Source organism: Actinoplanes sp. NPDC026670 (genome assembly GCF_040638175.1).
Classification (GTDB): Bacteria; Actinomycetota; Actinomycetes; order Mycobacteriales; family Micromonosporaceae; genus Actinoplanes.
The window spans coordinates 56,728-114,398 of record NZ_JBEZXU010000034.1; the positions used below are offsets into that span (position 1 = coordinate 56,728).

52 protein-coding genes (2 of these 52 only partly in view) are annotated in these 57,671 nt (G+C 71.0%); 15 read left to right on the forward strand and 37 right to left on the reverse strand.

What is annotated here, in order from left to right; genetic code table 11:
* The 6 genes in view from AB0E94_RS29855 to AB0E94_RS29880 are tightly spaced (at most 46 nt apart) and all read right to left on the reverse strand, a layout consistent with a single transcriptional unit that may run on beyond the window.
* Positions 1-371: the 5' portion of a cysteine desulfurase gene (locus tag AB0E94_RS29855; RefSeq protein WP_360332722.1), read on the reverse strand. 859 nt of this gene lie to the left of the window's left edge; the window shows 371 of its 1,230 coding nt (coding positions 1-371); it begins with the start codon at positions 369-371; its stop codon lies beyond the left edge, outside the window.
* Between the two features lie 10 nt (positions 372-381).
* Entirely contained in the window at positions 382-1,140 is a 759-nt protein-coding gene (gene sufC, locus AB0E94_RS29860; protein WP_360332724.1) for a Fe-S cluster assembly ATPase SufC, read from the reverse strand.
* Complete coding sequence (locus tag AB0E94_RS29865; protein ID WP_360332727.1) at positions 1,137-1,469, reverse strand: non-heme iron oxygenase ferredoxin subunit; 333 nt, start codon at positions 1,467-1,469, stop codon at positions 1,137-1,139. The genes sufC and AB0E94_RS29865 overlap by 4 nt, the downstream gene beginning before the upstream one ends.
* The gene (gene sufD / locus AB0E94_RS29870) at positions 1,470-2,597 is read right to left on the reverse strand and encodes a Fe-S cluster assembly protein SufD (RefSeq protein WP_360332730.1); all 1,128 of its coding nucleotides are present in this window, start codon (positions 2,595-2,597) and stop codon (positions 1,470-1,472) included.
* Positions 2,598-2,643: 46 nt separating this feature from the next.
* A complete protein-coding gene (gene sufB, locus AB0E94_RS29875) occupies positions 2,644-4,065 on the reverse strand; it encodes a Fe-S cluster assembly protein SufB (protein WP_360332733.1) in 1,422 nt (473 codons plus the stop codon).
* Positions 4,062-4,787, reverse strand: a complete 726-nt coding sequence (locus tag AB0E94_RS29880; RefSeq protein WP_360332736.1) for a transcriptional regulator — start codon at positions 4,785-4,787, stop codon at positions 4,062-4,064. Before AB0E94_RS29880 ends, sufB begins: the two co-directional genes overlap by 4 nt.
* Before the next feature lie 105 nt (positions 4,788-4,892).
* Between AB0E94_RS29880 and AB0E94_RS29885 the strand changes: the two genes are divergently transcribed.
* Positions 4,893-5,888 (forward strand): COX15/CtaA family protein, encoded by a 996-nt coding sequence (locus AB0E94_RS29885; RefSeq protein WP_360332739.1) that lies wholly within the window; start codon positions 4,893-4,895, stop codon positions 5,886-5,888.
* A 192-nt stretch (positions 5,889-6,080) separates the two neighbouring features.
* On the opposite strand, the gene AB0E94_RS29890 is transcribed toward AB0E94_RS29885, so the two are convergent.
* From AB0E94_RS29890 to AB0E94_RS29900, 3 genes are all read right to left on the reverse strand, one after another.
* Positions 6,081-6,959: a hypothetical protein gene (locus AB0E94_RS29890; RefSeq protein ID WP_360332742.1), complete on the reverse strand. Its 879-nt coding sequence runs from the start codon at positions 6,957-6,959 to the stop codon at positions 6,081-6,083.
* The gene (locus AB0E94_RS29895; protein WP_317787521.1) at positions 6,959-7,252 is read right to left on the reverse strand and encodes a hypothetical protein; all 294 of its coding nucleotides are present in this window, start codon (positions 7,250-7,252) and stop codon (positions 6,959-6,961) included. The genes AB0E94_RS29890 and AB0E94_RS29895 overlap by 1 nt, the downstream gene beginning before the upstream one ends.
* 198 nt (positions 7,253-7,450) lie before the next feature.
* Positions 7,451-8,404, reverse strand: coding sequence for a heme o synthase (locus AB0E94_RS29900; RefSeq protein ID WP_360332875.1), 954 nt, complete (start codon positions 8,402-8,404; stop codon positions 7,451-7,453).
* A 265-nt stretch (positions 8,405-8,669) separates the two neighbouring features.
* Between AB0E94_RS29900 and tkt the strand changes: the two genes are divergently transcribed.
* The 5 genes from tkt (at position 8,670) to pgl (ending at position 15,286) form a co-directional block, all read left to right on the forward strand.
* Positions 8,670-10,760 (forward strand): transketolase, encoded by a 2,091-nt coding sequence (gene tkt, locus AB0E94_RS29905; RefSeq protein ID WP_360332746.1) that lies wholly within the window; start codon positions 8,670-8,672, stop codon positions 10,758-10,760.
* Positions 10,761-10,798: 38 nt separating this feature from the next.
* Positions 10,799-11,902 carry a transaldolase gene (gene tal, locus AB0E94_RS29910; protein ID WP_360332749.1) on the forward strand — a complete coding sequence of 368 codons (1,104 nt, stop codon included), beginning with the start codon at positions 10,799-10,801 and terminating at the stop codon, positions 11,900-11,902.
* 72 nt (positions 11,903-11,974) lie between these two features.
* The gene (gene zwf / locus AB0E94_RS29915) at positions 11,975-13,492 is read left to right on the forward strand and encodes a glucose-6-phosphate dehydrogenase (protein WP_360332752.1); all 1,518 of its coding nucleotides are present in this window, start codon (positions 11,975-11,977) and stop codon (positions 13,490-13,492) included.
* Entirely contained in the window at positions 13,489-14,472 is a 984-nt protein-coding gene (locus tag AB0E94_RS29920) for a glucose-6-phosphate dehydrogenase assembly protein OpcA (protein WP_360332755.1), read from the forward strand. The genes zwf and AB0E94_RS29920 overlap by 4 nt, the downstream gene beginning before the upstream one ends.
* Before the next feature lie 67 nt (positions 14,473-14,539).
* A complete protein-coding gene (gene pgl / locus AB0E94_RS29925; RefSeq protein WP_360332758.1) occupies positions 14,540-15,286 on the forward strand; it encodes a 6-phosphogluconolactonase in 747 nt (248 codons plus the stop codon).
* A 71-nt stretch (positions 15,287-15,357) separates the two neighbouring features.
* Here the strand turns inward: pgl and AB0E94_RS29930 are convergent, their stop codons facing one another.
* From AB0E94_RS29930 to AB0E94_RS29940, 3 genes are read right to left on the reverse strand one after another with little or no spacing between them, the layout of a single operon-like run.
* Complete coding sequence (locus tag AB0E94_RS29930; protein ID WP_360332761.1) at positions 15,358-15,804, reverse strand: hypothetical protein; 447 nt, start codon at positions 15,802-15,804, stop codon at positions 15,358-15,360.
* Positions 15,801-16,376: a sigma-70 family RNA polymerase sigma factor gene (locus AB0E94_RS29935; protein WP_360332764.1), complete on the reverse strand. Its 576-nt coding sequence runs from the start codon at positions 16,374-16,376 to the stop codon at positions 15,801-15,803. Before AB0E94_RS29935 ends, AB0E94_RS29930 begins: the two co-directional genes overlap by 4 nt.
* Before the next feature lie 46 nt (positions 16,377-16,422).
* Positions 16,423-16,839 carry a hypothetical protein gene (locus AB0E94_RS29940; protein WP_360332767.1) on the reverse strand — a complete coding sequence of 139 codons (417 nt, stop codon included), beginning with the start codon at positions 16,837-16,839 and terminating at the stop codon, positions 16,423-16,425.
* A gap of 104 nt (positions 16,840-16,943) precedes the next feature.
* Here AB0E94_RS29940 and AB0E94_RS29945 point away from each other — a divergent pair, with 104 nt between their 5' ends.
* Positions 16,944-17,546: a GNAT family N-acetyltransferase gene (locus AB0E94_RS29945; protein ID WP_360332769.1), complete on the forward strand. Its 603-nt coding sequence runs from the start codon at positions 16,944-16,946 to the stop codon at positions 17,544-17,546.
* A 45-nt stretch (positions 17,547-17,591) separates the two neighbouring features.
* On the opposite strand, the gene AB0E94_RS29950 is transcribed toward AB0E94_RS29945, so the two are convergent.
* From AB0E94_RS29950 to rsgA, 13 genes are all read right to left on the reverse strand, one after another.
* Complete coding sequence (locus tag AB0E94_RS29950) at positions 17,592-17,933, reverse strand: RNA polymerase-binding protein RbpA (RefSeq protein ID WP_360332772.1); 342 nt, start codon at positions 17,931-17,933, stop codon at positions 17,592-17,594.
* Positions 17,934-18,084: 151 nt separating this feature from the next.
* Positions 18,085-18,339, reverse strand: coding sequence for a preprotein translocase subunit SecG (gene secG / locus AB0E94_RS29955; protein ID WP_317787531.1), 255 nt, complete (start codon positions 18,337-18,339; stop codon positions 18,085-18,087).
* Positions 18,340-18,430: 91 nt separating this feature from the next.
* Positions 18,431-19,222, reverse strand: coding sequence for a triose-phosphate isomerase (tpiA, locus tag AB0E94_RS29960; protein ID WP_360332777.1), 792 nt, complete (start codon positions 19,220-19,222; stop codon positions 18,431-18,433).
* Positions 19,222-20,424 carry a phosphoglycerate kinase gene (locus tag AB0E94_RS29965; protein ID WP_360332878.1) on the reverse strand — a complete coding sequence of 401 codons (1,203 nt, stop codon included), beginning with the start codon at positions 20,422-20,424 and terminating at the stop codon, positions 19,222-19,224. Before AB0E94_RS29965 ends, tpiA begins: the two co-directional genes overlap by 1 nt.
* A complete protein-coding gene (gene gap / locus AB0E94_RS29970) occupies positions 20,421-21,422 on the reverse strand; it encodes a type I glyceraldehyde-3-phosphate dehydrogenase (RefSeq protein WP_093610437.1) in 1,002 nt (333 codons plus the stop codon). The genes AB0E94_RS29965 and gap overlap by 4 nt, the downstream gene beginning before the upstream one ends.
* Before the next feature lie 316 nt (positions 21,423-21,738).
* Entirely contained in the window at positions 21,739-22,719 is a 981-nt protein-coding gene (gene whiA, locus AB0E94_RS29975) for a DNA-binding protein WhiA (RefSeq protein ID WP_093610439.1), read from the reverse strand.
* A gap of 57 nt (positions 22,720-22,776) precedes the next feature.
* The gene (locus AB0E94_RS29980; protein WP_360332780.1) at positions 22,777-23,796 is read right to left on the reverse strand and encodes a 2-phospho-L-lactate transferase CofD family protein; all 1,020 of its coding nucleotides are present in this window, start codon (positions 23,794-23,796) and stop codon (positions 22,777-22,779) included.
* Entirely contained in the window at positions 23,793-24,695 is a 903-nt protein-coding gene (rapZ, locus tag AB0E94_RS29985) for an RNase adapter RapZ (RefSeq protein ID WP_360332881.1), read from the reverse strand. Before rapZ ends, AB0E94_RS29980 begins: the two co-directional genes overlap by 4 nt.
* A gap of 76 nt (positions 24,696-24,771) precedes the next feature.
* Positions 24,772-26,760 (reverse strand): excinuclease ABC subunit UvrC, encoded by a 1,989-nt coding sequence (gene uvrC / locus AB0E94_RS29990; RefSeq protein WP_360332783.1) that lies wholly within the window; start codon positions 26,758-26,760, stop codon positions 24,772-24,774.
* 84 nt (positions 26,761-26,844) lie between these two features.
* A complete protein-coding gene (locus AB0E94_RS29995) occupies positions 26,845-27,369 on the reverse strand; it encodes a Rieske (2Fe-2S) protein (RefSeq protein WP_360332786.1) in 525 nt (174 codons plus the stop codon).
* Positions 27,370-27,596: 227 nt separating this feature from the next.
* Positions 27,597-30,533: an excinuclease ABC subunit UvrA gene (gene uvrA, locus AB0E94_RS30000; RefSeq protein WP_360332789.1), complete on the reverse strand. Its 2,937-nt coding sequence runs from the start codon at positions 30,531-30,533 to the stop codon at positions 27,597-27,599.
* A 104-nt stretch (positions 30,534-30,637) separates the two neighbouring features.
* The gene (locus AB0E94_RS30005; RefSeq protein WP_360332792.1) at positions 30,638-32,434 is read right to left on the reverse strand and encodes a glycosyltransferase family 87 protein; all 1,797 of its coding nucleotides are present in this window, start codon (positions 32,432-32,434) and stop codon (positions 30,638-30,640) included.
* Between the two features lie 221 nt (positions 32,435-32,655).
* Positions 32,656-33,705 (reverse strand): ribosome small subunit-dependent GTPase A, encoded by a 1,050-nt coding sequence (gene rsgA, locus AB0E94_RS30010; protein ID WP_360332795.1) that lies wholly within the window; start codon positions 33,703-33,705, stop codon positions 32,656-32,658.
* A 176-nt stretch (positions 33,706-33,881) separates the two neighbouring features.
* Here rsgA and AB0E94_RS30015 point away from each other — a divergent pair, with 176 nt between their 5' ends.
* Positions 33,882-34,523 carry an MBL fold metallo-hydrolase gene (locus tag AB0E94_RS30015; RefSeq protein WP_360332798.1) on the forward strand — a complete coding sequence of 214 codons (642 nt, stop codon included), beginning with the start codon at positions 33,882-33,884 and terminating at the stop codon, positions 34,521-34,523.
* 7 nt (positions 34,524-34,530) lie between these two features.
* Here AB0E94_RS30015 and AB0E94_RS30020 read toward each other — a convergent pair whose 3' ends face one another.
* The 9 genes from AB0E94_RS30020 to AB0E94_RS30060 form a co-directional block, all read right to left on the reverse strand.
* The gene (locus AB0E94_RS30020) at positions 34,531-34,947 is read right to left on the reverse strand and encodes a type II toxin-antitoxin system VapC family toxin (RefSeq protein ID WP_360332800.1); all 417 of its coding nucleotides are present in this window, start codon (positions 34,945-34,947) and stop codon (positions 34,531-34,533) included.
* Complete coding sequence (locus tag AB0E94_RS30025) at positions 34,944-35,189, reverse strand: type II toxin-antitoxin system Phd/YefM family antitoxin (protein ID WP_360332803.1); 246 nt, start codon at positions 35,187-35,189, stop codon at positions 34,944-34,946. Before AB0E94_RS30025 ends, AB0E94_RS30020 begins: the two co-directional genes overlap by 4 nt.
* Positions 35,190-35,236: 47 nt before the next feature.
* The gene (locus AB0E94_RS30030; protein ID WP_360332806.1) at positions 35,237-38,122 is read right to left on the reverse strand and encodes an AAA family ATPase; all 2,886 of its coding nucleotides are present in this window, start codon (positions 38,120-38,122) and stop codon (positions 35,237-35,239) included.
* A gap of 87 nt (positions 38,123-38,209) precedes the next feature.
* Complete coding sequence (locus tag AB0E94_RS30035) at positions 38,210-38,368, reverse strand: hypothetical protein (protein ID WP_360332809.1); 159 nt, start codon at positions 38,366-38,368, stop codon at positions 38,210-38,212.
* Between the two features lie 58 nt (positions 38,369-38,426).
* Positions 38,427-40,562, reverse strand: coding sequence for a radical SAM protein (locus AB0E94_RS30040; protein WP_360332812.1), 2,136 nt, complete (start codon positions 40,560-40,562; stop codon positions 38,427-38,429).
* Positions 40,559-41,884 carry a TfuA-like protein gene (locus tag AB0E94_RS30045; protein WP_360332815.1) on the reverse strand — a complete coding sequence of 442 codons (1,326 nt, stop codon included), beginning with the start codon at positions 41,882-41,884 and terminating at the stop codon, positions 40,559-40,561. The genes AB0E94_RS30040 and AB0E94_RS30045 overlap by 4 nt, the downstream gene beginning before the upstream one ends.
* A complete protein-coding gene (locus AB0E94_RS30050) occupies positions 41,877-43,061 on the reverse strand; it encodes a YcaO-like family protein (RefSeq protein WP_360332818.1) in 1,185 nt (394 codons plus the stop codon). The genes AB0E94_RS30045 and AB0E94_RS30050 overlap by 8 nt, the downstream gene beginning before the upstream one ends.
* A gap of 61 nt (positions 43,062-43,122) precedes the next feature.
* Positions 43,123-43,476, reverse strand: a complete 354-nt coding sequence (locus AB0E94_RS30055; RefSeq protein ID WP_360332821.1) for a hypothetical protein — start codon at positions 43,474-43,476, stop codon at positions 43,123-43,125.
* A 201-nt stretch (positions 43,477-43,677) separates the two neighbouring features.
* Entirely contained in the window at positions 43,678-44,043 is a 366-nt protein-coding gene (locus AB0E94_RS30060) for a hypothetical protein (RefSeq protein ID WP_360332824.1), read from the reverse strand.
* A 213-nt stretch (positions 44,044-44,256) separates the two neighbouring features.
* On the opposite strand from AB0E94_RS30060, the gene AB0E94_RS30065 reads away from it, so the two are divergent.
* The 6 genes from AB0E94_RS30065 (at position 44,257) to AB0E94_RS30090 (ending at position 54,979) form a co-directional block, all read left to right on the forward strand.
* A complete protein-coding gene (locus AB0E94_RS30065; protein WP_360332827.1) occupies positions 44,257-45,243 on the forward strand; it encodes a hypothetical protein in 987 nt (328 codons plus the stop codon).
* Between the two features lie 151 nt (positions 45,244-45,394).
* Positions 45,395-47,680: a TOMM precursor leader peptide-binding protein gene (locus tag AB0E94_RS30070; protein ID WP_360332830.1), complete on the forward strand. Its 2,286-nt coding sequence runs from the start codon at positions 45,395-45,397 to the stop codon at positions 47,678-47,680.
* A 16-nt stretch (positions 47,681-47,696) separates the two neighbouring features.
* The gene (locus AB0E94_RS30075) at positions 47,697-49,163 is read left to right on the forward strand and encodes a SagB family peptide dehydrogenase (RefSeq protein ID WP_360332833.1); all 1,467 of its coding nucleotides are present in this window, start codon (positions 47,697-47,699) and stop codon (positions 49,161-49,163) included.
* Positions 49,160-49,969, forward strand: coding sequence for an HlyD family efflux transporter periplasmic adaptor subunit (locus tag AB0E94_RS30080; protein ID WP_360332836.1), 810 nt, complete (start codon positions 49,160-49,162; stop codon positions 49,967-49,969). Before AB0E94_RS30075 ends, AB0E94_RS30080 begins: the two co-directional genes overlap by 4 nt.
* Positions 49,966-52,143, forward strand: coding sequence for an NHLP family bacteriocin export ABC transporter peptidase/permease/ATPase subunit (locus tag AB0E94_RS30085; RefSeq protein ID WP_360332839.1), 2,178 nt, complete (start codon positions 49,966-49,968; stop codon positions 52,141-52,143). The genes AB0E94_RS30080 and AB0E94_RS30085 overlap by 4 nt, the downstream gene beginning before the upstream one ends.
* A gap of 13 nt (positions 52,144-52,156) precedes the next feature.
* Entirely contained in the window at positions 52,157-54,979 is a 2,823-nt protein-coding gene (locus tag AB0E94_RS30090; RefSeq protein WP_360332842.1) for an ATP-binding cassette domain-containing protein, read from the forward strand.
* Here the strand turns inward: AB0E94_RS30090 and AB0E94_RS30095 are convergent, their stop codons facing one another.
* From AB0E94_RS30095 to AB0E94_RS30105, 3 genes are all read right to left on the reverse strand, one after another.
* Positions 54,980-55,729 (reverse strand): MerR family transcriptional regulator, encoded by a 750-nt coding sequence (locus tag AB0E94_RS30095; protein ID WP_360332845.1) that lies wholly within the window; start codon positions 55,727-55,729, stop codon positions 54,980-54,982. It lies immediately after the preceding gene.
* A gap of 153 nt (positions 55,730-55,882) precedes the next feature.
* Positions 55,883-56,545 carry a hypothetical protein gene (locus AB0E94_RS30100; protein ID WP_360332848.1) on the reverse strand — a complete coding sequence of 221 codons (663 nt, stop codon included), beginning with the start codon at positions 56,543-56,545 and terminating at the stop codon, positions 55,883-55,885.
* 14 nt (positions 56,546-56,559) lie between these two features.
* Positions 56,560-57,069 (reverse strand): SigE family RNA polymerase sigma factor, encoded by a 510-nt coding sequence (locus tag AB0E94_RS30105; RefSeq protein WP_360332851.1) that lies wholly within the window; start codon positions 57,067-57,069, stop codon positions 56,560-56,562.
* Positions 57,070-57,227: 158 nt separating this feature from the next.
* Here AB0E94_RS30105 and AB0E94_RS30110 point away from each other — a divergent pair, with 158 nt between their 5' ends.
* Positions 57,228-57,671, forward strand: the start of a protein-coding gene (locus AB0E94_RS30110; RefSeq protein WP_360332854.1) for an acyltransferase. 897 nt of this gene lie beyond the right edge of the window; the window shows 444 of its 1,341 coding nt (coding positions 1-444); the start codon lies at positions 57,228-57,230; its stop codon lies beyond the right edge, outside the window.

Genomic DNA, 57,671 nt, shown 5'->3' on the forward strand with positions numbered 1-57,671 from the left:
TGCTCCATCTCGGAGATCACCACCTCGTCACCGGGGCCCAGGCGCAGCATCTGACCCAGCGAGTACGCCGCCAGGTTGATCGCCTCGGTGGAGTTCTTGGTGAACACCACCTCGTCCGGGCCCGCCGCGCCGATGAAGGTCGCGATACGCGCGCGGGCGCCCTCGTAGGCCTCGGTCGACTCGGTGCCGAGCGTGTGCACGGAGCGGGACACGTTGCCGTTGTACCGCTCCTGGTGCGCGCGCATGACGTCGAGCACCTGAACCGGCTTCTGCGAGGTGTTGGCGCTGTCCAGGTAGACCAGCGGGTGGCCGTTGACCTCCCGCTCGAAGATCGGGAAGTCCTTACGGACCCGCTCGACGTCGAAGCTCATCAGTGACCTCTCAGGCCTTGACCAGGAACTTCTTGTAGCCCTCGGCTTCGAGCTGTTCGCCGAGCTCCGGGCCGCCCTCCTCGACGATCCGGCCGCCGACGAACACATGCACGAAGTCCGGCTTGATGTAGCGCAGGATCCGGGTGTAGTGGGTGATCAGCAGGAAGCCGGTCTCCCCGTTCGCCCGGACCCGGTTGACGCCCTCGCTGACGATCTGCAGCGCGTCGATGTCGAGGCCGGAGTCGGTCTCGTCGAGGATCGCCATCTTCGGCTTGAGCAGCTCGAGCTGCATGATCTCGTGCCGCTTCTTCTCACCGCCGGAGAAGCCCTCGTTCACGTTGCGCTGGGCGAACGCGGGGTCCATCTGGAGCTTCTCCATGGCGCCGCGCAGCTCGCCGGCCCAGGTGCGCAGCTTCGGCGCCTCGCCGTCGATCGCGGTCTTCGCGGTACGCAGGAAGTTCGCCACCGACACACCTGGGACCTCGACTGGGTACTGCATGGCGAGGAAGAGGCCGGCCCGGGCCCGCTCGTCGACGCTGAGCTCCAGGATGTCCTGGCCGTCCAGGGTCACCGAGCCGCCGGTGATCTCGTACTTCGGGTGGCCCGCGATGGAGTAGGCGAGCGTTGACTTGCCGGAGCCGTTCGGGCCCATGATGGCGTGCGTCTCGCCCGACTTGATGGTGAGGTCGACCCCGGCGAGGATCGGCTTCAGCTCGCCATCCGGCAGCTTCACCGAAACCTGCAGGTCGCGGATCTCCAGGGTGCTCACGGCTCTACTCCATTGCTAGGTGTCGTCGAAACGTAGATGTGGCCGTCGCGGATCTCGACGGGGTAGACCGCCACCGGGCTGAAGGCGGGCGGTCCGGAAGGCTGACCGGTGCGCAGGTCGAAACGGGAACCGTGCAGCCAGCACTCCAGCGTGCACCCGTCCACCTCCCCCTCGGAGAGCGCCACCGAGGCATGGCTGCACTCGTCGCGGACGGCGTAGAACTGATCGTCGTCGGCGTGGACGACCGCGATCTCGACACCGTCGACCTCCACCTGGAGGGCGGTGCCCTTCGCGACGTCCGACGCCGGGCCGACGTTCTCGAAAGTCATTTACTGACCAGCCTCGACCAGCCGGGCCTCGATCGCGTCGCCGAGCCGCTCCCGCAGCTCCTCGACCGGGATCTTGTTGATCAGCTCGGCGAAGAAGCCGCGGACCACCAGCTTGCGGGCCTCCCCTTCGGGGATGCCGCGGGCCATCAGGTAGAACAACTGCTCGTCATCGAAACGGCCGGTCGCCGAGGCGTGTCCGGCGCCGGCGATCTCGCCGGTCTCGATCTCCAGATTGGGTACGGAGTCAGCCCGCGCCCCATCGGTGAGAAGCAGGTTCCGGTTGATCTCATACGTGTCGGTGCCCGTGGCAGCGGCCCGGATCAGCACGTCGCCGACCCAGACGGTGTGCGCCGACGAGCCCTGGAGCGCGCCGCGGTAACCCACGTAGCTGCGGCAGTCCGGAACCGCGTGGTCGACCAGCTGGCGGTGCTCGTGGTGCTGGCCGGAAGCGGCGAAGTAGACGCCCCACAGCTCGGCGTCGCCGCCGCGCCCCGCGTACTCCACGCTGGTGAACTGCCGGACCAGGTCGCCACCGAGGGTGACCTGCACGTGCTGGACCCGGGCGTCCCGGCCGACCCGGATCTTGACGTGCTGCGCCTGAACCGAGTCGCGGTCCCATTCGGCGAGCGTCACGAAGGTCAGCTGGGCGCTGTCGCCGACCACGACCTCGATGTTGTCGGCCAGGGTGACCGAACCGGTCTGCTCCAGCACGATCGTCGCCTTGGCGAAGGCGCCCACCTTGACGAAGGTGCGCGCGGCCGCGGCCTCGCCACCCTTGCCGACCAGGCGGATGACCACCGGCTCGGCCGGCTCGGCCTCGGGCGCCACCTCGATCACCGTGACGCCGGCGGCCGAGCCGAACGCGAGAGCGCTGACCCGGTCGAACGGGGTGAGCACCGGCTCCACGTCGTCCGCGTCCGACACCGTCACACCGGCGGGCAGGTCGCCGAACTCCAGCGAAGGAGCCGCCCCGCTCAGCGACGTGGCGGTGACCAGGTCACGCAGCCGCTTGAGCGGGGTGAAACGCCAGTCCTCCTCCAGGCCGTCGAGGGCCGGGAAGTCGTTGACGTCGAAGGAGCGCAGCACCTGCGACTTGGTGCTCGGCGGGGCGATGGCCTCGGTAGTCATTTCGTCCTTTAAAGTCCGCGTTCTAAGGGGGATGGCCGGTGGGGTACTAACCCACGGCCCCTTCCATCTGGAGCTCGATGAGGCGGTTCAGCTCCAGCGCGTACTCCATCGGGAGCTCCTTGGCGATCGGCTCGATGAAGCCGCGCACGATCATCGCCATCGCCTCGTCCTCGGTCAGGCCCCGGCTCATCAGGTAGAAGAGCTGGTCCTCACTGACCTTGGAGACGGTCGCCTCGTGGCCCATGTTGACGTCGTCCTCACGGATGTCGACGTACGGGTACGTGTCGGACCGGGAGATCGTGTCGACCAGCAGCGCGTCGCACTTGACCGTGCTCTTCGAGTGCGACGAGCCCTCCAGGACCTGGACCAGGCCGCGGTACGACGTACGCCCGCCGCCCCGGGCGATCGACTTGGAGATGATCGTCGAGGAGGTGTGCGGCGCGGCGTGCACCATCTTGGCGCCGGAGTCCTGGTGCTGGCCCTCGCCGGCCATCGCGATCGACAGGACCTCGCCCTTGGCGTGCGGGCCGGTCATGTAGACGGCCGGGTACTTCATGGTCACCTTGGAGCCGATGTTGCCGTCGATCCACTCCATGGTCGCGCCCTCTTCGCAGGTGGCGCGCTTGGTGACCAGGTTGTACACGTTGTTCGACCAGTTCTGGATGGTCGTGTAACGCACCCGGGCGTTCTTCTTCACGACGATCTCGACGACCGCGGAGTGCAGCGAGTCGGACGAGTAGATCGGCGCCGTGCAGCCCTCGACGTAGTGCACGTAGGAGCCCTCGTCGGCGATGATCAGGGTCCGCTCGAACTGGCCCATGTTCTCCGTGTTGATCCGGAAGTAGGCCTGCAGCGGGATGTCCACGTGCACGCCCTTCGGCACGTAGATGAACGAGCCGCCGGACCAGGTCGCGGTGTTCAGTGCGGCGAACTTGTTGTCGCCGACCGGGATCACCGTGCCGAAGTACTCCTGGAAGATCTCCGGGTGCTCCTTGAGCGCGGTGTCCGTGTCCAGGAAGAGCACACCCTGCTCCTCCAGGTCCTCACGGATCGCGTGGTAGACGACCTCGGACTCGTACTGCGCGGCGACACCGGCGACCAGGCGCTGCTTCTCCGCCTCCGGGATGCCCAGCTTGTCGTACGTCGCCTTGATGTCCTCCGGCAGCTCCTCCCACGAGGTGGCCTGCTTCTCGGTGGAGCGCACGAAGTACTTGATGTTCTGGAAGTCGATGCCGGTGAGGTCGGCGCCCCAGTGCGGCATCGGCTTGCGGTCGAACAGCCGCAGGCCCTTGAGCCGGAGGTTGAGCATCCACTCCGGCTCGCTCTTGAGCGCAGAGATGTTGCGCACCACCGCTTCGGACAGGCCACGCTGCGCGGCGGCGCCGGCGACGTCGGCATCGGCCCAGCCGTACTCGTACTTGCCAAGAGCGGCCAGGTGCTCTTCCTGAGTGACGATCTGGTCAGTCATGTATCTGTCCTAACCGTGTGTTCGGCGTAGTGCGTACTGCGGGCAGGGATGTGCGTGGTGCACACCCCGTCGCCGTGCGCGATGGTGGCGAGGCGCTGCACGTGGGTGCCGATGAGCCGGGAGATGACTTCGGTCTCGGCGTCGCACAGCTGAGGGAACTCGGCAGCCACGTGAGCCACCGGGCAGTGATGTTGGCACAGCTGCCCGCCGGACGCGATCGTCGAGGCGTTGGCAGCGTAGCCCTCGGCGGTCAGCACCTCGGCGAGAGCCTCGGCCCGGGCGATCGGATCGCGGCCGGCCTCCCGCAGGGCCGCCTGGCAGCGCTCCTCGAGGGCCTTGACCTGAGCGGCGGCGAAGGCGGAGACCGCCTCCGGCCCGTGCTGCTGGGAGATCCACCGCAGCGCGGCGGTGGCGATGCCGTCGTAGTGATGCGGGTTCAGATCCTCGCGGGCGGCGGCGGTCAGCACGAACGCCTTGGCCGGGCGGCCACGGCCGCGAGGTTTGTCCTGGCGCAGCTCACGCGTCTCGACGAGCTGCTCGGCGAGCATCGCGTCGAGGTGCTTGCGGATGGCGGCGGGGCTCAGGCCCAGCGCGGCGCCGAGCTCGGCCGCGGTGGTGGCGCCACGCTTGAGCAGCAGCTGCGCGACGCGGTCACGGGTGCGCCCGTCGGCCGCGGCGGCCGGAGCCGTCACGCCGATCTGGATCAGCACCTCGTTTTTCACTACGCCAACGTTACGTATTTCCGCCGACCCCTGCAAACCGGCCCCCGGTGATCCACCCCACCGCCCGCCGGAGCTGCAGAAATCAAGATCAGCAGCGAGCGTACGATGCGCGGGGTGAAGTCCTCCACGGCGCCCCTTGCGTCCGCTTTCCTGGCCTCCCGCCCTGTTCAGTGGTGCGGGTCCTCGTTGCGCGGGCTGGCCCTGGCCTCGGTGGTCGCCAACATCGGCATCATCGTCACCGGCGCCGCGGTCCGGCTCACCAAGTCCGGGCTGGGCTGCCCCACCTGGCCCCGGTGCACCGACGAGTCCTACGTGTCGACGCCCGAGATGGGGATCAACGGGGCCATCGAGTTCGGCAACCGGCTGCTCACGTTCGTCCTCGTGGCGATCGCCGTGGCCTGCTTCCTCGGTGCCCTGGCCCGGCGCCGGCGCTCGCTGGTCAAGCTGTCGGTCGCGGTCGCGCTCGGCATCCCCGGGCAGGGTGTCATCGGCGGCATCACGGTGCTCACCAACCTCAACCCGTGGGTGGTCGGGCTGCACTTCATCCTCTCCGTCGCGCTGATCGCCGGGGCGTTCGCGCTGTGGCGCCGGGTCGACGAGGGCGACGGCGACCCGGTGCTCCTGGTCCCGGCCCCGCTGCGCCAGCTGGCCCGGGTGACGACGGCGGCCAGTCTCGCGGTGATCGCGGCCGGCGTGGTGGTGACCGGCAGCGGGCCACACTCCGGCGACCAGGGCGCCAAGCGCAACAACCTCGACCCCCAGCAGGTCGCCCAGATCCACGCCGACCTGGTGTTCCTGCTGATCGGCCTGACCGTGGCGCTGTGGTTCGCGCTCCGCGCCGTGAACGCGCCGGCGGCCGCTCTCCGCGCCGCGGCCGTGCTGTTCTGGGTCGAGATGGGGCAGGGGGTGATCGGCTTCGTGCAGTACTTCACCCACCTCCCGGTCCTGCTGGTCGCCGCCCACATGCTCGGCTCCGGCCTGGTCTGGGTGGCCACCCTGTCGGTCCTCTGGTCGCTGCGCTCCCGCCCGGCGGTCGCCGCCGAGCCGGCCCCGGCCGTCACCCCGGCCCAGGCCGCCGTCGACCCGGTCCCCACCGCCTGACCTCCCACCGCAGCACCCCGTAGCGCTTTCGCCGAGTTGCCTGCCGTCGATCTTGTGGAGTTCGGCGACAACGGCGCGCCGGAATTTCACAAGTTCGCGGATGGGGTAGGGAGCTGCGGCTCGCGGTGCGGGCAGAAAACAGCGTGGTGACCGGCGGCCCGGAACGGACCGCAAGTCACCACGCTGTTCTGGTCAGATGCGGGCGAGAATCGCGTCGGCGAGCCGCTCGGCGGCGCCCGGCCCGTGCAGCAGGAACAGCGCCGGCTCGGTGAGTTCCAGCTCGATGAGCATCGGCGTCCCGTCCGGCCCCGGGATGAGGTCGACCCGGGCGTACAGCAGCTGCTTGGACCCGCCCGGCACCGCGGCGAGGACCTGGGCGGCCAGGTCCAGTTCGGCCGGGGACGGCGTGCGGGCGGTGATCTGCTCGGAACCGACGCTCACCTTGACGTCACCCCGGACGGTGAGCATCGCGCCCTTGCGGATGCCGTGGCTGAACGTCAGCTCACCGGTCTCGTCCGGTGTGCACAGCACCGCGGTCTCGCCGGCGGTGTCCACCGCGGACAGGTAGGGCTGGACCATCGCGGTCCGCCCGGCTCCGGTGAGCCGCCCGACGTGGGCGACGGCCTCCCCGGCCTGCCCGGGAAGCAGATAGCGGGCGGTGTCGCGGCTGCCGGCGCTGATCGTCGGCTTGACCACCCACTCGCCGTCGGCCGGTGGCGTCCAGCTGTCGCCGGGACCGACGAACCGGGTCGGGATGATCGGGATGCCGGCGGCGGCGAGTTCGCCCAGGTAACGCTTGTCGGTGTTCCAGACGATGATGTCGGCCGGGTTGGCCAGCCGGGGGACGGACCGCGCCCAGGCGACGAACGCCTCGGGCCGGTCGGTGTAGTCCCATGGGGACCGGATGACGGTCAGGTCGTAGCCGGACCAGTCGGCGCCCGGGTCGTCCCAGCGGACCGCCTCGACGACCACGCCGCGCGCCCGCAACGCGTCGCGCAGCCGATGGTCGTCCTCCCGCAGATCGGGGAAGGCTGCGCAGGTGACCAGCGCGACCCGGGAGTCGCGGCCCATCAGCGGGCCATGCTCCGGCGCGACATGGAACGCCACAGGTCGTTGCTGGGCCGCATCTGCTCGAGGAGCTCGCGCTCCCACTCGTTCTCCACCTGGACGCCGGCCTTGTCACACGCTTCACGGGCGACACCGGTGTCCTGGGCGAACTGGTCGGACCACTCGCCGTCCTCTCCGACGAGGACGATGCGGGCGCCGCGCTTACCGACGTACTCGATCACCGCCTTGGCGCCGCCGTGTCCGGCGGCGAAGGACTTGATCGAGGAGGTCAGTGTCGTAACGGAACCTTCTGCCATGTTGCGCAGCCTAAGCAGTCAAGGACGCCACGGTGTGCACCCCGATCGGTTTTTGTGACTCCAATTACCTGGAGGTTTCAACATTCGGGGCTTTGTTATGCGTAGGTAACGTACGAATTGTTCCCGCGCCCGAAATCCGCCCTTCGAGTGACGGACAGTGATGACACTGCTGACAATCCGGGCATCCTGTGCGACGGGTCAGATCAGAGCGTCAACGGCGACGGCCATGAAGACCACCGTGAGGTACGTGATCGACAGGTGGAACAGGCGCATCGGCTTGACCGCCGTGCCACCGCCGGCCCCGCGCGCCAGCCGGACCGCCTCGAAGAGGAACACCGCGCCCATCACGATCGCGGTGACCCCGTAGATCGGTCCAAGCCCGAGCGGCCACGCGACGAGCGAAGCGGCCACAGTGAGGACGGTGTAGAGGATGATCTCGAAGTTGACCCGCTTCATCGAGCGGACCACGGGCAGCATCGGGATGCCGGCGCGGGCGTAGTCGTCCTTGTACTTCACGGCGAGCGCGTAGAAGTGCGGCATCTGCCAAAAGAAGACAATCGCAAAAAGCGCCCACGCCATCGGCGGGATGGTGTTCGTGACGGCCGCCCAGCCGATCACCACCGGGGCCGCTCCGCACACTCCACCCCAGAACGTGTTCGCGGGCGTACGACGCTTCAGCCACATGGTGTAGATGACGTCGTAGTAGAAGATGGAGAACGCGGTCAGCGCGGTGGCCAACCAGTTGGTGAGAAGCGCCATCAGGGCGACGGAGATCACAGCCAGTGTCAGGCCGAAGATCAGCACGGCTCGCGGCGTCATCTGGTTCGCCGGCAGCGGGCGCCGCTTGGTGCGCCGCATCAGCTCGTCGATGTCGCGGTCGATGTAGCAGTTGAGCGCGCTCGCGGCGCCGCCGGCCAGACCGCCGCCGACCAGCACGGCCGTGAATGTGACCGGGTCAGGCCACCCCTGGGCGGCCAGCATCATGGTCGGCACGGTGGTGACCAGGAGCAGTTCCACGATCTGCGGCTTGGTCAGGGCCAGATAGGCCCGGAACACCGCAACCCAGCTCCGCCGTGCCTCGACGCGCTCAGCGCGCTCGGGGCGATCGGCACCGCCGGGCGTCCGCCGTTGGACGGGACGCTCGGTGATCATGCTCACGGACAGCCACCTTCCGGCATCGCCTTTATTACGCGGCCGTTAATCGGGTGATGACCCGGCCGCCAACCCGGACAGCCTACGCGTAGCCGTTGATGCTGCTCGGGGCACCCGGCACGGGTGCATGCGGTCACACCCGTTGAACCGGCGTGTCCGCTCACAGCGTATGTGCCTAGTGCGTTCGCTGCGCATGCGTTTAGCCCGACTGGATAGGGTCAAGCCGAAAAGGGTTCCATTATTTTGCCCGAGGAGCAGAACCGACGTGGCTGCCACAGATCCCGCTCTCAACTGGTCCGACCTCGACCGCAAGGCGGTGGACACCACCCGGGTCTTGGCCATGGACGCCGTGGAGAAGGCCGGCAACGGCCACCCCGGTACCGCCATGAGCCTGGCCCCGGCCGCCTACCTGCTGTTCAACCGTGTCATGCGGCACGACCCCACGGACCCGGAGTGGGCGGGGCGAGACCGCTTCGTGCTCTCCTGTGGTCACTCCAGCCTCACCCTTTACGTACAGTTGTTCCTCAATGGTTACAGCCTGTCGCTGGATGACCTGAAGTCGCTGCGCCAGTGGGACTCGCTGACCCCGGGCCACCCGGAGTACGGGCACACCCCCGGCGTCGAGATCACCACCGGCCCGCTGGGCCAGGGCATCGGCAACGCGATCGGCATGGCCATGTCGGCCCGCCGTGAGCGTGGCCTGTTCGACCCGGACGCCGCGGCCGGCGAGTCGCCGTTCGACCACTACGTCTACTCGATCGCCAGTGACGGCGACATCGAGGAGGGCGTCAGCCACGAGTCGTCGGCCATCGCGTCGGTGCAGAAACTGGGCAACCTCGTCGTGATCTACGACGACAACCAGATCTCCATCGAGGACGACACCCGGATCGCCAAGAACGAGGACGTCGGCAAGCGCTACGAGGCGTACGGCTGGCACGTCCAGACGGTGAACTGGAGCGGCTCGGACCCGTATGTCGAGGACGTCGAGGAGCTGTACGCCGCGATCCAGGCGGCCAAGGCGGTGACCGACAAGCCGTCGTTCATCGTGCTGAAGACGGTGATCGGCTTCCCGGCGCCGAAGAAGCGGAACACCGGCAAGATCCACGGCTCCGCGCTGGGCGCCGCCGAGATCACCGCCACCAAGGAGCTGCTCGGTTTCGCCGACGAGCCGTTCGCGATCGACGACGAGGTCGTCAAGCACGCGCAGCAGGTCGTCGAGCGTGGCCGCGAGGCCCGCGCCGCCTGGCAGGAGAAGTTCGACGCCTGGGCGGCCGGCAACGCCGAGGGCAAGGCGCTCTTCGACCGGCTCGCCACCCGGTCCCTGCCGGAGGGCTGGCACAAGGCGCTGCCGGAGTTCCCGGCGGACGCCAAGGGCCTGGCCACCCGGGCCGCGTCCGGCAAGATCCTGGAGGCGCTCGCCCCGGTCCTGCCCGAGCTGTGGGGCGGTTCCGCCGACCTGGCGGAGTCCAACAACACCACCATGAAGGGCGAGCCGTCCTTCATCCCCGCGGAGTACGCGACCAAGGAGTTCCCCGGTCACGAGTACGGCCGCACGCTGCACTTCGGCATCCGTGAACACGGCATGGGCTCGATCCTCAACGGCATCGCGGTGCACGGCGGCACCCGTCCGTACGGCGGCACGTTCCTGGTGTTCTCCGACTACATGCGTGGTTCGGTCCGGCTCTCCGCGCTGATGAAGCTGCCTGTCGTGTTCGTGTGGACGCACGACTCGATCGGTCTCGGCGAGGACGGCCCGACGCACCAGCCGATCGAGACGCTGACCGCGCTGCGGGCGATCGTCGGCCTCGACGTGGTCCGCCCGGCCGACGCCAACGAGACGGCGTACGCCTGGCGTGGCGCCCTGGAGCACACCGACCGCCCGACCGCGCTCGCGCTGTCCCGGCAGAACCTGCCGACCGTCGACCGCTCGAAGTACGCGTCGGCCGAGGGCACCCTCAAGGGCGGCTACATCCTGTCCGAGGCGTCCGGCGGCACGCCGAAGGTGATCCTGATCGCCAGCGGCTCCGAGGTGTCGATCGCGCTCACCGCGCAGGAGCGCCTGGAGGCCGAGGGCACCCCCACCCGGGTGGTGTCGATGCCCTGCCAGGAGTGGTTCTTCCAGCAGGACGTGGCATACCAGCAGCAGGTTCTGCCGCACGGGGTGAAGGCGCGTGTCACCGTGGAGGCGGGCATCCGGATGAGCTGGGACCGGATCCTCGGCGACGCCGGCGAAGCGGTCAGCATCGAGCACTACGGCGCCAGCGCCCCGGCCGCGGTCCTGTTCGAGCAGTTCGGGTTCACCGCTGACAACGTCGTCGCGAAGGCCAAGGCGTCCCTGACCAAGGCCGCCAACTGACTTTTCTTGTCACATCCTCTTTTCAGGAGTTGAGGGAAATGACCGACAGATTGGCCGAGCTGTCCGCCCAGGGCGTCGCGGTGTGGCTCGACGACCTCTCCCGGGTACGGCTGACCAGCGGCTCGCTGGACAAGCTGCGCACCGAGCAGCACGTCGTGGGCGTGACCACCAACCCGAGCATCTTCCAGAAGGCGCTCTCCGACGCCGACGCCTACGACGAGCAGGTCCGTGACCTGGCCGTCCAGGGTGTGACGGTCGAGGAGGCGATCCGGCTGCTGACCGCCAAGGACGTCCGCTGGGCGGCTGACGTGTTCCGCCCGGCGTACGACGCGTCCAACGGCATCGACGGCCGGATCTCGATCGAGGTGGACCCGCGCAAGGCCCACGAGACCGAGTCCACCGTCGCCGAGGCGAAGACCCTGTGGTGGCTCGTCGACCGGCCCAACCTCTACATCAAGATCCCGGCGACGCAGGCCGGCCTGCCCGCGATCACCCAGGTGCTGGCCGCGGGCATCAGCGTCAACGTCACGCTGATCTTCTCGGTCGAGCGCTACCGGGCGGTCATCGACGCGTTCCTGACCGGCCTGGAGCAGGCGAAGGCGAACGGCCACGACCTGTCCAAGATCGGCTCGGTCGCGTCGTTCTTCGTCTCGCGCGTCGACACCGAGGTGGACAAGCGCCTCGACAAGATCGGCTCGGACGAGGCGAAGGCCCTCAAGGGCAAGGCGGCGATCGCCAACGCCCGGCTGGCGTACGAGGCGTACACCGAGGAGTTCGGCGGCGACCGCTGGAAGGCCCTGGCCTCGGCCGGCGCCCACCCGCAGCGCCCGCTCTGGGCGTCGACCGGCACGAAGAACCCGGAGTTCCTCGACACCATCTACGTCGAGGAGCTGATCGCGCCCGGCACGGTGAACACCATGCCGGAGTCGGTGATCTTCGCGTACGAGGACCACGGCACCACCCGCGGTGACACCGTCACCGGCAACTTCGCGGACGCCCACCAGGTCTTCACCGACCTCGCCGCGGTCGGCATCGACTTCGCCGACGTGTTCAAGGTCCTCGAGGACGAGGGCGTGGAGAAGTTCGAGCAGAGCTGGAACGAGCTGCTCGAGAACGTCACGAAGACCCTCAAGGCCGCATAAGCGCTGAATGACGGAGCGGCCTGTCCTGTGGACAGGCCGCTCCGCACCCTCCAGAACTGGCAGGATGGGAACGTGGGTAATCCGCTGCGCACCGCACAGGACCGTCGGCTTCCGCGGATCCCGGAGCCCTGTGCTCTGGTCATCTTCGGGGTCACCGGTGACCTGTCCCGTAAGAAGCTCATCCCGGCCGTGTACGACCTGGCCAACCGTGGTCTGCTTCCCCCCGGTTTCGTGGTGGTGGGCTTCGCCCGCGCCGACTGGGGCGACGGCAGCTTCGAGTCACTGGCCTACGCGGCAGCCAAGAAGGGCGCCCGGACGCCCTGGCGCGACGACGTCTGGCAGCGCCTCTCCGAGCGATTCCACTTCATTCCCGGCTCGTTCGACGACGACGACGCCTTCGACAAACTCGCGGCCACGCTGGACGAGCTGAAGGAGCGCAACGGCATCGCCGGCAACGCGGCCTTCTACTTCTCCATCCCGCCGGCCGCGTTCCCGCTGGTGCTCAACCAGCTCAACCGCACCGGCATGGCCGATCCCTCGAAGACCGGCGGCTGGCGCCGGGTCGTCGTGGAGAAGCCGTTCGGCCACGACTTCCAGAGCGCCGTGCAGCTCAACAAGCTGGTCGACGACGTGTTCATCCCGGAGGACGTCTTCCGGATCGACCACTACCTCGGCAAAGAGACCGTGCAGAACATTATGGCGCTGCGCTTCGCGAACAGCCTGTTCGAGCCGGTGTGGAACTCGAAGTACGTCGACAGTGTGCAGATCACCATGGCCGAGGACGTCGGCATCGGCACCCGGGCGGCGTTCTACGACGCCTCCGGCGCGGCCCGTGACGTCCTGCAGAACCACCTGCTGCAACTGCTCGCGATGATCGCCATGGAAGAGCCGACGAGCTTCGACCCTCAGGAGGTACGAGCGGAGAAGCTCAAGGTCCTCAAGGCGATCAGTCTCCCGCCCGACATCAGCACCGGTTCCGTCCGCGGGCAGTACCTTCCCGGCTGGGTGGCCGGCGAGCGTGCCGTCGGGTATCTGGAGGAGCCGAACATCCCGGCCACGTCCACCACGGAGACGTATGCCGCGGTCCGCCTCGGCATCCAGAACCGGCGCTGGGCGGGCGTCCCGTTCTACGTGCGGGTCGGCAAGCGGATGCCCCGGCGGGTCACCGAGATCGCGATCCTGTTCAAGCGGGCGCCGCACCTGCCGTTCGACCCGGCCGACGTGGAGATGCTGGGCCACAACCAGCTCGTCGTGCGCGTGCAGCCGGACGAGGGCGTGGTCCTGAAGTTCGGCTCCAAGGTGCCCGGCACCTCGATGGAGGTCCGGGACATCGCGATGGACTTCCAGTACGGCGAGGCGTTCACCGAGTCCAGCCCGGAGGCGTACGAGCGGCTGGTCCTGGATGTTCTGATCGGTGACCGGACGCTCTTCCCGGACGCCGCCGAGATCGAGCAGTCCTGGCGGGTCATCGACCCGCTCGAGGCCGCCTGGGCGGGCAACAAACCGGAACCGTACCGGGCCGGCGAGTGGGGCCCGCGGGCCTCCGACGAGATGCTGGCGCGCGAAGGCCGTACCTGGAGGCGGGCATGATCGGTCTGTGGGACACCACCGGCAACGAGGTCGTCAAGGCTCTGGCCGCGGAGCGGCGCAGCGCCGGCGGCGTGGCATCGGGCCTGGCCCTGACGCTGATCGCGGTGGTCGAGGAGAAGAAGGTCCGGGAGGCCGAGGCGGCGGCCACCATCGCCGCCGCCGCGCACCCCTGCCGGCTGCTCATCGTGGTCCGCTCCGACATGGAGGGCCGCAGCCGGCTGGACGCGGAGATCGTGGTGGGCGGGCGTCTCGGCCCGGCCGAGGCGGTCGTCATGCGGATGTACGGCCGTCTCGCCCTGCACGCCGAGTCGGTCGTGATGCCGCTGCTCGCCCCGGACGTCCCGGTGGTCACCTGGTGGCACGAGGAGCCGCCGAACATGATCGCCAACGACTTCCTGGGTGTCGTCTCGGAGCGCCGGATCACCGACAGCGCGCAGGCGCCCGACCCGGTGGCCGCGCTCAAGCAGCGGGCCATCGACTACGCGCCCGGTGACACCGACCTCACCTGGACTCGGATCACGCTGTGGCGGACCCTGGTGGCCGGCGCCTTCGACAGCACCGAGGCCCGGGTCATCGGCGCGAAGATCGTGGCGCCGGACCGTGACCCCACCGCCTGGCTGATGCTGGGCTGGCTCAAGTCGCGTCTCGGCATCGAGCCGACGATGGAGCACACCGACCGGGCGCCGCGCCTGCACTCGGTGGAGCTCCAGTGCGAGAACGGCGACTGTGTCCGGGTCACCCGTGAGGAGGGCACGGCGCTGTTCAGCCGGACCGGCCAGGAGGACCGTTACATGCCGCTGCCGAAGCGGCCGGTCGGTGACGAGCTGGCCGAGGAGCTGCGCCGGCTCGACGCCGACCAGATCTACGCGGACGCGCTCGGCGCCATGGCCGGTCTGTCCGGCCTGGACCACCGCAACCCGGCGCGCGTGCACGTCTGGAAGGATCCGGCTCTGGCCGCGATCGCCAGTTCCGCTGCCTGACACCTACACATCGGGGCCGTCCGTCGCACTGCGGCGGGCGGCCTCGCACATTGAGGGAGAGACCCCATTGAGTGAGACCGTGGTCGTGGTGGTTCCGGACGCCGACATCCTGGCGTCCACGGTGGCGGCACGGCTCGCCATCAAGATCATCGACGCGCAGGCGGTGCACGGCACGGCCAGTGTGGTGCTGACCGGCGGCCGGGTCGCGGCGAAGGTGCTGCGCTCGGTGCGGGAACTGCCCGCCGCCGCGGCGATCGACTGGTCCCGGGTGGACCTGTGGTGGGGTGACGAGCGGTTCCTGCCGTCCGGCGACCCGGACCGCAACGAGACCCAGGCGCGCGAGGCCCTGCTGGACAAGCTGCCCCTCGACCCGGCCCGGGTGCACGCGATGCCGGCCTCCGACGGCCCGGACGGCGAGGACGCGGTCAAGGCCGCCGCCCGGTACGCGTCCGAGCTGGCCGCCTCGGCCGGTCCGGACGGTTCGGTGCCCCGGTTCGACGTGCTGATGCTCGGCGTCGGTGAGGACGGGCACGTGGCGTCGCTGTTCCCCGGGCACCCGGTGCTGGCGGAGACCGGCCCGGCCGCGGCCACCTTCGACAGCCCGAAGCCGCCGCCCACCCGGGTCACGCTCACCGTGCCGACGATCCGGAGCGCCGACGAGGTGTGGCTGATCGCCGCGGGACCGGACAAGGCCGCCCCGATCGGCACGGTGCTGTCCGGCGGGGATCTGCCGGCGGCGAGCGCGACCGGCGTACAGAAGACGCTCTGGCTCCTGGACCAGGCTGCCGCGGCGAACGTTCCGGCCCAGCGGTGACCCGCGTGGTGATCTGCGGTGCGCTCCGCGCCGCAGATCACCACACAAACCGCCTGGTGGTCAGGTGGGCGTCAGCGGGACGGGCCGGCGGCCGGGGTCGCCTCAGGCGGGGCCGCAGTTTCGACGCCAGGGGTCTCGTCGGGCGCGGCGGTGACCGATTTCGGCTGCCCGGACCGGGACGGCGTCAACGGGGCGGTCGGCAGGACCGAGGTCGACCGGGCCGGGACCGGCGTCTTGATCGACGGCTCGGCCGGGGTGGAGGGCGACTGCGGCGCGGTGATCCCCGGATCGGCGGGCTGGACCGGCGCCGGATCGGGCGCGCCCGGGCCCAGCGTCACGGCCAGCGCCACCGCTGCGATCGCCACCCCGGCCGGTAACGGCAGCCAGCGCCACAGCCGCAGCCGTTTGCGTGGCGCCGCGACAGTCGGCGGCACCCCGAACCGCAGCCGCTCCTGCGTGATCTGACCGGCCCGGGCGACCAGCGCGCTCCGCAGCCGTAGTTCCAGATCGTCGGTCACCGGTCCCCCATTCGTGCTCGCAGGATGGACAGCGCGCGGTGCGCCGTCGACTTGACCGTGCCGCGGGAGACCCGCAGCGTGTCGGCGATCTCCCCCTCGGAGAGCTCCGACCAGTAACGAAGAACCAGGACCTGGCGCTGCCTGGCGGTCAGGCCGCGCAGCGCCCCCAGCATCTCCCGGTCACCGACCCCGAGCAGCGCCTCGTCCTCCGCGGCCGGAACGTTCTCCGGCTGCGGAGGAAGATAGGCCCGGGCGGTGCGGCGGCGGCGCAGCGCGGACCGCGCCGCGTTGGTCACCCCGGTGATGAGGTACGCGTTCGGATCCGTCACCCCGCGCAGGTCGGGGCCGTGCCGCCGGTACAGGGCGGTGAACACGTCCTGCACGATGTCCTCCGCGGTGGGCAGGTCGTCGACCATCAGCACCGCCAGCCGCACCATGCTGAGCCGCCGGCTGTGGTAGAGCTCGTTGATCGCCGGCGGCGTCTCCGGGGCGCCACGACCGGCCGCTCGCACACCGGCGGAGACTCCGCGCAGCCAGGCGAGCAGCGAAGGGAACGGCAGAACAGAGATCACGGGCGCCCCGGGGGTCGTGTGGCGGGAACGAACGGTACCTTCCGGGTCAGCGCGAGCGCGACGGCGTGACGGCCGGTTTCGGCGCCGTGGTCGCGGTCGGCTTGGCCGGTGCCGGGGTCGCGGTGGGCCCGGTGCCCGGGGTGACCGCGGGCTTCCCCGCCGGGGAGGCCTCGGGGGTGGCCGGCACGGCGGTCGGCTTGTGACCGGTCTGGGCCGGCTTCGACGGCGCCGGAACCGGGGCCGCCGTCTCTGCGACCGGCGACGCCGGAGCGGTCGCCTGGGCCGGCTTCGAGGGCGCGGGGGTGGCCGGCTCGGCGGTCGGCTGGTGGCTGGTCGCCGCCGGGGTCGGGGGCACCGGGGCCGGGGTGGCCTCGTCGGCGAACGCGGTGGCCGACAGGCCGGCGATGCCGAGCACGGTCACGGCGCCGACGGTGAGGGCCAGGCCACGGGTCGAGATTCGCATCGGTACTCCTGCTCGTTGGGGTGCTGTCGCAGGAGTAGACGCGCGGCCGGCCGGAAGGTTGGCGGTTCCGGAGTGACGCGCGCCACAGATCTAGGCTGTTGAGAATGCAGCCGACCATTCGCGCCTACCGGCCCACCGACCTCGACGCGATCTATGACATCTGCGTGCGTACCGCCGCCGCGGGCGGGGACGCCCGCGGCCGGCACACCACGGACCGCATGCTCGGCGACGTCTGGGCGGTGCCGTATGTGACCCGGGAACCCGAGCACGCGCACGTGCTCGACGACGGGACCGGCACGGCGGTCGGCTACATCCTGGGCACCGCCGACACCGAGGCGTTCGTGAAGTGGTTCCGGGAGGAGTGGATTCCGGCGAAGGCCGGGACGTTCGCGGCCGACGATCCACGTGACCGGGAACTGGCCGCGGTGTTCGAGTCGCCGGAGAAGATGATCCGGCCGGAGTTCGCCGGCTATCCGGCCCATCTGCACATCGATCTGCTGCCCGAGTGGCAGGGCCGGGGGCAGGGCCGCGCGCTGATGGCGGCCTTCCTGGACGGGCTGCGCGCCGCCGGTGTGGAGCGGGTGCACCTCGGCATGGCGGCGGAGAACACCGGCGCCTACGCGTTCTATCGCCGGCTGGGTTTCCACGACATCCAGGTGCCCAACCCGGGCGCCCGGTTCGTCGGACGCGACACCGGGCCGCTGTGAGCCGGGGCGCGCCGGCTGCCCCTGTCCAGCCGGCGCGCCCGTTGATCACTCGCCGCGGCGCTGACGGACCTTGGCGAGCGCCTCGGCGAGGATCGCCGCGGCGTCCTCGTCGGAGCGGCGCTCCTTCACATACGCCAGATGCGACTTGTACGGCTCGGTACGCGCACGGCCCGGCGGGCTGGACGGGTCCAGACCGGCCGGCTGCCCGCATCGCGGACAGTCCCAGGTGTCGGGGTTCGCCGCCTCCGCCGCGAACCAGATGATGCTGTCGTGACCGGCCGCGCAGAAGTAGGTCACCTGCCTGCGCGGTGCGGGTTCGCTGCGCTCGTCGGGTCGCATCGGGCTGGACCCGATCCGGCTGCCGCGAATAGCGCTGCCACTGGACACGGACGTCACTCCTGTCTCGAGGGGCCTCTCAGAGGGTCGCCGTCCGGTTCCGGGGGACTCGTGAGGGGCGCGCGAACCGGACAGCAGGAACAAAAAACCGCACGGCCGGAAAAACCGGCCGCGCGGCAGATTGTACGACTACAGCGCGCTGTCAGGAAGCCAGCTGAACCTTCAGCCAGAAGCCGAGCCCGACAATGCAGGCGAACCAGATGATGGCCACCAGAACGGTGTAGCGGTCAAGGTTCTTCTCCGCCACCGAGGAACCGGCCAGGCTGGACGTGACGCCGCCACCGAACATGCTCGACATGCCGCCGCCCTTGCCGCGGTGCAGAAGGATCAGCAGGGTCAGCAGAATGCTGGTGATGATCAGCAACACGATCAACGTGTAAGCGAACGCGATCGGCATCGTCGGGTTCATTCCTCTCGAAGGGCAAGCAGCGGTCCCACAATAGCGGGTGCCCGGCCGCATGATACGACCGGGCACGCGCTAATTACCGTCAGCGTCCGACATGCTCCGGGAAACGCACGATGGCAGCGAAGCCCTCGGCGTCCAGAGCGGCGCCACCGACCAGGGCGCCGTCCACGTCCGGCTTGGCCATGATCTGGGCGATGTTGTTCGCCTTGACCGAGCCGCCGTACTGGATGCGGACCACGTCGGCCACCTCGGCGCCGAACTTCTCGGCGAGGCGGCCACGGATCGCGCCGCAGACCTCCTGGGCGTCCTCAGGCGTCGCGGTCTTGCCGGTGCCGATCGCCCAGACCGGCTCGTAGGCGATCACGATCTGCTTGAGCTGCTCGGTCTTGAGCCCTTCGAGACCGGCGTCGACCTGGGCGAGCACGTGCTCGACCTGGTTGCCGGCCTCACGGATCTCCAGGCCCTCGCCGACGCAGAAGATCGGCACCAGACCGGCCTCGAAGGCGGCCTTGTTCTTCGCGTTGACCGTCGAGTCGTCCTCGTTGTGGTACTCACGGCGCTCGGAGTGCCCGACCACCACGTAGGTGCAGCCCAGCTTGGCGAGCATGCCGCCGGAGATCTCACCGGTGTACGCGCCGGACGCGAACTTCGAGACGTCCTGCGCGCCGTACCCGATGTTGAGCTTGTCGTCCTTGATCGCGCCCTCGACGCTGCGCAGATCGGTGAACGGCGGCAGGACGACCGTCTCGACGGCCTCCAGCTGCTCGGCGTTCAGGCTCGCGGCCAGTTTCCGGACCAGGAGGATCGCCTCGAAGTGGTTGAGGTTCATCTTCCAGTTGCCGGCGATGATCGGCTTGCGGGTCACGTCACCCATCACTTCTCCAGAGCGGCGACGCCCGGCAGCGTCTTGCCTTCGAGGTACTCCAGGGACGCGCCCCCACCGGTGGAGATGTGACCGAACGCGGACTCGTCGAGCCCGAGCGTGCGCACGGCGGCCGCGGAGTCACCGCCACCGACGACCGAGAAGCCGTCGATCTTGGTGATCGCCTCGGCCACGCCACGGGTGCCCGCGGCGAACGGCGCCAGCTCGAACACGCCCATCGGCCCGTTCCAGAACACGGTCTTCGCGCCCGCGATGGCCGACGCGAACAGCTCGGTGGACTTCGGGCCGATGTCGAGGCCGAGCCGATCAGCGGGAATCTCTGAAATGTCGGACACCGCGTGCTCGGCGGAGGCGGAGAACTCGGTCGCCGCAACGACGTCGACCGGCAGGACGATCCGGCCCTGAGCCTGCTCCAGCAGATCCGCACACACGGAGATCATCTCGGTCTCCAGCAGTGACTTACCGACCTCGTGGCCCTGGGCCTTGAGGAAGGTGAAGCACATGCCACCACCGACGAGCAGCTTGTCCACCTTGGGCAGCAGCGCCTGGATCACGGCGAGCTTGTCGGAGACCTTGGAGCCGCCGAGGACGACCACGTAGGGCTGCTCCGGGCTCTCCGACACCTTCTTGAGGACCTCGACCTCCTTGAGGACGAGACCACCGGCGTAGTGCGGCAGGCGGGCCGGCACGTCGTAAACCGAGGCGTGCTTGCGGTGCACCGCGCCGAAAGCATCATCGACGTAGAAATCCGCAAATTTCGCCAATTCATCGGCGAAAGCGCCACGAACCGCATCGTCCTTCGAGGTCTCACCCTCGTTGAACCGCAGGTTCTCCAGCAGCAGGACCTGGCCGTCCGCCAGCGCTTCAACGGCCTCGGCAGCAGACGAGCCGACCGTGTCGGAAGCGAAGACCACGGCCGAGCCGAGCAGCTCACCCAGACGGGCGGCGACCGGCGCCAGCGTAAAGGCAGGGTCCGGCGCGCCCTTCGGGCGGCCCAGGTGGGACGCCACGATCACGCGAGCGCCCGCGTCACGCAGGGCGATCAGCGTCGGCAGGACCGCGCGGGCGCGGCCGTCGTCGCTGATGACGCCCGGGTTGCTCTTGTCGAAGGGGACGTTCAGGTCGGCGCGCACGAAGACGCGCCGACCCGAGACACCCTCGGCGAGCAGGTCGTCGAGAGTCTTCAAGATCAGGCTCCGACGAGCTTGACCAGGTCGACGAGGCGGTTCGAGTAGCCCCACTCGTTGTCGTACCAGCCGACGACCTTGACCTGGTTGCCGCCGATGACCTTGGTCAGGCCGGCGTCGAAGATGCAGGAGGCCGGGTCGGTGACGATGTCGGCCGACACGATCGCGTCCTCGGTGTAGACCAGGATGCCCTTGAGCGGGCCCTCGGCGGCGGCCTTGATCGCGGCGTTGACCTCCTCGACCGTGGTGTCACGGGCGGCGGTGAAGGTCAGGTCGGTGGCCGAGCCGGTGGGGATCGGCACCCGGAGCGCGAAGCCGTCCAGCTTGCCCTTGAGCTCCGGCAGCACCAGGCTGACGGCCTTGGCGGCGCCGGTCGAGGTGGGCACGATGTTCAGCGCGGCGGCGCGGGCACGGCGCAGGTCGCTGTGCGGGCCGTCCTGGAGGTTCTGGTCCTGGGTGTACGCGTGGATCGTGGTCATCAGACCCTTTTCGATCCCGATCGTGTCGTTCAGAACCTTCGCCATCGGGGCGAGGCAGTTGGTGGTGCAGGACGCGTTCGAGATGACGGTGTGCTTGGCGGCGTCGTACAGGCCGTCGTTCACACCCATCACGATCGTGATGTCCTCGTTCTTGGCCGGAGCCGAGATGATGACCTTCTTGGCGCCCTTGTCGACGTGCGCCTTGGCCTTGGTGGCGTCGGTGAAGAAGCCGGTCGACTCGATGACGACGTCAGCGCCCAGGTCGCCCCAGGGCAGGTTGTTCGGGTCGCGCTCGGCGAACGCCTTGAACGACTTGCCACCGACGCTGATCTCGTCGGCGGACGCCTTCACCTCGTGGCCCAGGCGACCCAGGATGCTGTCGTACTTCAGCAGGTGAGCCAGCGTGGCGTTGTCGGTCAGGTCGTTCACGCCGACGATCTCGATGTCAGCGCCGGAGGCGAGAACCGCCCGGAAGAAGTTACGACCGATACGGCCGAAGCCGTTGATGCCAACCCGGATGGTCACAGGTGGTCTCCTCTTTACGGTCCGCCGGATTCTGCGACCGGCGGAGGGGTCTGCATGCCGACCATTGGGCCGACTCGAGGCGTCCGGCCGCCGCACCCAGAAAATGCGATGACGGGGGGCTCGACCGGACTGCCGGCACCGTCGCCGTCACCCGTGACACTATCCGAGCCCGAACACCCGCGGAGCAGCGGGGCGCGACCTGAACGTTACCTAAACGGATCACAGCGACGTTACCGGCGACGTCATCAGCCTGGCCCAGGTGGCCACCGCCGATAAGGTCCAAAGGTCCCCCGATCGAGGTGATCGGGATCACCCGTCAGCAGGCCATCATCTCCGGGGTCACGGCCGCCTCGGTGTCCGGGATGCCGAGGTCGCGGGCCCGCTTGTCGGCCAGGGCCAGCAGCCGCCGGATCCGGCCGGCGATCGCGTCCTTGGTCAGCGGCGGGTCGGCCAGGGCGCCCAGCTCCTCCAGCGACGCCTGCCGGTGCTCCAGGCGCAGGCGGCCGGCCGACGTCAGATGGTTCGGCGCGTCCTCGGAGAGGATCTCCAGCGCCCGGGTGACCCGGGCCGCGGCCGCGACCGCCGCGCGGGCCGAGCGCCGCAGGTTGGCGTCGTCGAAGTTGGCCAGCCGGTTCGCGGTGGCGCGCACCTCACGGCGTACCCTCCGCTCCTCCCAGGCCAGGACGCTGGAATGCGCGCCGACCCGGGTGAGCAGCGCGGCGATCGCGTCGCCGTCCTTGATCACCACCCGGTCGACGCCGCGCACCTCGCGGTCCTTCGCGGTGATGCCGATCCGCCGCGCCGCGCCACGCAGCGCGAGCGCCGCCTCCGGACCCGGGCAGGTGATCTCCAGCGCGCTGGAGCGGCCCGGCTCGGTCAGCGAGCCGTGCGCCATGAACGCGCCCCGCCACGCCGCCACCGAGCAGCACACGTTGCCGCTCACCACATGCTGCGGCAGGCCGCGGACCGGACGGCCACGCACGTCGAGCAGACCGGTCTGGCGGGCCAGCACCTCGCCGTCCTTGACGATCCGGACGATGTAGTGGCTGCCCTTGCGCAGCCCGCCGGAGGCCAGCACGTGCACCTCGCTCGGGTAGCCGTAGACGTCGGCGATCTCCCGCCGCAGCCGCCGGGCCACCGCGCCGGTGTCCAGCTCCGCCTCGACGACCACCCGGCCGGAGACGATGTGCAGCCCACCGGCGAAGCGCAGCAGCGCCGCCATCTCCGCCCGCCGGCAGCAGGGCTTGGGCACGTCGACCCGGCTCAGCTCGTCCTTGACCGCTGCCGTCATCGCCATCGTGTTGTCACCTCATGCGCCGGATCTTGAACAAAGTGTGCCGCACTACGTCAGTAATCAACGAGTGGCGCCCAATACTGGCACCAGGGCGGCGCCCAATGACTCAGGATCATGCCGTGGGCTGCCGTCCGCAACGGCCACGGGCACCAGAACGAGTTCCGCGCCCAGATCGTGAGCTGCCGCCCGGACCGGTTCCGGCTCGCCGACCCACTTCGCGTCGGCGAGAACCGTGTCGACCCGGAGCTGTGGAAGGTACCAGTGCAGGGCCGCCAGATGATCTGCGGTGGACAGCCCGGCCGTCTCCCGGTCGGGGCTGAGATTGAGGGTGACCAGCCGGCGCGCCGGGCTCGCGACGATCGCCGCGGCCAGCTCCGGGACCAGCAGGTGCGGCAGCACACTCGTGTACCAGCTGCCCGGCCCGAAGATCAGCCAGTCGGCCGACCGCACCGCCTCGATCGCCTCCGGGCAGGCCGGCGGGTCGGCCGGGACCAGCCGCAACGAGGCCACCCGCCCGTCGGCGACCGCCACCGAGTGCTGGCCGGAGAGGGTCACCCGGCTGCCGTCGGCGGCCACCACGTCGGCCTCTATGCCGACCGCGTGCCGGGCCATCGGCAGCACCCGGCCCCGCGCGCCGACCATCTCGGCGGCGTGGTCCAGGGCGGCCACCGGGTCGCCGAGCATCTCGATCAGGCCGAGCAGCAGCAGGTTGCCGACTGCGTGCCCGGCCAGGGTGTCCTGGCTGCGGTCGGCGCGCCGCTCGATCCGCGGGCCCCGGCCCACGGTGGCGTGCTCCGGAAGCGCCATCGACATCGCGGCGAACCGGTGCTGCATGAGGCTCGCGGTGAGCCGGTGGGTGGGATGGTCGTCGGCCAGCGCGGCGAGCGCCTGCCGCAGGTCGCCCGGTGGCAGCAGCGCGTCCCGCTCGACCCGCAGCCGGCCGCTGGACCCGCCGTCGTCGCCGACCGTGACGATCGCGGTGATCTCCAGGTCGAGATCACGCGCGCTGTGCCGCAGCGCCCGCAGCGAGGCGCCCAGACCGTGTCCGCCGCCGAAGGCGACCACCCGGATCGCCGTCACTCGCGCCCCAGGTCGCGGTGCGAGGTGTGGGCGGACAGCCGCATACCGGACAGCCGCGAGGTGAGCTCCTCGGCGATCGCGACACTGCGGTGCTTGCCGCCGGTGCACCCGATCGCCACCGTCAGGTAGCGCTTGCCCTCCCGCTCGAAACCGGGGGCGGTCGCCGCGATCAGGCCGGCGTAGGTGGCGACGAAATCGGTCGCGCCCTCCTGGCCCAGGACGTAGCTGCTCACGCCCTCCTCCAGGCCGGTGTGCTCCCGCAGCTCCGGCACCCAGAACGGGTTGGGCAGGAAACGGGCGTCCAGCACGTAGTCGGCGTCCGGCGGCAGGCCGTACTTGAAACCGAAGGAGAGCACGGTGATCCGCAGCCGGCGCGAGTCCTCCCCGCCGAACAGCTCCTCGACCCGGCGGCGCAGCTGATTCACGTTCAGGTGGCTGGTGTCGATGATCACGTCGGACTGCTCGCGGGCCTCGGCCAGCAGCTTGCGCTCGGCGGCGATGCCGTCGGCCAGCCGCCCGTCACCCTGCAGCGGGTGCGAGCGCCGCACCGACTCGAAGCGCCGGATCAGCACCTCGTCGTCGGCGTCCACGAACACCACCCGCGGCGAGAAACCGCGCTCCTTCAGAGCGCGGACCGCACCGGCCAGGTCGGTGGAGAAGGCCCGGCTGCGCACATCAAGGACCATGGCGGTACGCCGGGCGGCGCCCCCGGCCGCGAAGGCCAGCTCCGCCATCTCCAGCATCAGGGCCTGCGGCAGGTTGTCGACCACGTAGAAGCCGACATTCTCCAGCGCACGCGCCACCGTGCTGCGGCCACCGCCGGACAGCCCGGTCACCACCACCAGGTCGGTCCCCGCCTCGTCGGGCTCCACCACCTCGTCGGGCCCGAGATCCGGCATCGCTTCGGTCACCACGCCTCCTGCGTCATCACGCCCGCGCTGATTCGGCGGACACAACATGGTAGGCCGACACGGCTCACCGCCCCGCGGTCTTCCCCGTCTCGGGTGAACGCAGCGCGGCCAGGACCGATTCCGCCGTCTTCAGACCGATGCCGGGAACCTCGGCGATCTCCTCCGGCGTGGCGTCGGCGAGCCGTTTCAGCGAGCCGAAGTGGCGCAGCAGAGCCTTGCGGCGCACCTCGCCCAGGCCGGCCACCTCGTCCAGCGCGGACTCGGTCATCCGTTTCGAACGGCGCTGCCGGTGGAAGGTGATGGCGAACCGGTGTGCCTCGTCACGCACCCGCTGGAGCAGGTAGAGCGCCTCCGACGTGCGCGGAAGGATGACCGGGAAGTCGTCGGCCGGCAGCCACACCTCCTCCAGCCGCTTGGCGAGACCGCACAGCGCCACATCGGTGACACCCATCTCGGCCAGGACCGCGGCGACCGCGTTGACCTGCGGCTGGCCGCCGTCGACCACGATCAGCTGCGGAGGGTACGCGAACCGGCGCGCCTTGCCGGTCAGCGGATCGATGCCCGGCAGCTCCCCCGCGGCGGCCGGCTCCTCGGCGGCCGAATCCTCGGCGGCCGAATCCGCGGCGGCCGGCTCCTCCGGCTGGGCCAGCGCCTTGTAGCGGGCGAACCGCCGGCGCATCACCTCGCTCATCGCGGACAGATCGTCCATGCCGCTGCCGTCCGGGTTGCCGCGGACGATGAAGCGGCGGTACTCACTCTTGCGCTCCAGCCCGTCCTCGAAGACCACCATCGAGGCGACCACATCGGTGGCCTGGATCTGCGAGACGTCGAAACACTCGATGCGCAGCGGCACACCCTCCATGCCGAGCGCCTCGGCGATCTCCTCGAGCGCCTTGCTGCGGGTGGTGAGGTCGCCGGCCCGGCGCAGCTTGTGCCGCTGGAGCACCTCGGCGGCGTTGCGCGCGACCGTCTCCATCAGCGACTTCTTGTCGCCGCGCTGCGGCACCCGCAGGCTGACCCGGCTGCCGCGATGCCCGGAGAGCCAGTCGTTCAGCGCCTCGGCGTCGTCGGGCAGCTCCGGCACCAGCAGCTCGCGGGGCACATCGTTCTCGCCGTGCTCCTCGCCATACATCTGGGTGCAGAAGTGGTGGACCAGGTCGCCGGTGGTCAGCTCCTCCACTTTCTCCACCACCCAGCCGCGCTGGCCACGGACCCGGCCGCCACGCACGTGGAACACCTGGACGGCCGCTTCCAGCGGGTCCTCGGCGAAGGCCACGATGTCGGCGTCGGTGCCGTCGCCGAGCACGACGGTCTGTTTCTCCAGAGCCCGGCGCAGGGCCATCAGGTCGTCGCGGAGCCGGGCGGCGAGCTCGAACTCCAGCTCCTCGGAGGCCTGGAGCATCTCCCGCTCGACCCGCTTGAGGAACTGGTCGGTGCGCCCGGCCATGAAGTCGCAGAAGTCGTCGACGATCTCGCGGTGCTCCTCCTGGCTGACCCGGCCGACGCACGGGGCCGAGCACTTGCCGATGTCACCGAGCAGGCAGGGCCGTCCGATCTGGTGGGCCCGCTTGAAGACGCCGGCCGAGCAGGTGCGCGCCGGGAAGACCCGCAGCAGCAGGTCGAGGGTCTCGCGGATGGCCCAGGCGTGCGAGTAGGGGCCGAAGTAGCGGACGCCCTTGCGCTTGGCGCCGCGCATCACCTGGAGCCGGGGGAAGTCCTCGTCGAGGGTGACGGCGAGGAACGGATACGACTTGTCGTCGCGGTATTTCACGTTGAAGCGGGGGTCGAACTCCTTGATCCAGGAGAACTCCAGCTGGAGCGCCTCGACCTCGGTGCCGACTGTGACCCAGTCCACACTGCCGGCTGTGGTGACCATCTGCTGGGTGCGCGCGTGCAGCGACCAGACGTCGGCGAAGTAGGAGTTGAGCCGGTTACGCAGGCTTTTCGCCTTGCCGACATAGATCACCCGGCCGGCCGGGTCACGGAAGCGGTAGACGCCCGGGGCATCGGGGATGGTACCGGGAGCCGGACGATAGGTGGACGGGTCTGGCACAACCCCAACACTAGTGTGTGGGACTGACAGAATTGCCCGGCCGCAGGCCCGGTGCCGCCGCCACGGCCCGGGCCTGCGGTCCGATCAGGCGGTGACGATGTTGTCGCCGTCCAGCGTCACCGCGGTCTCGGCGAGCGCGGCCTTCGCCGGGCCCTTGGTCACCGCACCGGTCGCGATGTCGAAGTCACTGGCGTGGCACAGGCACTTGATCTGGCCGCCCTCGATCTTGCTGACCGGGCAGCCCTGGTGCGTGCAGATCTTGCTGAACGCCTTGAAGGTGCCCTCCTCGGGCTGCGTGACGACCAGGTCGTCGAGGATCACCCCGCCGCCCACCGCCACCTCGGACGCGGCGACCAGGACGGTGCCGCCGGCGGCGTTGCTGCCGCCCCCGGTGCTGCCACCCTCGGTGCCCTTGCTGCCGGCCGGGACCGGGTCCTTGTTGAAGTCGGTGCCGTTCGGGTTGGTGCCGCTGGAGTCCGTGCCGCAGGCCGCCAGGGCGGCAGCCACGCCGATGCCGCCGGCGCCCATCAGGACGACGCGTCGTGTCGAGGTGGAGCCCGTACGGTCCTGCTGGATCTCGGCGTCGGTCCTCGGCTGCACGTCAGTCATCTTTGTCGCCCTCCACTACCTGTCTTCTGCCGCCAATGTCACGCGGAGTCGCTCCGGAATACGGATCGGGGCCCACGATCAGTTCAAACATGCCGAGCGAGGTTTCTCCCGCTTCCTCCGTGTTCGGCCGACCCATTTGCCGGAGTGCGCCGAACAGCGGGACACCCGGCTGACCTTAGGAGACCAACCGGGTGCCGTTGCTGAGAGTCGTCTAAGAATCTTCTAAATCAGGCCGGGGCCTTGGCACGCGACCTGGTGACCCGGGTTCCGTTGGCCTTCGCGGCCCGGCCGACCGCGTCCTTCGACCCGCCGCCCGCCCCGGACAGGCCCAGCATGTGCCGCAGGAACTGGCCGGTGTGGCTCTCGGCCACCTCGGCCAGCTCCTCGGGCCGGCCGGTGGCCAGCACCAGGCCGCCCTTGCTGCCGCCCTCCGGGCCCATGTCGATCAGCCAGTCGGCCGACTTGATCACGTCGAGGTTGTGCTCGATCGTGATCACCGTGTTGCCCTTGTCGACCAGGCCGTTCAGCACCAGCAGAAGCTTGCGGATGTCTTCGAAGTGCAGGCCGGTGGTCGGCTCGTCGAGCACGTAGACGGTCCGCCCGGTCGAGCGTTTCTGGAGCTCGGAGGCGAGCTTGACCCGCTGCGCCTCACCACCGGACAGGGTCGTCGCGGGCTGGCCCAGCCGCACGTAGCCGAGGCCGACCTCGACCAGGGTGCGCAGGTGCCGGTGGATCGACGGCAGGGCCGAGAAGAAGTCGGCGGCCTCCTCGATCGGCATGTTCAGGATCTCCGAGATGGTCTTGCCCTTGTAGTGCACCTCCAGGGTCTCCCGGTTGTACCGGGCCCCCTTGCACACCTCGCACGGGACATAGACGTCCGGCAGGAAGTTCATCTCGATCTTGATGGTGCCGTCGCCCGAGCAGTTCTCGCAGCGGCCGCCCTTGACGTTGAACGAGAACCGGCCCGGACCATAGCCCCGGACCTTGGCCTCGGTCGTCTCGGCGAACAGCTTGCGGATGTGGTCGAAGACACCCGTGTAGGTGGCCGGGTTGGACCGCGGGGTACGCCCGATCGGCGACTGGTCCACCCCGACGACCTTGTCCACGTGCTCCAGCCCGGTCACCCGGGTGTGCCGGCCGGGCACCTGCCGGGCGCCGTTGATCTGGTTCGCCATCACCGTGTGCAGGATGTCGTTGACCAGTGTCGACTTGCCCGAACCGGAGACTCCGGTGACCGCGATGAACTGGCCCAGCGGGAACGGCACGGTCAGGTTGCGCAGGTTGTGCTCGCGGGCGCCGTGCACCACCACCTCGCGGCCGGCGGTCTGCGGGCGGCGGGTGGCCGGCAGCGGGATCGACTTCCGGCCGGACAGGTAGGAGCCGGTCGGGGACTCCTCGTTCGCCAGCAGACCCTCCACCGAGCCGCTGTGCACGATGTGGCCACCGTGCTCGCCGGCGCCGGGGCCGATGTCGACGACCCAGTCCGCGGTCCGGATGGTGTCCTCGTCGTGCTCCACCACGATCAGCGTGTTGCCCAGGTCGCGCAGCCGTTTCAGGGTCTCGATCAGCCGGTGGTTGTCCCGCTGGTGCAGGCCGATCGACGGCTCGTCCAGCACGTAGAGCACGCCGGCCAGGCCCGAGCCGATCTGGGTGGCGAGCCGGATGCGCTGCGCCTCGCCGCCGGACAGGGTGCCGGCGCCACGGTCCAGGGAGAGGTAGTCCAGCCCGACGTCGACCAGGAAGCGCAGCCGGGCGTTGATCTCCTTGAGCACCCGCTCGGCGATCATCTTCTGCCGCTCGTCGAGTTCGAACGAGGCGAGCAGATCGGCGCAGTCACCGACGGACAGGTTGCAGATCTCGGCGATGTTCTTGCCGGCCAGCGTGACCGCGAGCACCTCGGGCTTGAGCCGGGCGCCGCCACAGACCGAGCAGGGCACGTCGCGCATGTACCCCTCGTACTTCTCGCGCGACCAGTCGCTCTCGGTGTCGGTGTGCCGCCGCTCGATCCACTGCACCACGCCCTCGAAACCGGTGTAGTACGAGCGCTCCCGGCCGTACTTGTTCCGGTAGCGCACGTGGACCTGGTCCTCGGCGCCGAACATGATCAGTTTCTGGGCGCGGGTCGGCAGCGACCGCCACGGCTGGTCCAGGGTGAAGCCCTCGGCGCTGGCCAAGGCCTCCAGCAGGCGCAGGAAGTACTCCTGGGTGGTGCCGCCGGCCCACGGCTGGATCGCGCCCTCCCGCAGGCTCTTCTCCTCGTCGGGGATGAGCAGCTCCGGGTCGACCTCCTTCTTCGTGCCGAGGCCGGAGCACTCGGGACACGCGCCGTACGGCGCGTTGAAGGAGAAGACCCGGGGCTCCAGGTCCTCGATCGCCAGGGGGTGGTCGTTGGGGCAGGCCAGGTGCTCGGAGAAGCGGCGCTCCCGCTCCGGGTCGTCCTCCGGCAGGTCGACGAAGTCGAGCAGGACGATGCCGCCGGCCAGCCCGAGCGCGGCCTCGACCGAGTCGGTCAGGCGCTGCTTCGACGAGGCCTTCACGCTGAGGCGGTCGATCACCACCTCGATGGTGTGCTTCTCCTGCTTCTTCAGCTTCGGCGGCTCGGTGAGCGGGTGCACCACGCCGTTGACCCGGGCCCGCGCGTAACCCTTGGCCTGCAGCTCGGCGAAGAGATCGACATACTCCCCCTTGCGGCCGCGGATCACCGGGGCCAGCACCATGAAACGGGTGCCCTCCTCCATGGCCAGCACCCGGTCGACGATCTGCTGCGGGGTCTGCTTGCTGATCCGCTCCTTGCAGACCGGGCAGTGCGGGATGCCGGTCCGGGCGAAGAGGAGGCGCAGGTAGTCATACACCTCGGTGATCGTGCCGACGGTCGAGCGCGGGTTGCGGTTCGTCGACTTCTGGTCGATCGACACCGCCGGGGACAGGCCCTCGATGAAGTCGACGTCGGGCTTGTCCATCTGGCCGAGGAACTGCCGCGCATACGAGGACAGCGACTCCACGTAGCGCCGCTGCCCCTCGGCGAAGATCGTGTCGAAGGCGAGGCTGGACTTGCCCGAACCGGAGAGCCCGGTGAAGACGATCATGGCGTCACGGGGCAGGTCGAGATTGACGTCACGCAGGTTGTGCTCGCGAGCGCCACGGATTGTCAGTCGGTCGGCCACGGCCAGCCTTTCCGCTTTTCAGGATCACACCCGTACAGGTGTATGAGTCGAGCAGACACTCTAGCCACGGGGTATGACAATTTCCCGCACCGGCCCGCTCACTCCTACGAGTTAACTCTCCAGATCTCGGCGCCGCCCACCAGCTCCGGCTGCCCGTACAGCTCGACCAGAAGGGTTCGCAGCGCGGCGCTGTGCTTCTCGTCCGGCACCAGCACCAGGACGGCGGCCTTCCAGTACTTCATGTCGGCGTCGACCTGCTCCCGGCGCCACGGGGTGATCTGCGGCACCTCGCCCGTCCGGCCGACGTTCTTGAACATCCACGAGGTGTAGCGGGACGGCGCCGACCACGAGCCGGTGTTGTTGTGCGGCGGCTCGGCCGGGCCCATGAAGTACCCACGTGGCGTGGCGTAATCCAGGTTGTTGAGGTTGGCCCAGCGCTGCCCGGTCCGGCCGGTGGTGACCTCCGGCATCGGGACGGTGATCAGGGTGCGGCCCTCCGGCACGTACTGCTTGTAGAGGCCGGCGGTGATGAACTCGGGCATCGGCGTGCCCTCGAACACCGGCAGCGGCCGTGGGATCAGCGGCACCAGGGCCAGCACCAGGCCGATCCTGAACCGCCGGCGGGTCTTCTCCGGGTACTCCCGGATCCGGTCGTAGGCGAAGGCCAGCAGCACGCCGGCGACCATCGACGGCACCATCGCGAACCGGCTGACGCTCACCAGGTCGATCACCGGGACGTGCTTGATCAGCGCGAACGGCAGCGGCACGTCGGTCCGGAACCCGGCCACCTGGAGCTTGGGGCCGAACGACATCACCAGCAGCACCATGCCGGCGATCGCGGTGGCCCGCATCGCCGAGTTCCGCCACAGGATCACGATCGACACGATGATCATCACGAGGCCGAACGGGCCCCAGAACGTGTTGTCCTCGGTCGCGCTCACACTCAGCCGGCGGGTGATCGCGCCGATGCCGAACAGCGAGTTCCGGGCGAAGGCGCCCGGCGACACCAGGTCCATGACGTACTTGGACGGGTCGAACGGCTGCCCGTGGTAGGTGCCCTTGCCGAAGAACTGGCGCCACAGCGGGTACGCGGCCAGCACGCCCGAGGTGAGCGCGGCCACCGCGAGCCCGCCGACGAACCGCTTCCACACCCGCTTCGCCTCGGCCCGTTCCATGATCGCGTAGCTGACCGCGAAGATGCCGAGCGTCAGCGCCACGAAGAGCAGCGCCTCCTCGTTGATGAAGATCTGCACGACGATCAGCAGGCCGAGGATCACCCCGCTGCGCCAGGCCCGGCCCGGCTCACGCAGCCGCAGCACCTGCCACACGATGAACGGCAGCAGGTAGTTGTTGACGAAGTTCACGTGGCCGTTCGCGTGCGACACCATGGCCGGGCCGAGACCGGCGAAGGCGGCGCCGATCGCGGCGGCGACCCGGCTGCGGCCCAGCGGCCGCGACAGCACCCAGTACCAGGCCGCGGCGGTCCCGGCCAGGCCGAGCGTCATCAGCAGCACGACCGTCACGCCGCCGCCGAAGAAATGCGTGACCGGCGCCAGGGGCAGCGACAGCGCCAGGATCGACGTGTTCGCCATCATGTTCACGCCGTACGGGACGTTGAACCGGTCCTCGAAGAACAGCGGCCCGCCGTCGAAGACCACCCGCTCCGCGTGCGCCAGCATGAACAGGAAGATGCCGTGGTCGGAGTCGTTGCCCTGGAGCACCCGGCCGTTCGGGTCCATCCACAGCTTGATCATCACGAGCACGCCCATGGCGAGGAAGCCCAGCAACAGGCCGGTCTCGGCCCACAGCCACCGTTTCCTGGGAGTCTCCGGAGTCGTCTCCTCGACGTCCTCCGCGATCTCGGCCGCCTGACTGTCGGTCATCTCATCCGCCGCACGCACCGGGCGCATTCTGCCAGAACGACGCTCGCCACTCACATCGCCGCCGGGTTCCGCTCCCGTGAACAACCGGCGACCACCGCTGCCGCACGGGCGCTGAGACAGCGGTGGTCGCCGGCCGGACCGGCCACGCAACAGCCCGGCGGCCGCCTGGCCGCCGGGAGCAGGCAGCCACCTGCGCCCGGACAGCCACGGAACTCTGCGTAGCCGTACCGAATCGGGGTTTATAAACGACGCGGACTCGGCGGCGCGGGGATCCGGCGAGGACGGGCCAGCCTCGCGGATCGCCTGCCGCTCTCCACCTCGACCTCGCGGCGGAGTTTGCGCCAGCTGGCCAGGCGCCGCGGCGGGAGCGAACCGTCGGCCAGGGCGGACTGCACCGCGCAACCCGGTTCGGTCTCGTGGCGGCAGTCGTCGAAGCGGCAGTGGCCGGCCAGGTCGATCACATCGGCGAAGGCACGTTCCAGGCCACCTTCGGTGTCCAGCAGACCGACCCCCCGGATGCCAGGCGTGTCGATCACCGCGCCGCCGTCCGGCAGCACGACCAGATTTCGGTACGCCGTGGTGTGCCGGCCTTTGCCGTCGGCGTCCCGGATCGCCTGCACCGGCATCACCGTGGCGCCGGCCAGCGCGTTCGCGAGAGTCGACTTGCCCGCGCCGGACCGGCCCAGCAGGGCCAGCGTGCGACCCGGGCCGACATGGGCGCGCAGCTCGGCGAGCCCGGCGCCACGCTGGACGCTCACCGGCAGCACCGGAACCCCCGGCGCGAGTCCGGCGATCTGCCGGGCGATCGCCGACGGGTCACGGGTGGTGTCCGACTTCGTCAGAACCAGCAGCGGATCGGCGCCCGACTCCCAGGCCAGGGCGAGCAGACGCTCGACCCGGGCGTCGTCCGGCTCCGGATGGATCGGCTCGACGACGGCGACCGTGTTCATGTTGGCCGCCAGCACCTGGCCCGAGGCGTCCTTGTCGGCGGTGCGGCGGATCAGGGTGGTCCGTCTGGGAAGAACCAGTTCGAGGGTGGTACGCCGATCCGGCCACCGCCGTAGCACCACCCAGTCACCGGAACACGGCATCAGAGCGGGATCGCGGGCGATGTCGATCAGGACCGAACCACCCAGCGTGGCCCGGGTCACGCCGTCGGTGGTGAGCACGGTGCAGACGCCCCGGTCGGTGCGCAACACCCGCCCCGGCGACGCGTCGGCGCGGTCGAAACGGCGGTACAGGGAGGCGAAGTGTTCGTCCCAGCCGAGCTGGGACAGGTGGTACGACATGGGAACCCTTTACGGTCTCGAGAGGGCGGAGCCCCCGGGTGAAGGGACGCGGCAAACGGTGAACGGCACGGTCCTCACCTCCTCCGCGGGTTGATCGTCGCGTCTGGCACCGACGGTACGACCGTGGTCACCACGCGCGAAAGCGATTTCCGCCGCGCCCGGATAGGGTCGGCGGGGTGAGCACTGACTACACAGGTGACGTCGTCCGTGGCGGCGAGCCGGCGGTTCGCGATCTGGGTGGCGGCCTGACCCTGACCAAGGTGTCGGTCGGCCCGATGGACAACAACGCCTACCTGCTCAGCGCGGGTGGCGAACAGCTCCTGGTGGACGCCGCGAACGACGCCGGCACCCTGCTCGACCTGATCGGCCCGGCCGGGCTGCACACGGTGGTGACCACCCACCGGCACGGCGACCACTGGCAGGCGCTGGCCGAGGTGGTGAAGGTCACCGGGGCGTCGTCACTGGCCCACACCGACGACGCGGCGGAGATCCCGGTCGTGACCAGGTCGCTGCGTGACGGCGACACCGTCGAGGTCGGCGGGCACGTGCTCGACGTGATCCACGTGGCCGGGCACACGCCGGGTTCGATCGTGCTGTCGTACCGGGGTGAGCACCTGTTCACCGGCGACAGCCTGTTCCCGGGCGGGCACGGGCGGACCACCAACCTCGAGGACCACGCGCAGATCATGGACGATCTGGAGGCCAAGGTGTTCGGCCGGTTCGGCGACGGGACGTGGTTCTACCCGGGCCACGGCAAGGACTCGACACTCGGCGCCGAGCGCCCGTCCCTCACCGAGTGGCGCGCCCGCGGCTGGTGATCCCGGCTCAGTCGAACGGGTTGATCAGCCGAACACCGGTGTGCGCCACGTCGGCGATGTTGCGGGTGACGAGAGTCAGGTCGTGGACACGTGCCGTGGCGGCCATCAGGCCGTCGATGATCGGTGGTGCCGGCGTCATGGCACTCATCCGGCCCCATTCCTCGGCGATCGGGGCCGTGACCGGCAGCAGGCGTCCCTGGTAGGTGGCCGTCAGCCCGGTCAGCCAACTCTCCAGGATGTCCGCCTGACCCGGATCGCGCGGCCGGAGCCTGTCGATGCCGCGCCGGACCTCACCCACCACCAGGGTGCTGAGGTAGACGACGGCCTGGGAGTGATCGGCGTGCCACTCCGCGACCCGCGAGTGCGGGTTCTTCTTGCGGAGTTCGGAGACCACATTCGTGTCGAGCAGGAACGCCAAGGTCAACCGGCCAGGTCGATGTCGCGGGGCTGCTCCCGTGGCCGGTCGATCTCGGCGTCGAGGTCCATGTCGTCGATGGGGTCGGCACGCAGGTACTCCATGAGGCTGACCTGCTCGCCACGAAGCCGTCGGTACTCCGCGATGTCGATGACGACCGCCACCTCTTCACCGTGCTTGGTGACGATCTGCGGCTCACCCGCCTCAGCCCCGCGGAGCACCTCACTGAACCGCTGCTTAGCCTCTTGCACCTGCCAATGCATGCCGACCTCCAGCCTCTGTCTAGACAGACCAGATTCTACCCGCGGAGGGTGCGGGCCAGGTCTCGTAACGCGGCCCGGTCCGGGCGGTCGGTCTTCGCCATCAGCCGTGCCACGTGCTTTTCGACGGTTCGTGGGGACAGGTGCAGGCGGCTGGCGATCTCCTGGTTGCCGAGGCGCGCCGCGATCAGGTCGAGCACCTCGTACTCGCGGACCGTGACGCCCCGGGCCCGCAGCGCCGCCGGAATGTTGTCCACCCCGTCGCGCCGCTGGCCGACCGTGACCCCGGCCTGCCGCAGCAGCGACCGGCAGGCCCGGGCCACCACGGTGTGTTCGGCCTCGTGGAAGTGCTCCTCGGCCCGGCGCAGCCAGCTGACCGGATCACCCCAGCCGTCGGTCAGCGCCGCCTCCGACGCGAGCCGCAGCGTGAGATGCCCGGCGAGCGGATACGGTTCGGCGGCGTGGATGGAACTCTCCGCCGCGACCGTCGCGCCGGCCGGATCACCGGACCGGCCGAGCAGCACGGCGCGGGCCATCTCGGCGAACTGCCGGTTCCAGCGCAGCCGCCGCACCCCGTCCGAGCCGTCGTCCAGGGCGGCCGGATCGTCGAGGTCACCGGCGACCGCCCGGAGCAGCAGGTCGAGCCCGGCCCGGCCGTTGATCGGGGACAGCGCCGGGTTGCCGCCGTCGGCCAGCAGCGCGTCGCTCATCTCGGCGGCGGCGCGGGGCCGGTCCTCCTCGAGCAGCGAGCAGAACACCCGGGCCAGGCCGAACACCTTGGCGTCGACCGGCGCGTCGGCCCGGTAGCGGCGCAGCTCGGCCAGCCGGTTCTCCATCTCCCGGCGCTGCCCCTGGTGGGCGGCGACGATGGCGCTGGTCTGCCACAGGTGCCCGGCGGTCTCGACCATCTCCAGCCGGGTGGTGGCCGGCAGGGTCTGCGCGACGATCTCCTCGGCTTCGGCGTATCCGCCCTGGAGGGCGACCTGGAGCGCGATGCTCGCCTCAGCCTGGTGGGCGGCGGTGACCGCGCCGATCGACCAGGCGTCCCGGCGGACCTGGCGCAGCCGGCGCAGGCTGCCGTCCCGGGCGGCGTCGTCGTTGCCGAGCCGGACCAGCGCGTGCACCTCCCACAGTCGCAGCCCGTGCCGTACCGCCAGTTCCCGGGAGTGTTCCAGGCAGGCGGTCGCCTCGTCGGTGCTGCGCTGGCGGACCAGCATGCCGAGCAGCTGCCAGGCCTGGCAGGCCACCACCGGCAGGTCGTGGCGTTCGGCGACGGCGGCCGCCTGCCGGGCCAGCCGTTCGGCTTTGCCGACCTGTTCCGGGCCGGGCAGCTCGATGATCAGGTGGGCGGCGACCACGTCGATGGCCGCGGTCTCGGCCGGGGTGGCCTCGCCGCCGAGCTGCCGGCGGGCCTCGGCGACCTGGGCCAGCCCGTCGGTGGTGCGGGCGGCGAAGACCGCGGCCCAGGCCAGCCGGGTGTGCAGGACCGCGAGCCGCTGCCGGCTGAGGCCGCCGCCGAGCCCGTCGAGTTCCGGCATCATCTGCAGGGCCCGGTCGATCCGCCCGGCCTCGACCAGCGCCTGCACCAGCCGTTCGCCGGCGTCGGCGCGCAGGGCCGGGTCGCCGCTCCGGACGGTGGCCTGTTCGAGCAGGTCGACGGCGGAGGCGGCGGCGCCGTCGGCGAGGGCCCGGGAGGCGGCCTCGATCAGGTGCCGGCCGGCCGCGTCGTGGTCGCCTGCCTGCCGGCGTAACCGGGCGGCCAGCTGGCAGAGCGGGCCGGGCAGTTCGGGGTGCAGTTTCTCGATCGTGTCGGCGGCCTGCCGGGCCAGGTCGGCGGTGTGGCCGGCGGGGCGGGACTCGAGCAGGGCCTCGGCGGTGACCGGATGGCGGAACGCGTACCACCCGGGGGTGTCGGCGATCGGTTTGATCAGCTCGGTGGCCAGGCCGTGGTGCAGCAGGGTGGTGAGGTCGGGTTCGCTGAGGCCGGTCATGGCCGGCAGCGCGGCGAGCGGGAACCGCTCGCCGAAGACGGCGGCCGCGGGCAGCAACCGGCGCAGCTCGGGCCGGCTGTTCTCCAGGCGGCGGGCCAGCCGCCGGGACAGTGATCCGGGGACCGCTGCCTGCGGGCGGCCGGTCAGCTGCCAGCCGTCCGGCCCGCTGATCAGGTGACCGGTGTCGACCAGGCCGTCCAGCAGTTCGCCGGCGAGGGCCGGGTTGCCGGCGCTGGGCTGCCAGACCAGCTCGAACAGGTCGTCACCGACCCGGGCGGCCGGGCAGTCCAGCCGGGCGCCGACGAATTCGCGCAGCTCGTCGCTGTTCAGGCGGGGCAGCCAGAGCAGGTCGGCCACCCCCCGTTGGGCGGCCGACCGGGCCACGTCGAGTGCTGTGCACTCCTGGTCGAGCAGCGCGGCGACCATGGTGACCGGCTGGTCGGGCAGATTGTCGGCAAGGTAGTCGACGATGGTCAGGGTCTCGGCGTCGGCGTCGTGCAGGTCGTCGAGCAGCAGCAGGCAGCCGCGGTCCCGGCCGGCCAGCGAGAGCAGCCGCAGGACGCCTTCGGCGAGGACGATGAGCGACTGTTCCTCCGGGCCGACGGCTGGGTCGCGCCACTCCGGGATGAGCCGGCCGAGGACCAGGCGGTACGGCCCGAGCGCGTCCGCGGCGTGTGCCCCGGCCGAGCGGGTGTACTGGAGAAGCGCCTCAGCGAGCGGCCGGAAGGGTGTGGTCGGGGTGATCCCGCTGGCCCGGCCGCGGAGCACGACCATGTCGGTACGGGCGAGACGCCCCACTTCAGCGAGCAACCGGGATCGACCGGCGCCGCTCTCACCGCGCAGGAAGACGCTCTCGCCCCGGCCCTGCCGGGTACGGGACAGGACGTCGCCGATCTGTGAGAGCAGGCTGGTGCGTCCGCAGAAGGTCGGCATCAGCGCGTAGCTTATTGCTCACCGGACGTCGATGTCCATCACTGTCGCCGTTGGACGGCCGGCGACAGTGACGGACCTCGCAACGGGTCAGTTCGGCTGGCCGATACAGCAGCCGGTGCCGCCCGGCCACGCCTGCGCCGGCGAGCCGATGGCCACCGCGCCGGCCACGAATCCGGCGGCGGCCAGGACCATCACGGCCAGGCGCAGCCGGTTCTTCGGGCCGCGTGCGATCTTCTTCTCGTTCATGGTGGTGCCTCCCCCGGGCCGATGGCCCCGCCGTGTCTTGGCTGATGGGAAGACCCTGTCACGCGGCGGCACGTCCGGGCATGGGTGCGATGCACGTATGTTTGCTGTCGCCGGTGACCGGCATCCGACGGATCACCCGGCGGGCGATGAGGAAGTCCCAGATCCGGTCGGCCGACTCGGCGGGCAGCATCCAGGCCCGGCGGCGGGCATCGGCGATCGTCGACGGCTTGGCGAAGATCTTCAGGAACGGGACGGTACGGCGGGGCAGCAGCATGACCCGCCCGTCGGCCCGCCGGAACGCCACCCGATCGCCGGGTTCCTCGGAGTTCGCGCGCTGGATCTCGGCGAGCCGCCGCAGCACGTCCGGGTCCTGTTCGGGCAGCAACTCGCCGTCGAGCACGAACTCCCGGTCCTCGTCGTCCGGCCCGCGCCGCACACTGCGTTCCAGCAGATCGCTGACCTCGGTGCCGTACCGGTCGTGGTAGAAGAAGGTGTGCGGGGTGTCGGTGCTGCTCACCCACGGCCGCGGGTATTCGCCCATGTAGAGGCTGAGTTTGTCGGCCATCACCTCGTCGCGGACGGTCTGCGTGATCGGCTCGTCGAAGAGCAGCGTCCGGTCGATGTCGGCGCCCTCGAAGGAGCGGATGCCGCTGATCCCGAACCGGTCGGGCTGTTTGGCCACGATCGCGCCCGGGGTGAGGACGAACTCGCCGAGGCCACCGAAGGTCCACAGGTCCCGGTTGTCCCGCAGGAAACTGACCGAGTCGCGGGCCTCTTCCAGGGTCTCGGTGGGAAAACCGGTGAATCCCATGATCTGTACGCCGATCCCGGCCTTGTGCATCGAGGACATCGTCTGCCGTACCTGCGCAGGCTTTGTGCCTTTGTCGATCAGGTCGAGGATCCGCTGGTTGCCCGACTCGAAGCCCACCGAGATGGCCGTGCACCCGGCCTTCTTCAGCAGCTCGCACCGCTCGTCGGACCAGTATTTCTCGAGCCTGATCTCGGCGCCCCAGCGGACGTCGATGCCCCGTTCGACGACCTTCTCGGCGAACCGGAGGATGGCCGCCGGCGCGAGCACGTCCACCGAGAAGTAGACGAACTGCGCGAACTTCGACAGTTCCTCGACGTCGCGGATCATCCGGTCCACGGTGTCCTGCCGCCACGGGCTGGTCGGCCCGTCGGTGTTCAGCCCGTAGTCGCAGAACGTGCACTTGTTCCAGTAGCAGCCCCGGGTCGGCGAGTAGTACACGAACCGGGTCGGACTCAGGTACTTGTCCCAGGGCAGGTTGCTGAAGTCGGGGGTGGGCAGCTCGCCGAGCTTCTCGTAGTGCAGCATCGGCAGCGCCCGGACCGCGCCGTGTTTCGGGTGCAGCCGCACGTTGGGGTGCTTGGTGGGCAGGGTGCCGGCGCCGAGCGCGTCGAGGATCTCGGTGTAGGCGCTCTCGCCCTCCCCCACCACCAGCCCGTCGAAGTCGGCGAACAGCTCGAACAGCCGCTTCTTGTCCTGCAGGTTCTTGAAGCAGTCGGAGACCTCGGTGCCGCCGGCGATCAGGAAGACGCCGGGCAGGGTCTCCCGGATCAGCCGGGCCATCCACAGCGCGAACGGCAGCTGCCACTGGTAGGTGATGCTGATCCCGACCAGGTCGAAGTTCCCGGCCCGCAGCCGGGGCAGCAGCGACTCCTGGTAGTACGGGGTGAACGGCCGGCTCAGCCGGGACAGCACGGCCGGGTCGGTCAGCGCCCGCAGCGACCCGATCTCGATCTCCCGGGGCGCGTTGAGCTGGAAGCCGTTCTGGAACTGGCCGGGGAAGCCGGCGGCGCCGAGGCAGCTCATCCAGGCCGACACCCCGTCCACCGCCCGGTGGTAGGCGTCCAGGTCGAAGAACCGCTCCGGGTCCTGGAAGGTGGCGACCGCGTCCCGGATCGCCTCCGGGTCCGGGGTGCCGGTCTGCAGCAGGTGGGCCCGTTCGGTCAGGTCGGTGGTGGTGCGGGCGGCGCTGAGCGCCTGGTCGAGCCAGGCCAGCGCGGACGGCGTGTAGGAGTGGTGGAACGCCTCGATGTTGGCGTCGATCACGGTCGCCGGGCGATGACCCACCGAGCGGGCGTACGAGTCGAGGTAGTTCAGTGAGTGGTAACCGGACGTCGGGTCGGTCAGCGGCGGGTAGATGAGCGCCGCGTTCGGGCTGTTGATCACTGGTGCACCACCTCGCGAGGTCGAGTCGGGGGGAACCACGGCGCCCGGAGCACCCGCAGGTAGCCGATGAGGAAGCCGGCCAGCTCACGGAGCTGGTCGAGGTCACGGAACCCGCGGTCCCAGGCGGCCGCGGTCAGCCCGGCCGGGTCGCAGTCCCACTGGGCGGCGAGCACCGCGTCGATGATCCCGGCCCGGAACCGGGCCGGCCGTCCCTGCCGCCGGGTGAGGCCGGCCTGGATGCCCTTCGCGGTGACGACCGCCTGGCGGACCGTGTCGAGCACGTCCGCGCGGCGCAGTTCGGGCGGGATCATCGCCGGTGAGATCTGCCTGGTCTCGGCCGCGCCGAGGCTGCGGACCAGCAGCCGCAGGGTGGCCTCGGCCGGGGGCAGGCCCGCCTCGGCCGGGGTGAGCCACGAGCTGTCCGGGACCGGCACGTCACGGCCGAGCCGGGCGGCGGCGCGCAGGGCCAGTTCCTCCAGGGCCGGGTCGTCCGGGGCGGCGCCGCTGAAGTCGGCCAGCACCCGGGCCCGGTGCGCGGCCGCGAAGCCGGGGTGCAGCACCCGCAGCGCGACCAGCAGCTCCCGTTCGCTGACCCCGCCGGTCTCCTCGTAGCGGGAGCGCCAGCCCTCCAGGTAGGTGGTGTGCACGTGTTCGACCGGTTCGTCGCCGGGTCCGGCCGGGCACAGCCGCGGATCGCCGGTCGCGGCCGCCCGCAGCAGAAGCCGGGCGTCGGCGGCCTTCGCGTCGACCGGGTGGGCGTGCAGCCACGATCCCAGCCCGTCCATCGCGGAGCCGGCCCGCATCGCCAGCGAACGCCAGGTCAGCAGCCGGAACGGGATGTCGGCGGCGGTCTTCAGCAGGAGCTCGCCCTCGTCCGGGCCGATCGCGCCGGCCGTGATCGCCTCGCGGACCGCGATCCGGATGTTCACCAGCGGCTCGCTCAACTGCCGGTACTCGTCCTCGTCGAGCCCGTGCACCACGGCCACCTCGTGGTCGCCGGTGACGATGCCGTCCCGGTAGAGCCCGAAGACGTCGCCGAAGCCGCGCATGCCGTACTGCCACAGCTCGGCGGCCCGCAGCGCGCCCATGCTGCTGCTGCCGGCCACCGTGACGCCGCGTTCCAGCAGGAACAGGATCTCCCGGTGCCGGACCGGCGGCCGGTGCATGAAGAAGCCGTCGATGATCAGCACCCGGTCGTCCGGGCCGGGCGTGAGCCGGAGCAGGTCGCCGTGCCCGACCGGGGGCAGGATCCGGGCGCCGGGCAGCAGCGCGGCGGCTTCCGCGGCGGGCAGGCTGGGGCCGAGGAAGACCAGGTCAGACATCGCCGGCTCCCGGGCGCAGGGAGAGCGCGGCGTCGTCGACCAGGCGCAGGCCCGGCGCGATCACCCGGCTCACCGGGATGCCGACGTCGTCGTGGGTCAGGTCGACGACGAACGGCTCGTGGCCGGTGTACTCCATGATCCGGCCGGCTACGTGCTGCACGAGGGCCTCCAGGTCCTGGCCGAGGGCGGTCACCGCGGGATCCGGCGGGCGGATCGGCTCGCACGGCAGGTCGAGGGCGGGCGGCGGCTCGGCGTACGGGTCGGCGGCCATGTAGACCTCGCCGGAGATGTCGTCGCGGGCCCCGCCGACGGTGACCAGCCGGGACTGGGCCGCCTCGGCCAGCGCCCGGCCGGCCGCACGACCCGGGTCGACGTGACATCCGAAGCCGCCGAAGACCATCGGGATCGAGTTGTCCCACATCGACGCGCCGTAGCAGGGCAGTCCGGTCGGGCCGGTCAGGTCGACCAGCTCGACCCAGCTCGACGAGCCGCGGACCGCCGCGAGCACGGCCATGGTCGAGGGATCGGCGCAGCTGTCCGGGTCGACGTAGCGGCGGTCGGCGAGGGCGGAGATCGCGTACGGCGTCATCCCGTCCCGCTCGACGAGTTCGAGCAGCGCGTGCAGGGTCGCCTCGGCCGCGGTGTTCCCGGTGGCCAGCCCGCTGCTGGTCGGGGTGAAGAGCACGTCGTTCGGGATGCCCCCGGGCGTGACCGTGAAGTCGAGATAGACCAGGTCGTAGGGGGCCAGATAGGTGCGCCCGGTCAGCAGGCCGCGGCCGGCGATCCAGTCGAGCACGGTCCGGCCGGTCAGCGGCGAGCGCGGCGCCAGATGCAGGGAGCGAGGGTCAAACCCAAGATCAAGATCAACGGCCGGCGCTCGTACGGCCACCGCGTGCCGCGGATTCTCGGCGTGCCAGCCCTCGATGCTCTCCATCGTCGCGGCGACCCGGGACTGGGCCATGGTGAGCCCGGTGCCGACGGTCACGGCCAGGCACCGCCCGGTGGGGCGGTAGGCCACGTGCACCGGCAGCCCGACCTCGTCCAGCCAGGTGATGTCGGCGACCCGGGTGATCCCGAACCGCGGCAGCATCGGCCGGATCCGTTCCCAGGTCTGCTCGGCGGTCGCCGCCCGGAACGACCCGGGCCGGGTCGGGTGATCGTTGACTGTCGTCGGCACGGCTCGTCCTCCCCGGGAAAGTGCGGGGCCGGCGCGAACGGGGGTCGCGCCGGCCCGGCCGTCACTTGGACTGGTAGAGGTTGTTGTTCACGTTGTTGCCGGCCGCGATCAGCTCGAGGTCCTCGTCGGTGAGCTCGCTCAGGTCGATCGGGGCGTGCTCGGGAACACGCAGCACGTGCGTCCCGGGGGCGCCGTGGAAGGCCTGCAGGATCTCGGTCCGGGTGAGCAGCTCCTCCGGCTGGCTCCGGTCGACCGTCACGGTCGCCGCGGGGTCGACCGGCAGGCCGGCCTCGATCGCGTACTGCTTCGGGTCGGCGAGCAGCGCCGACAGCGCGGCGTCGTCGCTCCAGACCTTGGCCAGCAGGCCCTGGTAGGCCCGGTCGAACTCGGTGAAGTCGGTCTCTTCGGCGCTCATGACACACGTCCTTCCGGTGCAACTGCGAATGGGGTGACGGCCCGGTGAAGCCGGTGGGGCCGTGATGCCGGGCCGGGAAGCGGCGGTGGCGTGACCACGACGCTAGGAACGGCCGGAGGGCTCGGGCAAGGGAACCGGCGGTGACGGCACGGAACGGTGCCGTGACGCTCCGGGCACGGAACCCATCGATGTAATCGCCGATCAGGTGCAGCAGCACGGGCAGCAGCAGGCGCCCGTCGGGTCCACCCCGGCCACCACGCTGTCCAGCTCGTGTTCGGACAGCTCCTGCTCGTCGAGCTCGTCCAGGGCCGGCACGTAGAGCAGCAGCGGCCCACGCCCGCCGGCGGCATCCGCCCAGGCCCGGACCTGCACGTCGATGTCCGGGTCCAGGTGCTCGGCGTCGCGCACCACCACGACCGGGACCTCCGGCGGCAGCAGCAGGTCGTACTCGGCGAGCAGCCGGTGCGGATCGGTGCTGAGCAGGAGTTCCTGGTCCGGTTCGGACCATACGCCGGCGACCAGCCGGCCGTACGCGGTGATGAAGAGTGCGCGTTCTGACGGGTCCATCGTGTCTGTCTCCGTTCGCACGGGGCCTCAGGGAATGGCCCCATCGTCGGCGTGGACTCCGGCGGCGGCCGGGCACGGCATCGATCGGTGTCACGGTGCCGCCCGCGCGGGCACGGTTCGGTGCCGTGCCCGGCCCGGCGCCGGAACCTCGCCGAATACTCGGATCACGGCGGCGGACGCCGGTTGAGGCATGACAAGGATCAGGTGGTCGACATGGCATCCCGGACGCGTGACGGGCTCGGGCGGATGGTGATCCCGATGGCCTTCCTGCTGGCCGTCGCCGGGTGCGGCGACCCGGGAACCGAGCCGGCGGCGGCGCCGCCGGAAGCCGCCGGGCCGAGCGCCGCGGGCTTCGACCCGGCCGCCGTGCTGGCCGAGTTCGACGCGGCCGACTCCGCGGCGTCGAAGAGCGGCGACGGCGAGAAACTGGCCGAGTGGGAGACCGGGCCGGCGCTGCAGAACAGCCTGGCCGGGGTGAAACGGGCCCGGCTCAGCAAGCGGGTGCTACCCGGGTTCAAGCACCAGGAGCCGGTGTTCGCGGTCGGCGGCTCGTGCTTCGTGGTCTCCGCCGAGATGGCCGTGGACGGCGAGGACCGGCCGCGCGCCGACGCCGCCCACTTCACCACGGCAGCCGACGGAAAATGGCAGCTCAGCCACCACGTGATGATCTCCGACGAGCGGGTGGCGGCCACCGGGGCGTTCCAGCGGGCAACCGCGCACGCCACCGACGAGGTGCTGGAGGCGGCCCGGCGTACCGCCATCACCGGTGAGGTCTTCAACCGCAGCATCGCCGGACCGGCCGACACCACGGTCCTGGCCCGGAGCGCCGTCCTCGACGATCAGCTGGCCGCCGGATGGTCCATCTACACGACCCAGATGGAGGCCGCGTCGATGAAGGTCGACCGCCGGCTGACCGCATCGGAATGGGCGCCGTGCGCCGCGAAGACCGACGACGGCATCGTGGGCTTCCTGACCCTCAACGTGGTCGACACCATCGTCTCCACGAAGGACGGCGCCGACGCGGTTCTCGCCCCGCCCGCACCCGACCTGCTGGCCACCGGCCGCACCACCGCGGTGAAGGCGCACACCATCACCGTCGCCCGAGTCGAGACGTTCCTGCTGAAGATGCCGCTGGACGGCGGCCCGGCCGCGGTGCTCGGCCTGACCGACGCCGCCACCGAGATAAACGCCACCAACTAACTCCCTCCTCCCTCCGGCGTTCTTGTGGAGTTGGGGCACACCTGGCGGAGCTCCACAAGATCGCGGAAGCTCGGCCGGGTTTCGTGCCATTGATGGAGCCGGCGGGGACGCCGCCCAAGAATCGCCGGTAACCGGCTGTGAGGTGAGACCGATGCAGAACCCCCGATTCCGCCACGACTACCTGCCGATCCGCCTCGCCGAGCCGTACCGGGACCACCTCGTCGTCGTCGGCGAGACCCGCAACGTGCTGATCGACGACCCGGTGGCGGTGGAACTGGCCGCGTTGCTGGACGGCACCCGCGCCCTCGGCCAGGTGGTCGGTGAGCTGGTCGGCCGGCACTCAGCCGGCGCCCTGGCCCGCGCGCTGCGCCGCCTCGACGGCCTCGACCTGCTGGCCACCGGCCCCTGCGCGACCCCGCGAGCAGCCGCCGCGGCCTGGGACGCCCGCGACGTGGCCCCGGACCGGGCCGAACAGTGGCGGCGCGACGGCCGGGTGCTGCTGATCGACGCCGGTTCCCCGGCCGCCGCCGACCTCGCCACCCGGCTCGCCGGCCTCGGCCCACCGGTGACCGTCCGCCCGATCGACGACCTCGGCCCCCTGGCGGGCGAGCCGGACGGGCTGGTCGTGGTCGCGGCCGGGTCGATGATCGATCCTCGGCTGGGTGCGCTCAACGACGCGTGTCTGGCCGCCGGGCGGTCCTGGCTTATGGTTCGGCCGCACGGTCATGTGCTGCTGCTCGGCCCGCATCTCCGGCCCGGCGTGACCGGCTGCTGGGAGTGCCTGCGGCGGCGCTGGACCGACAACGAGGAGGTCATCAACTTCGTCGTCGAGCAGCGCGGTGACCAGGACCGGCCCACCCCGGCGTGGGCCGCTCTGGACGCCACCACCACGGTCCTGGCCGGGCTGCTCGCCGCCGAACTTCCGGTGCTCGCCGTCGCCGGCGACTCGCCACGGGTCACCGGGCGGATGGTCTCGCTGGACACCCGTGACCTGAGCACCGGCACGCACACCCTGGTCCGGCTGCCGCAATGCCCGGCGTGCGGCGACCCGGCCCGGCTCGGCGGCGACCCGCGGGTGACGGTGGCGGACGGCCCGCTCGCCGCCGACGACGGGACCGGTAGCCGGGCCCGGCCCGCCGTGGAGACCCTCCGGATTCTGGAACACCAGGTCAGCCCGTACCTCGGGGTGGTCACCAGACTGTCGCCGACCGGCGGCGACACCGGCGGCGGGGTGATGTTCGGCTTCACCGCCGGGCACAATTTCGCGCTGGCCCGCGGACCGGAGCGGCTGCGCGGGAATCTGCGCGGGCTCAGCGGCGGCAAGGGACGCACCGAGACGCAGGCCCGGGTCAGCGCGATCGGCGAGGCGATCGAACGGTACTGCGGGGTGTGGCGGGACGACCGGCCCACCCACCGGGCCGCGTTCCGGGACCTGGGCCGGGACCGGGCGGCGCCGATGTCCGAGCTGCGGCACTTCTCGGCACGCCAGCACGCCGGACGGGACCTGACCAATCCGCACGCCGGGCCGTTCCACCACGTCCCGGTCCCGGCCGGCGACGACGTCGAGATGGCGTGGACCACCGGCTGGTCGCTGACCCACGATCGGCCGTGCGACCTGCCCGCGGCCTTCGTCTGGTACGGCCACCCGGACGCGTCCCGGCTGTCCCTGGGCCCGGCCGACTCGAACGGCTGCGCCGCCGGCGGCACCCTCGGCGAGGCGATCCTGCAGGGCTTCTACGAGCTGGTCGAACGGGACGCGGTCGCGCTCTGGTGGTATCACCGGTCGCGGCTGCCGGGCGTCGACCTGGACGCCGCCGACGACCCATGGCTCGCCGCGGTCCGGCGGCACTACCGGACCGTCCTCGGCCGCCGCCTGTGGGTTCTGGACGTCACCGCCGACCTGCCGGTCCCGGTCTACGCCGCGGTCAGCGAACGTGACGGCGGCGGTGAGGTGCTGGTCGGCTTCGGGGCGCACCCGAACGCCGAGGTCGCGCTGACCCGGGCGGTGAGCGAGCTCAACCAGTTCCTGCCGCTGGCCGCCGCGGTGGCCGCGGCGAACGGCGGCTACCACGGCGCCGAACCGGAGACCGCCCGCTGGCTGAGCACCGTGACCACCGCCGATCAGCCGTGGCTGCGGCCCGATCCGGATCAGCCGCTGGTCACCCCGGCCCGCCATCCGGTGCCGGCGGCGGCCGGTACTGCGGCCGTGGTGGACGCCGCTGTCGGCGCCGCCCGGGACGCCGGCCTGGAGGTGATCGTGGTCGACCAGTCCCGCCCGGAGCTGGAACTGGCCGTGGCCCGGGTGGTCGTGCCGGGGCTGCGGCACTTCTGGCGCCGACTCGGGCCGGGACGGCTGTGGGAGACGCCGGTCGCGCTCGGGCGGGCGCCCCGGGCCACCGGCGAGGACGAGATCAACCCGTTGAGTGTCTTCTTCTGATCTCCCGGAGGGGCCCGTGTCATCGACCACCGCAGTGCCCACCGAACCGGACACCGGCTCGGTCCGCCGGGTTCCGGTCCGGGAGGAGTACCGCTTCCGGGAGCGGACCACGCTGACCAACGGCGCCGGCGACTCGATCACCGTCCAGTACGGGCGGTTCCAGCTGCACATGGAACGGCTCGGGCTGGGGCGGCGGGCGATGCTGCTACGGCTCGCCGACGAGTGGCTCGACGACGACGCCGTCCAGCACCTGGTCGCCACGGTCGAGGGCGAGAACAGCATCCTGCGGGCCCAGGTGCTGCTCCGGCGGCTGGTCACGCACGCCTGGCTGCGCCGCCGCCTGTCCGCCGGCAACCGGCCGCTGCTGGAGATCGACCCGCAGGGGCTGGGCGCGTCGGTGCTGCCGCCGCCGGCCCGGCACCGGCCCGGCGTGCGGTACCGGATGTCTCGCCTGGCCCGGATCGACGCCGACGGCGACGTGCTGTCCGCGCTCAGCCCGGCCCACGCGGTGATCGTCGGGTGCCCCGATCCACGGGTGGCCGGCCTGCTCGCGACGGCCGCCGCCCAGGGCTGTGACCTGGACCGGGCGGCCGCCGTGCTCGGGGTGTCGGCGCCGGTGGCCGGGCGGGTCCTGGACGAGCTGCTGAGCGCCGGGATCCTGGCGGATCCGGGCGGCGCGACGGCGCCCGGGATGTACTGGTCGCCGGCCGAGCTGGAGGTGCACCACAGGTCCCGGGTGGGGCGGCACGCGCTGCCGGTCGGCGGCACCTACCGGTTCCGGGACCGGCTGCCGGCCGAGCCGCTACGGCGTACCTTCCCCGACGCACCGGCCACCGACCTGCCGGAACCGGACCTGGACGCGATCGCCGCGGCCGAGCCGGCGCTGACCGACGTGATCCGGGCCCGGCGGTCGATCCGCGCCCACGACGACGCCCACCCGATCACGCTGGGCCGGCTCGCCGAGTTCCTGTACCGGGTGCAGGCCACCCGCCCGGCCGGCGAGCACGACGGCATCGAGGTGGGACACCGGCCCTACCCGGGTGGTGGCGGGCTCTACGAGCTGGAGATCTATCCGCTGGTGCTGAGCTGCGAGGGCCTGTCGCCGGGGCTGTACCACTACGACGGGACGGCGCACCAGCTGCGCCTGCTGGCCCCGCCGGGGTCGCTGACCGAACGGATGGCCGGGTACGCCCGCGCCGCCGCCGCGATGGCCGGGCCGCCGCAGGTGCTGCTGGTGATCACCGCCCGGGTGGGCCGGCTGATGTGGAAGTACGAGGGGATCGGCTACCCGATGATCCTCAAGCACTCGGGCGTGCTCACCGAGCTGATGTACCTGGTCGCCACGGCGATGGGGCTGGCGCCGTGCGCGCTGGGCTCCGGCGACTCGGCCGCGTTCGCCGAGCTGTCCGGCATCGATCCGCTGGCCGAACCCGCGGTGGCCGACTTCGCGCTCGGCTCGCCCTACCCGAAGGAGCCCCGATGAGGTTCCGCAAGCAGGCGCTGCGGCACCTGGAGCAGCCGGAGAGCCTGGACCAGGTGGCCCGGCTGACCACGGTGCCGAGCTGGCTGCTCACCGTCGCGCTGGTGGTGACCGTGCTGGCCACCGGCGCCTGGACCACGACGGCGACGCTGGACCGGGAGGTCACCGCCGGTGGGGTGCTGATCCACCCGCACGGTGTCTCCGACTTCGACGCCGCCGAGACCGGCCGGGTGGTGAAGGTCTGGGTGGACCGGAACCAGCCGGTCGCCAAGGGCACCCCGATCTACAGCGTGCAGGGCGACTCCGGCGGGATCGTGACGGTGCCGGCGCCGTGGGACGCGTACGTGGTGAACCTGCTGATCGCCGAGGGCCAGGTGGTCGAGCGCGGGTCCCGGGTGGCCGAGCTGGAACGCCTGGACGCGCCGGGTGACGCGCTGCAGGCGGTGCTGTTCGTGCCGGCCGCCAGCGCGCCGGTGCTCTCCGCCGGCCAGCCGGTGCACGTCGACGTGGCCGCGGTCTCCACCACGGTCTTCGGCACCCTGCAGGGCGAGGTCGGCACGGTCGGCGCGTTCCCGGAGACCGAGGACTCGCTGCGGGCGTTCCTCGGCTCGGGCCGGGATGTGCGGCCGTTCCTGGCCGACGGCAGTGTGGTCCGGGTGGTGGTGGTGCTGCACACCGATCCGGAGTCACCGACCGGGCTGCTCTGGTCGAAGGCGTCGCCGCCGTTCCGGCTCACCTCGATCAGCGAGGTCGACGGCCGGATCGTAGTCGGCCAGGACCGGCCCCTCGACTGGGTGCTGGGCCGATGAGCGCGCCGGTGATCGATCTGGACAAGGCGGCTCCGGAGCTGCCGCGCCGCCGGCGGGTGCGTACGCCGACGCTGATCCAGATGGAGGCGGTCGAGTGCGGCGCGGCCTCGCTCGGCATCGTGCTGGCCCACCACGGCCGGCACGTGCCCCTGGAGGAGCTGCGGGAACGCTGCGGGGTGAGCCGGGACGGCTCGAACGCGTCGACCGTGCTCAAGGGCGCCCGGCACTACGGGATGACCGCCAAGGGCTTCCAGATGGAGGTCGACAAGCTCGCCTCGGTGCCGCTGCCGGCCATCCTGTTCTGGAAGTTCCAGCACTTCCTGGTCCTGGAGGGGATGGGCGCCAAGAAGGTCTGGGTGAACGACCCGGCGACCGGCCCGCGCCCGCTCAGCTGGGCCGAGTTCGACGAGGGCTACACCGGCATCGTGCTGACGCTGACCCCGGATCCGGAGAAGTTCCGGCCCGGTGGCAGCCGCTTCCGGGCCTGGGTGGCGCTGGCCGCCCGCTGGCGGGGGCTGCGCGCGGTCGCCGCCCAGGCCATCCTGCTCGGCCTGGTGATGGCCGTGGTCGGCCTGACCATGCCGGCGGTGGTCCGGATCTTCGTCGACCAGGTGCTGCTCGGCGGGGGCGGGGCGCTCTCCGGGCTGCTCACCGCGATGGCCGGGGCCGCGGTGGTCACGCTGCTCGCCGCGCTGGCCCAGGAACGCCTGATGGTCCGGGCCGAGACCGCGATGGCCCTGAGCACGGCGGCCCGGCTGTTCCGGCGGCTGATGCGGCTGCCCGCGGCGTTCTTCGACCAGCGGCAGGCCGCCGACCTGACCCGCCGGATCCGCAGCACCGACGTGGTGGCCGACGTGGTCACGCGACGACTGACGCTGACCCTGGTGGATGTGGCGCTCGTCGTCGCGTACGGCGGCCTGCTCTGCCTTTATGATCCGTTGCTGGGCGCTGTCTCGGTGCTGTTGTGCGGCCTGAACGTGCTGGCCCTGCGGTATGTGTCGGCGCTGCGCACCACCGCGGTGGCGAGTCTCCAGGCCGAGCGCAGCAAGCTGTTCAGCACCGTGCACACCACCATCCAGATGATCGAGACGGTCAAGGCGGGTGGCGCCGAACAGCACAGTTTCCAGCAGTTCAGCTCGCGGGCCGCGGCGGTGACGAACGACCAGCAGCGGCTCGGCCGGCCCACCGCGATCCTGTCGGTCGTGCCGGCGCTGCTGGCCACCCTGAACACCGCGGTCCTGCTCGGGCTGGGCGGCCCGCGGATCCTGGCCGGCAGTCTCAGCATCGGCGTGGTGCTCGGCATGCAGACCCTGGTGGTGGCGATGAACCGGCCGGTCGCCGCGCTCACCGCGGTCGGCGCCCAGGTGCAGGAGATGTCGGCCGACCTGAGCCGGCTGCGGGACGTGGAGAACTACCCGGCCCCGGAGCCGCCGGAGGCCGATCCGCCGGAGCCGCTGGACGGGCATCTGCGGATCGAGGGCCTGACCTTCGGCTACAACCCGCTGGCGGCGCCGCTGCTGAGCGACTTCGACCTGGATCTGCCGCCGGGCGCCCGGGTGGCGCTGGTGGGCCGGTCCGGCAGCGGCAAGTCGACGGTCGGGCGGCTGGTGTCCGGCCTCTACCGGCCGTGGTCCGGTCGGATCACCGTCGACGGCCGGGAACGGGCGAGCCTCGATCCGGGGCTGTGGGCGGCCACCGTGGCGATGGTCGACCAGGAGCAGATCCTGTTCGAGGGCACGATCCGGGAGAACGTCACGCTCTGGGACTCGTCGATCCCGGACGAGGACGTGGTCGCCGCGCTCACCGACGCCGCGGTGCTGGACGTGGTGCTGTCCCGGCCGGGCGGCCTGGGCGCCCGGGTCGACGAGGGCGGCCGCAACTTCTCCGGCGGGCAGCGGCAACGGCTGGAGATCGCCCGCGCGCTGGTACGCCGTCCGCGCCTGCTGGTCCTCGACGAGGCGACGAGCGCGCTGGACGCCCAGACCGAGCAGACCATCGACCACCACCTGCGCCGTCGCGGCGCCACCTGCCTGATCGTGGCGCACCGCCTGTCCACGATCCGCGACTGCGACCTGATCGTGGTGCTGGACGGCGGCCGCGAGGTCGAACGCGGCACCCACGACGAGCTGGTGGCCCGGGACGGCCATTACGCGCGACTGGTCCGGGACGAGTGAGAGGGCACGCCGCATGACGATCGAGACGGTCACCGGGGGCGGCGGGCTCCTCGTGGTGGACGCGCCCAGCGACCTGTTCCTGGTCCGCGCCCGAGCCGGCGGGGCACGGTCCCGGCGGCACTTCGTGGCCCGGATCCCGGCCGGTGGGCTGGTCCCCGACGTGACCGGGTCCGGTGTGTGGCGGCTGCTGGCCGTACCGCTGCCGGGTGGACGTCTCGACCGACTGCCGGGACCGCCGGACGGCGCCGAGGCGATCGATCTGGCGCTCGCCGCGCTGGCCGGCGCGATCCGTGGCGACCGTGAGCCACCGCGGGACGCCCGGGTGCTCTACGCCGGGCAGGTCGAGGCGGCCACCGCGGGCACCGCCTTCACCGGGTCGCCGGCGGTGTGCTGGGTGCGCGGCACCGGCGGCCGGCTGGTCCGTAACGACGGCGGGCCGGACGAGACGTTCGAGGAGGGTGTGCCGGTGCTGCTGGCCGGGCGCGACTGGGTGCGCTCGGAGCGGGGCGGCGCGGTGGAGGCCTGCTCCAGCGAGGATCTGCTGCGGTCCGGTGAGCTGTGGGACGCGGTACGCGACCGGACGGCCCGGCTGTTGCGCCTCGTCGAACGGCAGGGCGAGGCGGCCGACGCGGCGCTGCTGACGTCGCTGACCGCCCGGGAGGAGGGGAACCGGGCGGCGGTGGCCCGCGCGACCCGGATCGCGTCGGGTCTGGTCGGCGCCCGGCCGTCCACCGGCCGGGCCGGGCAGGGCGAGCGGTTCCGGCGGGCCGCGGCCGCGTTACGCCTGGTCGCCGGGGCCGGGGGCCTGCCGGTGGTGGAGCCGGCCGGGCGGCGCGACGAGCCGGCCGACCTGGGCGAGGCGGTCCGTGCGGTGGCCCGCAGTTCGTCGCTGCACCTGCGCGACGTGCAGCTGCCGGAGGACTGGTGGCGGCACGATCTGGGCCCGCTGCTGGGCTGGCGGGCCGAGGAGACCGGGACCGCCGTGGTGTGCCTGGTGTTCCGGCGCGGCCGGTACCGGGAGGTGGATCCGGAGACCGGGGCGGTGCTGGCCAGTGGCCGGGCCGCCGCCGACGGGGTGTCCCGGACCGCCACCCAGGCGCAGGTGCCGCTGCCGGTCGAGACGTCGGTGCCGAAGGTGTTCCGGCAGGGCAGCGCCAGCGCGGGCCCGGATCTGGCCGCCCTGGCCGGGTGCGGGCTGATCGTCGCCGCGCTGGCCCTGGCCGCGCCGATCGTGACCGGCCGGGTGCTGGGCGCGCTGGCCGAGCGGGTGTCGGTGTCCGGTCTGACCTGGTCGGCGCTGCTGCTGGTGGCCTGCGGCGGGGTGGCCGCGCTGGTCGGCGTGGCCACGAATCTACGTATGTTGCGCGGTGAGGGCCGGGTCGAGTACGGCGTGCAGCTGGTCCTCTGGGATCGCCTGCTGCGGCTGCCGGTCCGGTTCTTCCGGGACACCAGCAGCGGCGAGCTGGCCAACACGCTGCTCGGGGTCACGTTCGCCCGGGAGGCGCTGTCCGGGGTGATCCTGCTGCTGCTCACGTCGTCGCTGACCGCGATCACCATGCTGGCGCTGGTGTGGGTGCTGAGCCCGCCCCTCGGGCTGGCCTCCACCGGCCTGGCGCTGGCCGCGCTGGCGCTGGTCGGCGTCCTGGGCCGGGTGGTGATCGTGCGCCAGCGGCGGGCGCTGCCGGCCGAGCACAAGGCGGTGTCCACCGCCCACCAGCTGATCAGCGGAATCTCCAAGATCAAACTCGCCGGGGCGGAACAGCGGGCGTTCGCCGGATGGTTCGAGCAGACGGCGTACGCCCGGGGCACCCTCAACCGGGTCCGGGGGGTGCAGGCCGTGCTGCGGGCGGTGGCCACCGTGCTGCCGATCGCCGGTCAGCTGCTGCTGTTCACGATCCTGGCCGGCCCGCTCGCCGGAACGCTGGCCCCGGACGACTTCTTCGCCCTCAACGTGGCCTTCCTGATGCTGGTCGGGGCGCTGCTGGTGATCGTCTCCGGCAGTGTCGAGCTGCTGGCCGCGCTGCCCCGGCTCGCCGAGCTGAAGCTGCTGCTGGCCGGGGTGCCGGAGCGGACCCCGGACCGGGCCGACCCGGGCGACCTGCGCGGCGAGATCGCCCTCCAGGACGTCAGCTTCGCGTACGGCCCGGACGCCCCGCCGGTGATCGACGACGTGACGCTGCGGGTGCCGGCCGGCGCGTTCACGGCGATCGTCGGCCCGAGCGGCTGCGGCAAGTCCACCCTGCTCCGGCTGCTGCTCGGGTTCGAGTCGCCGTCGCAGGGCTCGGTCTACTACGACAACCAGGATCTCGCCGAACTGGACCTCCAAGCGGTCCGCCGGCAGTGCGGGGTGGTGCTTCAGGACGGGCAGTTGTTCGCCGGCTCGCTGCGCGACAATGTGTGCGGCGCCGGGTCGTACAGCCTGGAGCGGGTCCTGGAGGCGGCCCGGCTGGCCGGTCTCGACGAGGACATCGCGCACCTGCCGATGGGGGTGGCGACCATGGTTCCGCACGGTGGCGGCACGCTGTCGGTCGGGCAGCGGCAGCGGGTGCTGATCGCCCGCGCGCTGATCCACCGGCCCCGGATGATCTTCTTCGACGAGGCGACCAGCGCGCTCGACAACCGCACCCAGGAGCGGGTCACCGAGAGCACCCGGCAGCTCAGCGCCACCCGGCTGGTGATCGCGCACCGGCTGTCCACGGTGCGGCACGCCGACCTGATCGTGGTGATGGAGAAGGGGCGGATCGTGCAGCAGGGCACGTTCCCCGACCTGATGGCCGACCGGGACGGCCTGTTCTACCAGCTGGCCCGCCGCCAATTGGTCACCGAGGACGAGTGATCAGCCCAGGTCCATCACGGCGGCGGTCTCCACCAGCATGACGGTGCCCTGGCCGGAGCGGCGGCCCACGATGTCCACCACGGACGTCGGGCCGCGGTTCTCGGCCACCACCCGGAACGCCTCGCTGAGCAGGTCGATCAGGCCCTGCGCGAGCAGTTCGGCCGAGTCGCTCCACTCGTCCCAGGTGTTCGCGCGCGGCCGGGCCGGGTCACCCGGCAGCGACAGGATCCGGTCGCCTGTCGCCCGCAGCAGTTCGTCGACCGGGCGGCCGATCCGGTCCAGCACCTCGACCAGTACCTGCACGGTCTGCCGGGCCGGGAGCCCGGACCGGTGCAGCTCCAGGGCCGCGCGCAGCGCCCGCGGGCGGACCAGCTGGACCGCCCCGTTCTCCCGCCACGCGACCACGCCGTGCCGGGTGAGCGCGTCGACGAGAGCCGGCGACTCGGTGGCGAGGCGCTGCATCAGGGGCGCCAGGCCGTCGCTGCGGGGCTGTCCGGCGCGTACCCCGAACATCGCCTCGATCGCGGTGAGGTTGAAGCCCTGCCGCTGCAGCGACAGGATCGCCTCCAGCCGGCGCAGGTGATGTTCCTGATAGACCACGGTGCGCCCGCGCCGGACCGGCGGGGCGAGGATGCGGCGGGCCTGGTGTGCCCGGATGTTGCGGGGCGACATCCCGACCTGGCGGCTCAGCTCCTCGATGGTGAATTCCTGCTGGGCCGTCGCCGGCCCGTCGACACGCTGGACGGTCATGCCATCACCCCCGGTTCATGCCCCTCGGCGGGCACCGGACCATCGTCACGCGGGGGTTCGCCTACCCACATCGGGGCGCGGCACGTACTTTTCTCGACGGGGAGACCGGGACGCTTTCCCCGTCCCGGTCTCCCCTCCTATCCACGGCGGGGGTCAGCCGTGGGTGACCTTGGCGTTCTCGTCGACGTGGATGCCGGAGGCGAACTCCAGCACCTCCTTCTCACCCCAGCCCAGGCCGTCCCAGACCTGGATGACCATCCAGCGGTTCTCGCCGAGCTTCACGAAGAGGGCGCTGCCGTCGGTCTGGTCGATCATCTTGGTGAGCAGGCCGGTCGACCCGTTGACGGTCACCTCCTTGCCCTTGAGCTCCTCGTTCGGGGGGAACTCCTGGAGCTGGGCGACGATCTTGCCGACGAAGCTGTTCGGGTTCTTGTCCTTGAACCCCTTCGGGGCGATGACGATGCCGTAGTCGTCGGCGCCCTGGAGCTCCCAGCCGTCCGGAACCTTGTCGAGGGTGAAACCCTTGGGCTGGGCGCCCTGGTAGGCGACGAGCTTGGTGACGGCGGTCTGCGGCGCAGACGTCGCCGGCCGGTCGCCGGCGGCTTCCGGCGCCTTCGGCGCGGCGCCGGTCCCGGTGGTGCCGACGATCACCGCGGCCAGGGCGGCGACGGCGAAGGCGCAGCTTCCGGCGACCTGGGTGGTACGGCGACGCCGGAGCGCCCGTTGTCCGCGGGCCAGGTCGGCCGCGACCTGCTCCCGAGTGGGTTCAGCAGCCGGGCCGGCGATCCGCGCCAGCCCGTCCTGAAGGTTGTTCATGTCAGTTCTCCTGGTCACAGCAGTGCAAGGGAGGATTTGGAGCCGAGGACCGCACGCAGCCGGTCGAGCGCCCGGGCGGTCTGGCTCTTCACCGTTCCCTCGGAGCACCCGAGGGCGTCGGCGGTGTCGGCGACGTCGAGGTCGTAGAAGTAGCGGAACACCAGCGCCGCCCGCATCCGCGGTGGCAGTTCCCGTAGGGCCGCGCGCAGGCCGTCCGAGACGTCACCGTCGATGTGGTCGGCTGCCGCCCGGTCGGGGACCTCGGCCATCGGCCGTTCGCTGCGCCGCCACCACCGCCGCCGCTCGTCGGTCAGCGCGTTCACCAGCGTCCGCCGGACGTAACCGTCCGGATTGCCGGCCCGCTGGAACGACGGCCACGCGACGTACAGCTTCGTCAGGGTGGACTGGACCAGGTCCTCGGCCAGGTGGGCGTCGCCCGCCGTGAGCAGAGTCGCGGTACGCACCAGCGCGGCCCTCCGGCTGACCACGAACTGATGGAATTGCTCATCACGCTCGGTCTTCACACGAGCCCCTCCTTCACTCTCACGCCTCCCTGACGACTCCCTCCTCAGCCAGGTTGCACGGGCGAGAAAAATCGACTCAGCGTGACAGCGACCCGACCAGGTGTCACACACCCGTTCAGGTCGATCTGAACGGACTGTGTCCCGGCTTTGATAGACCCGTGAATATCAGTAGTCTCGCCCGGGTGTCGACCGAAACCCGGGACCGGGACGCCGCTGCCCCCACGCCGGCCCCCTCCCCCGCTGCTCAGGCCGTAAGTCCGCCGGCCGCCCGCCTGCGCTGGCTGGACGCTCTGCGGGGCATCGCGGTGCTCGCCGTGGTCTATGAGCACTTCTCCGCCTACCTGTTCCCGGGTGTGAAACAGGCCACTGTCCAGTGGGTGCATGCCGGCACCTTCGGCGTGACGCTCTTCTTCCTGGTCAGCGGCTACATCGTGCCCGCCTCGATCGAGCGGCGCGGCAGTCTGCGGCACTTCTGGATCGGGCGGTTGTTCCGGCTCTATCCGGCGTTCCTGATCACCATCGCCGGCGCGGCGGTGGTCGCGCAGATCGCGTCCCGGCCGGGCGTCCCGGACGACCTGTTCGACAAGACGCTGACGACGGTG

Bases quoted from the DNA above. Each gene is read 5' to 3' on its own strand.
- AB0E94_RS29865 (WP_360332727.1), bottom strand. From the start codon at position 1,469: ATGACTTTCGAGAACGTCGGCCCGGCGTCGGACGTCGCGAAGGGCACC.
- sufD (WP_360332730.1), bottom strand. From the start codon at position 2,597: ATGACTACCGAGGCCATCGCCCCGCCGAGCACCAAGTCGCAGGTGCTG.
- sufB (WP_360332733.1), bottom strand. From the start codon at position 4,065: ATGACTGACCAGATCGTCACTCAGGAAGAGCACCTGGCCGCTCTTGGC.
- AB0E94_RS29885 (WP_360332739.1), top strand. From the start codon at position 4,893: ATGCGCGGGGTGAAGTCCTCCACGGCGCCCCTTGCGTCCGCTTTCCTG.
- AB0E94_RS29890 (WP_360332742.1), bottom strand. From the start codon at position 6,959: ATGGGCCGCGACTCCCGGGTCGCGCTGGTCACCTGCGCAGCCTTCCCC.
- AB0E94_RS29895 (WP_317787521.1), bottom strand. From the start codon at position 7,252: ATGGCAGAAGGTTCCGTTACGACACTGACCTCCTCGATCAAGTCCTTC.
- AB0E94_RS29900 (WP_360332875.1), bottom strand. From the start codon at position 8,404: ATGATCACCGAGCGTCCCGTCCAACGGCGGACGCCCGGCGGTGCCGAT.
- tal (WP_360332749.1), top strand. From the start codon at position 10,799: ATGACCGACAGATTGGCCGAGCTGTCCGCCCAGGGCGTCGCGGTGTGG.
- AB0E94_RS29920 (WP_360332755.1), top strand. From the start codon at position 13,489: ATGATCGGTCTGTGGGACACCACCGGCAACGAGGTCGTCAAGGCTCTG.
- AB0E94_RS29940 (WP_360332767.1), bottom strand. From the start codon at position 16,839: ATGCGAATCTCGACCCGTGGCCTGGCCCTCACCGTCGGCGCCGTGACC.
- AB0E94_RS29945 (WP_360332769.1), top strand. From the start codon at position 16,944: ATGCAGCCGACCATTCGCGCCTACCGGCCCACCGACCTCGACGCGATC.
- secG (WP_317787531.1), bottom strand. From the start codon at position 18,339: ATGCCGATCGCGTTCGCTTACACGTTGATCGTGTTGCTGATCATCACC.
- tpiA (WP_360332777.1), bottom strand. From the start codon at position 19,222: ATGGGTGACGTGACCCGCAAGCCGATCATCGCCGGCAACTGGAAGATG.
- whiA (WP_093610439.1), bottom strand. From the start codon at position 22,719: ATGGCGATGACGGCAGCGGTCAAGGACGAGCTGAGCCGGGTCGACGTG.
- rapZ (WP_360332881.1), bottom strand. From the start codon at position 24,695: ATGCCGGATCTCGGGCCCGACGAGGTGGTGGAGCCCGACGAGGCGGGG.
- AB0E94_RS29995 (WP_360332786.1), bottom strand. From the start codon at position 27,369: ATGACTGACGTGCAGCCGAGGACCGACGCCGAGATCCAGCAGGACCGT.
- rsgA (WP_360332795.1), bottom strand. From the start codon at position 33,705: ATGTCGTACCACCTGTCCCAGCTCGGCTGGGACGAACACTTCGCCTCC.
- AB0E94_RS30030 (WP_360332806.1), bottom strand. From the start codon at position 38,122: ATGCCGACCTTCTGCGGACGCACCAGCCTGCTCTCACAGATCGGCGAC.
- AB0E94_RS30035 (WP_360332809.1), bottom strand. From the start codon at position 38,368: ATGAACGAGAAGAAGATCGCACGCGGCCCGAAGAACCGGCTGCGCCTG.
- AB0E94_RS30045 (WP_360332815.1), bottom strand. From the start codon at position 41,884: ATGTCTGACCTGGTCTTCCTCGGCCCCAGCCTGCCCGCCGCGGAAGCC.
- AB0E94_RS30055 (WP_360332821.1), bottom strand. From the start codon at position 43,476: ATGAGCGCCGAAGAGACCGACTTCACCGAGTTCGACCGGGCCTACCAG.
- AB0E94_RS30060 (WP_360332824.1), bottom strand. From the start codon at position 44,043: ATGGACCCGTCAGAACGCGCACTCTTCATCACCGCGTACGGCCGGCTG.
- AB0E94_RS30065 (WP_360332827.1), top strand. From the start codon at position 44,257: ATGGCATCCCGGACGCGTGACGGGCTCGGGCGGATGGTGATCCCGATG.
- AB0E94_RS30070 (WP_360332830.1), top strand. From the start codon at position 45,395: ATGCAGAACCCCCGATTCCGCCACGACTACCTGCCGATCCGCCTCGCC.
- AB0E94_RS30080 (WP_360332836.1), top strand. From the start codon at position 49,160: ATGAGGTTCCGCAAGCAGGCGCTGCGGCACCTGGAGCAGCCGGAGAGC.
- AB0E94_RS30085 (WP_360332839.1), top strand. From the start codon at position 49,966: ATGAGCGCGCCGGTGATCGATCTGGACAAGGCGGCTCCGGAGCTGCCG.
- AB0E94_RS30090 (WP_360332842.1), top strand. From the start codon at position 52,157: ATGACGATCGAGACGGTCACCGGGGGCGGCGGGCTCCTCGTGGTGGAC.
- AB0E94_RS30095 (WP_360332845.1), bottom strand. From the start codon at position 55,729: ATGACCGTCCAGCGTGTCGACGGGCCGGCGACGGCCCAGCAGGAATTC.
- AB0E94_RS30100 (WP_360332848.1), bottom strand. From the start codon at position 56,545: ATGAACAACCTTCAGGACGGGCTGGCGCGGATCGCCGGCCCGGCTGCT.